The sequence below is a fragment of the Rhodococcus sp. NPDC055112 genome (assembly GCF_053607505.1).
Genome location: NZ_JBSGTR010000008.1, coordinates 1 through 56,045 on the forward strand (window position 1 = coordinate 1; position 56,045 = coordinate 56,045).

At 69.3% G+C, this 56,045-nt stretch carries 53 protein-coding genes and 2 pseudogenes (1 of these 55 running past the window's edge); 16 read left to right on the forward strand and 39 right to left on the reverse strand.

Translation table 11 applies throughout. From position 1 onward, the window contains the following. Positions 1-106: 106 nt before the first annotated feature. The 15 genes from ACWFRB_RS06105 to ACWFRB_RS06175 form a co-directional block, all read right to left on the reverse strand. The gene (locus ACWFRB_RS06105) at positions 107-538 is read right to left on the reverse strand and encodes a type II toxin-antitoxin system Rv0910 family toxin (RefSeq protein WP_452639542.1); all 432 of its coding nucleotides are present in this window, start codon (positions 536-538) and stop codon (positions 107-109) included. Between the two features lie 31 nt (positions 539-569). Beyond that, the gene (locus ACWFRB_RS06110; RefSeq protein ID WP_452639544.1) at positions 570-2,204 is read right to left on the reverse strand and encodes a solute symporter family protein; all 1,635 of its coding nucleotides are present in this window, start codon (positions 2,202-2,204) and stop codon (positions 570-572) included. Continuing rightward, positions 2,201-2,563: a DUF485 domain-containing protein gene (locus ACWFRB_RS06115; RefSeq protein WP_452639545.1), complete on the reverse strand. Its 363-nt coding sequence runs from the start codon at positions 2,561-2,563 to the stop codon at positions 2,201-2,203. The genes ACWFRB_RS06110 and ACWFRB_RS06115 overlap by 4 nt, the downstream gene beginning before the upstream one ends. A 209-nt stretch (positions 2,564-2,772) precedes the next feature. After that, entirely contained in the window at positions 2,773-4,539 is a 1,767-nt protein-coding gene (locus ACWFRB_RS06120; RefSeq protein ID WP_452639547.1) for a sodium/solute symporter, read from the reverse strand. Positions 4,540-4,557: 18 nt separating this feature from the next. After that, positions 4,558-4,932 carry a hypothetical protein gene (locus ACWFRB_RS06125; protein ID WP_452639548.1) on the reverse strand — a complete coding sequence of 125 codons (375 nt, stop codon included), beginning with the start codon at positions 4,930-4,932 and terminating at the stop codon, positions 4,558-4,560. Next, on the reverse strand, positions 4,929-5,747 hold the full coding sequence (locus tag ACWFRB_RS06130) for a LytR/AlgR family response regulator transcription factor (protein ID WP_452639550.1): 819 nt from the start codon (positions 5,745-5,747) through the stop codon (positions 4,929-4,931). Before ACWFRB_RS06130 ends, ACWFRB_RS06125 begins: the two co-directional genes overlap by 4 nt. A gap of 43 nt (positions 5,748-5,790) precedes the next feature. After that, on the reverse strand, positions 5,791-6,993 hold the full coding sequence (locus ACWFRB_RS06135) for a sensor histidine kinase (RefSeq protein WP_452639552.1): 1,203 nt from the start codon (positions 6,991-6,993) through the stop codon (positions 5,791-5,793). After that, a complete protein-coding gene (locus tag ACWFRB_RS06140) occupies positions 6,990-7,364 on the reverse strand; it encodes an MmcQ/YjbR family DNA-binding protein (RefSeq protein WP_452639554.1) in 375 nt (124 codons plus the stop codon). Before ACWFRB_RS06140 ends, ACWFRB_RS06135 begins: the two co-directional genes overlap by 4 nt. Before the next feature lie 44 nt (positions 7,365-7,408). Continuing rightward, on the reverse strand, positions 7,409-8,629 hold the full coding sequence (locus ACWFRB_RS06145; protein ID WP_452639556.1) for a lipase family protein: 1,221 nt from the start codon (positions 8,627-8,629) through the stop codon (positions 7,409-7,411). Positions 8,630-8,661: 32 nt separating this feature from the next. Then, positions 8,662-10,251 carry a Na+/H+ antiporter gene (locus ACWFRB_RS06150; protein ID WP_452639557.1) on the reverse strand — a complete coding sequence of 530 codons (1,590 nt, stop codon included), beginning with the start codon at positions 10,249-10,251 and terminating at the stop codon, positions 8,662-8,664. Positions 10,252-10,255: 4 nt separating this feature from the next. Then, positions 10,256-10,639, reverse strand: coding sequence for a thiol-disulfide oxidoreductase DCC family protein (locus tag ACWFRB_RS06155; RefSeq protein ID WP_452639559.1), 384 nt, complete (start codon positions 10,637-10,639; stop codon positions 10,256-10,258). A 22-nt stretch (positions 10,640-10,661) separates the two neighbouring features. After that, positions 10,662-10,850, reverse strand: a complete 189-nt coding sequence (locus ACWFRB_RS06160; protein ID WP_452639561.1) for an antitoxin — start codon at positions 10,848-10,850, stop codon at positions 10,662-10,664. Positions 10,851-10,937: 87 nt separating this feature from the next. Then, on the reverse strand, positions 10,938-13,430 hold the full coding sequence (locus tag ACWFRB_RS06165) for an HAD-IC family P-type ATPase (RefSeq protein ID WP_452639563.1): 2,493 nt from the start codon (positions 13,428-13,430) through the stop codon (positions 10,938-10,940). A gap of 44 nt (positions 13,431-13,474) precedes the next feature. Then, the gene (locus ACWFRB_RS06170) at positions 13,475-14,593 is read right to left on the reverse strand and encodes an MBL fold metallo-hydrolase (RefSeq protein ID WP_452639565.1); all 1,119 of its coding nucleotides are present in this window, start codon (positions 14,591-14,593) and stop codon (positions 13,475-13,477) included. Continuing rightward, positions 14,590-15,321, reverse strand: a complete 732-nt coding sequence (locus ACWFRB_RS06175; RefSeq protein WP_452639567.1) for an enoyl-CoA hydratase — start codon at positions 15,319-15,321, stop codon at positions 14,590-14,592. Before ACWFRB_RS06175 ends, ACWFRB_RS06170 begins: the two co-directional genes overlap by 4 nt. A 39-nt stretch (positions 15,322-15,360) precedes the next feature. Here ACWFRB_RS06175 and ACWFRB_RS06180 point away from each other — a divergent pair, with 39 nt between their 5' ends. Next, positions 15,361-16,449: an NAD(P)-binding domain-containing protein gene (locus ACWFRB_RS06180; protein WP_452639568.1), complete on the forward strand. Its 1,089-nt coding sequence runs from the start codon at positions 15,361-15,363 to the stop codon at positions 16,447-16,449. Between the two features lie 19 nt (positions 16,450-16,468). Here ACWFRB_RS06180 and ACWFRB_RS06185 read toward each other — a convergent pair whose 3' ends face one another. The 3 genes from ACWFRB_RS06185 to ACWFRB_RS06195 form a co-directional block, all read right to left on the reverse strand. Beyond that, positions 16,469-17,371 (reverse strand): AraC-like ligand-binding domain-containing protein, encoded by a 903-nt coding sequence (locus ACWFRB_RS06185; RefSeq protein WP_452639570.1) that lies wholly within the window; start codon positions 17,369-17,371, stop codon positions 16,469-16,471. Positions 17,372-17,521: 150 nt separating this feature from the next. Beyond that, positions 17,522-18,157, reverse strand: a complete 636-nt coding sequence (locus ACWFRB_RS06190) for a relaxase domain-containing protein (protein ID WP_452639572.1) — start codon at positions 18,155-18,157, stop codon at positions 17,522-17,524. Positions 18,158-18,263: 106 nt separating this feature from the next. Beyond that, positions 18,264-20,114: a hypothetical protein gene (locus ACWFRB_RS06195; RefSeq protein WP_452639573.1), complete on the reverse strand. Its 1,851-nt coding sequence runs from the start codon at positions 20,112-20,114 to the stop codon at positions 18,264-18,266. Between the two features lie 105 nt (positions 20,115-20,219). On the opposite strand from ACWFRB_RS06195, the gene ACWFRB_RS06200 reads away from it, so the two are divergent. Continuing rightward, a complete protein-coding gene (locus ACWFRB_RS06200; RefSeq protein ID WP_452639574.1) occupies positions 20,220-20,585 on the forward strand; it encodes a hypothetical protein in 366 nt (121 codons plus the stop codon). A gap of 49 nt (positions 20,586-20,634) precedes the next feature. On the opposite strand, the pseudogene ACWFRB_RS06205 reads toward ACWFRB_RS06200, so the two are convergent. Continuing rightward, positions 20,635-21,013: pseudogene (locus ACWFRB_RS06205) on the reverse strand (hypothetical protein); the annotation flags it as partial. 68 nt (positions 21,014-21,081) lie between these two features. On the opposite strand from ACWFRB_RS06205, the gene ACWFRB_RS06210 reads away from it, so the two are divergent. Next, positions 21,082-22,434, forward strand: coding sequence for a DUF222 domain-containing protein (locus tag ACWFRB_RS06210; protein WP_452639575.1), 1,353 nt, complete (start codon positions 21,082-21,084; stop codon positions 22,432-22,434). A 146-nt stretch (positions 22,435-22,580) separates the two neighbouring features. Here the strand turns inward: ACWFRB_RS06210 and ACWFRB_RS06215 are convergent, their stop codons facing one another. Further along, a complete protein-coding gene (locus ACWFRB_RS06215) occupies positions 22,581-23,429 on the reverse strand; it encodes an aldo/keto reductase (RefSeq protein ID WP_452639577.1) in 849 nt (282 codons plus the stop codon). A 60-nt stretch (positions 23,430-23,489) separates the two neighbouring features. Here ACWFRB_RS06215 and ACWFRB_RS06220 point away from each other — a divergent pair, with 60 nt between their 5' ends. Further along, a complete protein-coding gene (locus ACWFRB_RS06220) occupies positions 23,490-25,130 on the forward strand; it encodes an ABC-F family ATP-binding cassette domain-containing protein (RefSeq protein WP_452639579.1) in 1,641 nt (546 codons plus the stop codon). Here the strand turns inward: ACWFRB_RS06220 and ACWFRB_RS06225 are convergent, their stop codons facing one another. From ACWFRB_RS06225 to ACWFRB_RS06245, 5 genes are all read right to left on the reverse strand, one after another. Next, entirely contained in the window at positions 25,131-26,345 is a 1,215-nt protein-coding gene (locus ACWFRB_RS06225) for a Dyp-type peroxidase (protein WP_452639581.1), read from the reverse strand. Continuing rightward, positions 26,338-26,862, reverse strand: coding sequence for a copper chaperone PCu(A)C (locus tag ACWFRB_RS06230; protein ID WP_452639582.1), 525 nt, complete (start codon positions 26,860-26,862; stop codon positions 26,338-26,340). The genes ACWFRB_RS06225 and ACWFRB_RS06230 overlap by 8 nt, the downstream gene beginning before the upstream one ends. After that, on the reverse strand, positions 26,859-27,431 hold the full coding sequence (locus tag ACWFRB_RS06235; protein WP_452639584.1) for a copper resistance CopC family protein: 573 nt from the start codon (positions 27,429-27,431) through the stop codon (positions 26,859-26,861). Before ACWFRB_RS06235 ends, ACWFRB_RS06230 begins: the two co-directional genes overlap by 4 nt. After that, positions 27,428-28,831, reverse strand: a complete 1,404-nt coding sequence (locus tag ACWFRB_RS06240) for a PepSY-associated TM helix domain-containing protein (protein ID WP_452639585.1) — start codon at positions 28,829-28,831, stop codon at positions 27,428-27,430. The genes ACWFRB_RS06235 and ACWFRB_RS06240 overlap by 4 nt, the downstream gene beginning before the upstream one ends. Positions 28,832-28,938: 107 nt before the next feature. Next, entirely contained in the window at positions 28,939-29,493 is a 555-nt protein-coding gene (locus ACWFRB_RS06245) for a hypothetical protein (RefSeq protein ID WP_452639586.1), read from the reverse strand. Between the two features lie 88 nt (positions 29,494-29,581). Here ACWFRB_RS06245 and ACWFRB_RS06250 point away from each other — a divergent pair, with 88 nt between their 5' ends. The 5 genes from ACWFRB_RS06250 to ACWFRB_RS06270 are packed head-to-tail and all read left to right on the forward strand — an operon-like array spanning position 29,582 to position 34,038. After that, a complete protein-coding gene (locus ACWFRB_RS06250; protein WP_452639587.1) occupies positions 29,582-29,869 on the forward strand; it encodes a helix-turn-helix transcriptional regulator in 288 nt (95 codons plus the stop codon). Continuing rightward, the gene (locus ACWFRB_RS06255; RefSeq protein ID WP_452639589.1) at positions 29,862-30,416 is read left to right on the forward strand and encodes a hypothetical protein; all 555 of its coding nucleotides are present in this window, start codon (positions 29,862-29,864) and stop codon (positions 30,414-30,416) included. Before ACWFRB_RS06250 ends, ACWFRB_RS06255 begins: the two co-directional genes overlap by 8 nt. Continuing rightward, on the forward strand, positions 30,413-31,315 hold the full coding sequence (locus ACWFRB_RS06260; protein WP_452639590.1) for an ABC transporter ATP-binding protein: 903 nt from the start codon (positions 30,413-30,415) through the stop codon (positions 31,313-31,315). Before ACWFRB_RS06255 ends, ACWFRB_RS06260 begins: the two co-directional genes overlap by 4 nt. After that, positions 31,312-32,535, forward strand: coding sequence for an ABC transporter permease (locus ACWFRB_RS06265; protein ID WP_452639592.1), 1,224 nt, complete (start codon positions 31,312-31,314; stop codon positions 32,533-32,535). Before ACWFRB_RS06260 ends, ACWFRB_RS06265 begins: the two co-directional genes overlap by 4 nt. A gap of 9 nt (positions 32,536-32,544) precedes the next feature. Then, the gene (locus ACWFRB_RS06270) at positions 32,545-34,038 is read left to right on the forward strand and encodes a carboxyl transferase domain-containing protein (RefSeq protein WP_452639593.1); all 1,494 of its coding nucleotides are present in this window, start codon (positions 32,545-32,547) and stop codon (positions 34,036-34,038) included. Positions 34,039-34,042: 4 nt separating this feature from the next. On the opposite strand, the gene ACWFRB_RS06275 is transcribed toward ACWFRB_RS06270, so the two are convergent. Continuing rightward, positions 34,043-34,942 (reverse strand): SDR family oxidoreductase, encoded by a 900-nt coding sequence (locus ACWFRB_RS06275; protein WP_452639594.1) that lies wholly within the window; start codon positions 34,940-34,942, stop codon positions 34,043-34,045. Further along, positions 34,942-35,619: a GOLPH3/VPS74 family protein gene (locus tag ACWFRB_RS06280; protein WP_452639596.1), complete on the reverse strand. Its 678-nt coding sequence runs from the start codon at positions 35,617-35,619 to the stop codon at positions 34,942-34,944. Before ACWFRB_RS06280 ends, ACWFRB_RS06275 begins: the two co-directional genes overlap by 1 nt. Before the next feature lie 186 nt (positions 35,620-35,805). On the opposite strand from ACWFRB_RS06280, the gene ACWFRB_RS06285 reads away from it, so the two are divergent. After that, a complete protein-coding gene (locus ACWFRB_RS06285) occupies positions 35,806-37,692 on the forward strand; it encodes a propionyl-CoA synthetase (RefSeq protein WP_452639597.1) in 1,887 nt (628 codons plus the stop codon). On the opposite strand, the gene ACWFRB_RS06290 is transcribed toward ACWFRB_RS06285, so the two are convergent. From ACWFRB_RS06290 to ACWFRB_RS06305, 4 genes are read right to left on the reverse strand one after another with little or no spacing between them, the layout of a single operon-like run. Beyond that, positions 37,689-38,492: a DUF1295 domain-containing protein gene (locus tag ACWFRB_RS06290; protein ID WP_452639598.1), complete on the reverse strand. Its 804-nt coding sequence runs from the start codon at positions 38,490-38,492 to the stop codon at positions 37,689-37,691. The genes ACWFRB_RS06285 and ACWFRB_RS06290 overlap by 4 nt on opposite strands. Next, a complete protein-coding gene (locus ACWFRB_RS06295) occupies positions 38,489-39,760 on the reverse strand; it encodes a class I SAM-dependent methyltransferase (protein WP_452639599.1) in 1,272 nt (423 codons plus the stop codon). The genes ACWFRB_RS06290 and ACWFRB_RS06295 overlap by 4 nt, the downstream gene beginning before the upstream one ends. Beyond that, complete coding sequence (locus ACWFRB_RS06300) at positions 39,757-40,491, reverse strand: DUF1365 domain-containing protein (protein WP_452639601.1); 735 nt, start codon at positions 40,489-40,491, stop codon at positions 39,757-39,759. The genes ACWFRB_RS06295 and ACWFRB_RS06300 overlap by 4 nt, the downstream gene beginning before the upstream one ends. Further along, positions 40,488-41,816, reverse strand: a complete 1,329-nt coding sequence (locus ACWFRB_RS06305; RefSeq protein WP_452639603.1) for an NAD(P)/FAD-dependent oxidoreductase — start codon at positions 41,814-41,816, stop codon at positions 40,488-40,490. The genes ACWFRB_RS06300 and ACWFRB_RS06305 overlap by 4 nt, the downstream gene beginning before the upstream one ends. 129 nt (positions 41,817-41,945) lie before the next feature. Here ACWFRB_RS06305 and ACWFRB_RS06310 point away from each other — a divergent pair, with 129 nt between their 5' ends. Both ACWFRB_RS06310 and ACWFRB_RS06315 read left to right on the forward strand, forming a co-directional pair. After that, the gene (locus ACWFRB_RS06310; RefSeq protein WP_452639605.1) at positions 41,946-42,605 is read left to right on the forward strand and encodes a fasciclin domain-containing protein; all 660 of its coding nucleotides are present in this window, start codon (positions 41,946-41,948) and stop codon (positions 42,603-42,605) included. A gap of 15 nt (positions 42,606-42,620) precedes the next feature. Continuing rightward, positions 42,621-43,211 (forward strand): lipocalin family protein, encoded by a 591-nt coding sequence (locus ACWFRB_RS06315; protein WP_452639606.1) that lies wholly within the window; start codon positions 42,621-42,623, stop codon positions 43,209-43,211. A gap of 16 nt (positions 43,212-43,227) precedes the next feature. On the opposite strand, the gene ACWFRB_RS06320 is transcribed toward ACWFRB_RS06315, so the two are convergent. From ACWFRB_RS06320 to ACWFRB_RS06330, 3 genes are read right to left on the reverse strand one after another with little or no spacing between them, the layout of a single operon-like run. Next, complete coding sequence (locus ACWFRB_RS06320; RefSeq protein ID WP_452639607.1) at positions 43,228-44,709, reverse strand: SDR family oxidoreductase; 1,482 nt, start codon at positions 44,707-44,709, stop codon at positions 43,228-43,230. After that, the gene (locus ACWFRB_RS06325) at positions 44,706-46,070 is read right to left on the reverse strand and encodes a TIGR01777 family oxidoreductase (protein WP_452639609.1); all 1,365 of its coding nucleotides are present in this window, start codon (positions 46,068-46,070) and stop codon (positions 44,706-44,708) included. The genes ACWFRB_RS06320 and ACWFRB_RS06325 overlap by 4 nt, the downstream gene beginning before the upstream one ends. Before the next feature lie 9 nt (positions 46,071-46,079). Beyond that, a complete protein-coding gene (locus tag ACWFRB_RS06330) occupies positions 46,080-47,429 on the reverse strand; it encodes a cryptochrome/photolyase family protein (protein ID WP_452639610.1) in 1,350 nt (449 codons plus the stop codon). Between the two features lie 156 nt (positions 47,430-47,585). Between ACWFRB_RS06330 and ACWFRB_RS06335 the strand changes: the two genes are divergently transcribed. The 4 genes from ACWFRB_RS06335 to ACWFRB_RS06350 all read left to right on the forward strand — a co-directional run bounded on the left by ACWFRB_RS06335 (position 47,586) and on the right by ACWFRB_RS06350 (position 51,647). After that, positions 47,586-49,277, forward strand: a complete 1,692-nt coding sequence (locus ACWFRB_RS06335) for an alkaline phosphatase D family protein (protein WP_452639612.1) — start codon at positions 47,586-47,588, stop codon at positions 49,275-49,277. A 133-nt stretch (positions 49,278-49,410) separates the two neighbouring features. After that, positions 49,411-50,118 carry a response regulator transcription factor gene (locus ACWFRB_RS06340; RefSeq protein WP_452639613.1) on the forward strand — a complete coding sequence of 236 codons (708 nt, stop codon included), beginning with the start codon at positions 49,411-49,413 and terminating at the stop codon, positions 50,116-50,118. Positions 50,119-50,150: 32 nt separating this feature from the next. Then, positions 50,151-51,437, forward strand: coding sequence for a sensor histidine kinase (locus ACWFRB_RS06345; protein ID WP_452639753.1), 1,287 nt, complete (start codon positions 50,151-50,153; stop codon positions 51,435-51,437). Between the two features lie 60 nt (positions 51,438-51,497). Continuing rightward, positions 51,498-51,647 carry a hypothetical protein gene (locus ACWFRB_RS06350; RefSeq protein ID WP_452639615.1) on the forward strand — a complete coding sequence of 50 codons (150 nt, stop codon included), beginning with the start codon at positions 51,498-51,500 and terminating at the stop codon, positions 51,645-51,647. Positions 51,648-51,704: 57 nt separating this feature from the next. On the opposite strand, the gene ACWFRB_RS06355 is transcribed toward ACWFRB_RS06350, so the two are convergent. The 5 genes and pseudogenes from ACWFRB_RS06355 to ACWFRB_RS06375 form a co-directional block, all read right to left on the reverse strand. Continuing rightward, positions 51,705-52,046, reverse strand: coding sequence for an FKBP-type peptidyl-prolyl cis-trans isomerase (locus ACWFRB_RS06355; RefSeq protein ID WP_452639755.1), 342 nt, complete (start codon positions 52,044-52,046; stop codon positions 51,705-51,707). A 30-nt stretch (positions 52,047-52,076) separates the two neighbouring features. Next, positions 52,077-52,427 (reverse strand): annotated as a pseudogene (locus ACWFRB_RS06360) (FKBP-type peptidyl-prolyl cis-trans isomerase); the annotation flags it as partial. Positions 52,428-52,432: 5 nt separating this feature from the next. Beyond that, entirely contained in the window at positions 52,433-53,731 is a 1,299-nt protein-coding gene (locus ACWFRB_RS06365) for a citrate synthase (RefSeq protein WP_027500946.1), read from the reverse strand. Between the two features lie 111 nt (positions 53,732-53,842). Next, positions 53,843-54,790: an aldose 1-epimerase family protein gene (locus tag ACWFRB_RS06370; protein ID WP_452639616.1), complete on the reverse strand. Its 948-nt coding sequence runs from the start codon at positions 54,788-54,790 to the stop codon at positions 53,843-53,845. A 96-nt stretch (positions 54,791-54,886) separates the two neighbouring features. Continuing rightward, a protein-coding gene (locus tag ACWFRB_RS06375; RefSeq protein WP_452639617.1) for an MFS transporter crosses the window boundary here: on the reverse strand, positions 54,887-56,045 show its 3' portion. 119 nt of this gene lie beyond the right edge of the window; the window shows 1,159 of its 1,278 coding nt (coding positions 120-1,278); its start codon lies beyond the right edge, outside the window; it ends in the stop codon at positions 54,887-54,889.

Here is a 56,045-nt window from a genome sequence, read left to right on the forward strand (position 1 = left end):
AAGCAGCTCCACTTCACGACAGGAGACCTTCGCTGTTCAACGACCAGTCACAGCGTGTCGTCGCAATCCCTCAACCAACCTGCCTGGGCAGTACATCTAGTCCGACCTACGCGTACAGGGTGACGAACGTGCGCAGCGAGCCCTCGATGTCGCCCTTGAGTGCGCGGGCCACGCCGGACCCGATCGGGCCGAACAGCGGCGCCCCACCGAGCTCGATGTTCAAACCGACCTCGGCGCCGCCACCCTTGGGCGTCACCGAGAGCGTGAGGTTCACCTTGACGCCGCCCTTGCCGTCCCCCTTCAGGAGCAGGGTCTTGGGCGGGTTGTACTCCTTGATGACCCACTTGATCCGATTCCGCATCCCCTTGACCGAGACCACCGACTCTGCGGTGGTCCCGGCCGTCAACTGCTCGGGGATCTCGGAGCGCCAACCGTCGTGAATCGAGAGCCACTTCTCGAATTCCTCCAGAGCGCTTGCCTTCTCCCACGCTTCCTGCGGGGACAACGGCACATCGATCGACACCTTCAGCTTCGCCATTGACGAATCGTAGCGAACAGTCAACGTCCCGCTAGTGGGCAACGGCCTTCTCGACGCCGACCCCGGTCAGGGAGCGAACCTCCATCTCGGCCTGCTTCGCCGCGTTCTCCTGCTTGGCCCGGCCGACGTAGGTGCCGACGATCCCGAGCAGGAAGGCGAGCGGGATGGAGACGATGCCCGGGTTCGCCAACGGGAAGAAGTCGAAGTCGGCGCTCGGGAACATCGACGAGGCCTTGCCGGACACCGCGGGCGAGAACACGATCAGCACGAGGCAGCTGATCAGGCCGCCGTAGATGCTCCACAGGGCGCCGGTGGTGTTGAACTTCTTCCAGAACAGCGAGTACAGCAATGTCGGCAGGTTCGCGGAGGCCGCGACGGCGAAGGCGAGCGCGACCAGGAAGGCGATGTTCTGCCCCATCGCGAGGATGCCGAGGACGATCGAGACGAGTCCGATGACCACCACGGTGATCCTCGAGACCCGGACCTGCTGCTCCTCGGATGCCTTGCCCCGCTTGATGACGCTGGCGTAGATGTCGTGAGCGAAGGAGGCCGAGGCGGTGATCGCCAGGCCTGCCACGACGGCGAGGATGGTCGCGAACGCCACCGCGGAAATGACCGCGAGGAAGATGGTGCCGCCGAGTTCGAACGCGAGCAGCGGCGCGGCGGAGTTCTCCTTGCCCGGCGCCGCGAGGATCTTGTCGGGCCCGACCATCCGGGCGGCGCCGTATCCGAGCACCAGGGTGAACAGGTAGAACGCCCCGATCAGGCCGATCGCCCAGGTCACCGACCGCCTGGCCTCCTTCGAGGTGGGCACGGTGTAGAAGCGCATCAGCACGTGCGGCAGACCTGCGGTGCCGAGCACAAGCGCGATGCCGAGCGAGATGAAGTCCAGCCGCGACATGGAGCTGATGCCGTACTTCGCGCCGGGCGCGAGGATGTCGCGGCCCGCGACCGCCTCGTTGGCGGAGCCGTTGACCATCGCCTGCGCGTCCGCGAGCAGCTGCGAGAAGTTGCCCTTCACCGCGAAGAGCACCAGCACGAACATGATTCCGGCGCCAAGGATGAGCAGCACGGCCTTGACCATCTGCACGTAGGTGGTGCCCTTCATGCCGCCGATGAGCACGTAGACGATCATCAGGACGCCGACCACCGCGACGACGATGGCCTGGCCGACCTTGCCGTTGATGTTCAGCAGCAGGGCCACGAGTCCGCCCGCCCCAGCCATCTGGGCGAGCAGGTAGAACAGAGAGACCACCAGCGTGGACAGGGCAGCGGCCATCCGGACCGGACGCTCCCGCAGCCGGAAGCTGAGCACGTCGGCCATCGTGAACCTGCCGGTGTTGCGGAGCAATTCGGCGACCAGCAGCAGCGCCACCAGCCAGGCGACCAGGAAGCCCACCGAGTAGAGGAACCCGTCGTAGCCGTAGACCGCGATGGCCCCCGCGATGCCGAGGAAGGAGGCGGCCGACAGGTAGTCGCCCGCGATGGCGAAGCCGTTCTGCGGGCCGGAGAATTGGGCGCCGCCGGTGTAGAAGTCGGACGCCTTCTTCGTGGTGCGGCTCGCGCGGATCACGATGGTCATGGTGATCACGACGAACGCCACGAAGATCGCGATGTTCAGTGCCGGGTTGCCGACCGAGGCCGTACCCGCTGCCAGAATGGTCACTTGGCCGGTCCTTCCAGCTCTTCGCGGATCGCGGTGGCACGGGGGTCGAGCTCGCGGTTCGCGAACTTCACGTAGAGCGCGGTGATGACGAAGGTCGACACGAACTGGCCGAGCCCGAGGATGACGCCGAGGTTCACGTTGCCGATCACCTTGGTGGCCATGAAGTCGGTCGCGTAGGTCGCCAGCAGCACGTAGGTCGCGTACCAGGCCAGGAAGAACGCCGTCATCGGGAAGACGAAGCGCCGCAGCCGGCTACGCAACTCCTGGAACTCGGGACTGGCCTGCATGTCGATGAAGGCCTGCGCGTCCGGGGTCGGTCGCTCGGGCGACCTCTCCGGGATCAGGTCGGCTGTGGTCACTGCGGACTCCTCGGTCAGTGTGGGCCAGATCCCGTGAGGACCGGCAGGTCACAGACGTTAATGAGACACAGGTCACAGAGACAGGCTGTGGCGGCGGTCACACGCCGAACCGTCGAATCCCTCGCCGGACGGTCGCCACGACACGACGAACGGCACAGGCGGCTGCGCCGCCCGTGAGTACTTATGGGGTCCATAGGGGCCAGAAGTGCTCACAGGGACCGGAGGTCCCCTTCCCTGTCCCTGCCGACGCCGAGCCGTTCCGGCGCGTGCATGCGGGTGAAGGTCCGGCCGACGTCCTGCGGCACCTGGCCGCGGGTGACCCGACTGACGAGCACCATGACCAGGAACGCCAGCGGCACGCTCACCGCCGCCGGATAACCGACCACGGCACCTGGCCAACCGGTCAGCGTCCAGTCCGCCCAGCCGCCCGGTACCCCGCCGACTGCGGTCAACAGGGCCGCGGACCCGGCCACCAGGCCACCGGTGACCATCCCGGCCACCGCCCCGACCGCCGTCAGCCCACGCCACCAGATGCCGAGGACCAGCAGCGGACACAGGGTGGACGCCGCGACGGCGAACACCAGCCCGACGGTCCGGGACAGGTCGACGGACACCATGCCGAGCGCGAGCAGCAGCGGCACCACGCCCGCCAGCACCGCCGCCACCCTGAAGTCGCGGACCCGCCCACGCAGCACGTCGGTGCTCAGCACACCGGCGACGCTGACCAACAGCCCCGAGGAGGTCGACAGGAATGCGGCGATCGCGCCTGCCGCGACGAGCGCGGCCAGCAACTGGCCGCCGGGGCCGGACAGCACCGAGCCCGGCAGCAACAACACCGCCGCATCCGAGGTGCCCGTGATGAGCAGTTGCGGCACCCACAACCTGGCGAACACCCCGAGCAGGGTCGGGAACAGGTAGAACACGCCGAGCAGCCCGATCACCACCAGCGAGGTCCGCCGGGCCGCGCGGCCGTCCGGGTTGGTGTAGAAGCGGACCAGCACGTGCGGCAGCCCCACCGTGCCGAGGAAGATCCCGATCATCAGCGAATACACCTGGAAGAGCGGGTGCTCGCCGCCGAGTCCCGAACCGGGCTCGAGCCAGTCGGCGTCGGTGGCGGGGGCACCGGCGACCACCGGCACCGGCGAGCCCGCCTCGAGGATGAGCGCGGTGCCCGAACCCAGCTCGTGCTCACCGGGCCCCAGCATGACGGTGCCGTCCACCTCCGCGCCGTCGAGGGTTCCGCTGACGCCGGCAGCGATCGGCCCCGACACCTGGACGACGACGTCGGTGGTGATATCCACCGTGGTGCGCTCCCCCACCGTGGGCGGCGCCGGTGCACCGAGATCGTGCTCCTCACCGAGGAAGTGCACCGCGAGCACCAACGCGGGCACCGCGACCGCCGTGAGCTTGAGCCAGTACTGGAATGCCTGCACGAAGGTGATCGAGCGCATCCCGCCGCCGACCACGTTCGCGATGACGATCAGCGCGACCGCGACCGCGCCCACCCAGGTGGGGATGCCCAGCAGGATGCCGACCGTCAGGCCGGCGCCCTGGAACTGCGGGACCATGTACAGGATGCAGATCACCGCCACGACCACCATGGCGAGCTTGCGCAGTCGTGTTGAACCCAAACGGAATTCGGCAAAATCGGGAACCGTGTAGGCGCCGGACCTGCGGAGCGGCGCGGCCACGAACAACAGCAATCCCAGGTAGCCCGCCGTGAAGCCGACCGGATACCAGAGGGCGTCGGCTCCGTACTTGGCGATCAACCCGGCGACACCGAGAAACGATGCCGCCGACAGGTACTCACCGGAGATCGCGGCCGCGTTCCAGCGTGGACCGACGCTGCGCGAGGCGACCAGGAAGTCCGACGTGGTGCGCGCCAGCCGGACCCCGTAGATGCCGATGGCCACCGTCACCACCGCCGCGGCCAACAGGCCGAGCACCGTTGCCACCGGGATGGGCTGTCCGGACATCGTGGCCACCAACCGCGCTCAGTCGTCGGCCAGGTCAACGAACTCTTGCTCGTTGCGTTCCGCGCGCCCGATGTAGAGCCTGCCGACGACCAGCAGCACCGGGTACACCAGGACCCCGAGGACCAGCCAGGGCAGCCGGATCCCGAGCACCTCCACCTCGGCGAGCCCGGGGAACGCGATGAGCAGCAGCGGCACCGCGGACAGCAGCCCGGCGGCGAGCAGGGCCAGCCGCAGGGCCAGCCCCAGCTGGGCGCGGACCAGCCCGCGGATCATCGCGTCGCCGACCTCGGTCTGCTCCTGGACCTCCACCCGGGTGCGCACGATCCGGGCGCCGTGCCGTTTGGCCAGCACCACCCGCTCCCGTGCCCTCGGCGCTCCCCCTGGCGCGGTCACCGGCCGGTCCAGCTCTGCCGCGGCGCGCGCACCAGCCGATCCTTGAGCTCCCTGGTGTGCCGCCTGCTCACCGGCAGCTCGACGGCCGGTCCGTCCCCGACGGCCCGCAGGCACACCACAGTGCCGTTGCCGACGCTGCGAATCCCCGTGACCAGCTGCAGCGACACCAGGTACGAGCGGTGCACCCGCAGGAATCCGGCGTGTTCCCAGCGGCTCTCCAGGGCCGAGATCGGGATCCGCACCAGATGCGACCCGGTCGCCGTGTGCAGCCTGGCGTAGTCGCCGTCGGCCTCCACCCAGGCCACCGCGGACCGGGGAACCAGGGTCGTGACGCCGCCCAGTTCGACCGGGATCACCTCGTCCGCGTCCGGCTCGGGCCTGCCCGACCCCGCGCGCTCGTGCTGCTGTTTGAGCGCGACGATCCTGCGGACCGATTCCGCCAGTCGTTCCTCACGCAACGGCTTGAGCAGGTAGTCGACGGCTCCGAGGTCGAACGCCGCGACCGCGCGATCGTCGTGCGCGGTCACGAACACCACCGCGGGCGGATCCGCGAACGCGGCGAGCACTCCGGCCAGCTCCAGCCCGTCGAGGCCGGGCATGTTGATGTCGAGGAACACCGCGTCGATGGCCGCGGACCTGCCGAGACGATCCTTGATCACCCGCAGCGCGGTGGTGGCGTCGCTCGCGGTGAGGATGTCGCCGACCGCATCCTGAGCGCGCAGCAAATAGGCCAGCTCGTCGAGGGCGGGGCGCTCATCGTCGACGGCAAGCACGGTCAGCGGGGCGATCGTCGGCCCATCGGAGTTCGGCGTCACAACGGAACCATCGTGCCATGGGTGAATCTCCCCGCCGTCACACTCAGGCCCTGATTCCCGGACGGAACTTCGGCACCCGCATACTCACCTTGGTGCCCGCGCCCGGCGCCGTCTCCACCACCAACCCGTAGTCGTTCCCGAACGCAGCGCGCAGTCGGTCGTCCACGTTCGCCAGGCCGACGTGCGCGGATTCCCTGGCGCTCGGCCGGTCGCCGCCGGACTCGACCGCGTCCAGCGAGCCCGAGCGCAACAGGTCGGGATCCATCCCGACGCCGTCGTCCTCGACGCTGATGACGCAGTCGGTGCCCTCGTCTGCCGCGACGATGCTCACGGTTCCCCCCTGTGGCTTACTCGAGATCCCATGCCGCACGGCGTTTTCCACCAGGGGTTGCAGCGCAAGAAACGGCAGCACGACGCCCAACACCTCCGGGGCGACCTGCAGGCGCACCTCAAGGGCCTTGCCGAACCGGGCCCGCTCGAGGGTCAGATACCGGTCGATGTTGCGCAGTTCGTCGGCCAGCAGGGTGTACTCGCCCGCGGACCGGAACGAGTACCGGGTGAAGTCGGCGAACTCGAGGATCAGCTCCCTCGCCCTGTCCGGGTCGGTACGGACAAAGGACGCCACCGTGTTGAGCGCGTTGTAGATGAAGTGCGGGCTGATCTGAGCGCGCAGGGCGCGCACCTCGGCCCGGTCCAGTCGCGCCCTGGACGCGTCGAGCTCGGCCAGCTCGATCTGGCTGCACGCATACCGGGCGACCTCCGTGATCGCGCCGATCGCGCCGGGCCCGGGCTCCCCCGCGGTCACCACGCCCATCACGCCGACAACCCCGGAATCCTCGATGAGCAGCGGTTGGACGATCAACGCCCCGACCTCGGGCTTGCCGAGCTCGGCCGATTCGACCAGGACCCGGCGCTCACCGGCGACGGCCCTGAGCCCGGCCTCCAGGAACCGCTCGGCCAGGTCCGCGTGCGGTCCGTGCCAGGCCAGCAGCGCCCCGTCCGCGGAGGCCAGCGCCACCGCATCCGCACCGGTAAGTGCCTGCAGGTGCGGGGCGGCCTCCGCCGCGGAGGTGGCGTCGAGACCGCGGCGCAGCGGTTTCGCGGCGAGGGCGGCCGTGTGCAGGGTTGCGTGCACGGCTCGCTCCGCGGGCGTGGTGAGTGTCCTGCGGCCGCGCAGCCACCACGCGCCGAGCGCGAGGGCCGCGACGACGATGACCAGCAGAACCGCGGCGGTGGTACCGGTCACCGGTCCCGACTCTCGTCGAGCAGAGCGAGCAGCTTCCGCGGGGCGACCGTGCGGTACGCGTCCTCGACGATGTCCGCGATGTCGTCCCACTCCTGCGGACGGTCGAGGTACACGCCGATCCAGCCGCGCCCACCCACGTACGGCGGCACGAAGAAGCGCTCCGGGTCCCGGGCCACCCAATCCGCCTGCGCCCCGGCGGGCGCCGCCGCCCAGAAGGCCAGCCGGTCGTCGTGATGGTGGTCGGACAGGGTCGCGAACTGCGGGGCCTTACGGACGAACCAGGCCGGTTCGCCGTGGCTGATCCGCTCCGTCGCCTCGGGCATCCGCAGGCACAGCTCGCGGAGCCGGTCGAGCGGGCTGGTCGCGGTCATGAGTAGACGCTACGACAGCCGGGCGGTCGCCGACCACGAGATGCTCACGGGGTGCCCTGGCAGGTGTTCGGCGCGGGCACGCCCGCGAACCGATCCGCGATCCAGTCCACCGCCCCCGCGTTGGCCCGCGCATCGGCATGTCCCTCACCCGGCCGCGACTCCAGCGCGATCACGTCGCCGAGGGCACAGGCCTCTGCCACCGCCGCCCTTGTCCAGTCCGCGGGGATCAGATCGTCGGTATCCCCGACCACCACCAGCATCGGTGCCCCGGTGCGTTGCTGGGGCAGCGCGATCCGCTCCAGCCACGCCCGCATCCGATCGGTGTCCGCAGTGGTCAGCGGGAGGCTGTCCGCCCGGGTGATCTGCACCGCCGCATCCCATTTCCGCTCGGCGTCCTGCGGGGCGCACGACATCAGGGTCTCTCGGCTGTCCGCCAGCGCGCCCCGGATGTAGTTCGCCGGATCGAGGCCGGTGTGCTGCGCCTCGCTGCCCGCGAGCAGCATCGGTAGGAATATCTGTTGCGGCAGCGTCAGCGAGATCCCACCGAGGTCGTCGGCGATGTGCGACAGGTCCGCCGCCGGGGACAGGTTTGCCGCGCCGACGAAATCCAGCCCGTCGCCGTATCCGGTCGTGTGTTCGGCCGCGGACCAAGACGCCTGACCGCCCTGAGAGAGGCCGAGCGCCGCCCAGCGGTTCGAGGTGTCCGGTACCGCCGCCCTGGCCGCCCTGACCCCGTCGATCAGGTTGTACGCGGCGGACTTCGGCTCCAGGTACGGGTGCGGTCCAGGTGTACCGAGCCCCTGATAGTCGGAGGCGACGACGACGTAGCCCCGCTCGAGAAGCGCGGTGACCATGCCGACGGCCCCGAGCAGGTCCGGGTACTGCGAGGGCGCGCACTCGTCGGTGACGCCGGTGGTGCCGTGTCCGACCGTGACGATCGGCCACCCGCCCTCCGGTGCGGCGCCCGGCGGCACGAAAACCGTGCCGGACACCTCGGTTCCGCTGCCGTCCAGGCCCGAGGTGGAGCGGTAGACGAGCCTGCGAGCGGTGACCGGGCCGTGCGAACTCACCGCCGCGGTCTCGGCGAGCGGCTGGTCCTCGATCAGCGCCCCTCGCTCGTCGCCGACGGGAGCCGGGGCCGGCGTGATGGCGGCGTCCGCGGCCGAGGTCACGGCGTCGGGCGCGGACTCGGCGGGGGCATCGGAGCAGCCGGCGGCGAGCGCGGCACACGCGATGGCGGCGAGGATCACTCTGGCCCAGTTCACGATCCGATTGTGCCCGAGCTGCGCCGGGGCGCTCACCACCGCGACCGCCGCACCCTCGACTCGGCCGCCACCTCTTCGATGTCGAGGCCGTCGAGCACGTACCGCAGCACCTCGTCGTCGAGTTCGCCCGCGTTCCTGGCGGCGATCAGCGCCGCCCGCTGGTCCTGGAGAACCCCGCGGCGCAACCGGTTGAACACCGCGCTCGCCCGCAGCGCCTTCGCCTCGTGTTCGCTGACCTCCTCGGCCCGATCCATGTTCGCCCTTGCCTCGGACACCCGCTGGACCCGCTCGACGAGCGCCGACAGCTCCCCGGTCGGCATCCCGGCAGGCGGATCCCGCAGCGTCTCCTCGAGGAACTGCGCGGCCGCATCGTGAGAGATCCGCCGCGCGAGCATCATCTGCTCACCCTGTCGCTGGTCCTCATCCGGATCGGCCACGTCGAGCCGTCGGATCAGCAGTGGCAGCGTCAGGCCCTGGATCAGCAGCGTTCCCACAGCCACGGTGAAGGCGACCGCCACGATGACGCCTCGACCGGGGAACGGGTCGCCCGCCAGGGTCGTCAGCGGCACACCGGACGCGGCTGCGAGGGTGACGACGCCGCGCATCCCCGCCCATGAGATCACCAGGTTCTGGCGCCAGCCCTCACTCCTGGCCTGGGTGGCGAAGATCCACGCGGGCCGAATCAGGATCACCAGTGCGAGGATCGCCAGCCCGTAGGCGAAGATGTGGTGGACGGGGAGCCCCTCGTCGCGCACGTCCTCGATGACGAACCGCAACTGCAATCCCATGTAGGCGAAGACGAACGTCTCCATCACCAGGTCGATCGTCGGCCACACCGCGCTCTCCTGGAGGCGGGTGGAGACGGACTCGTCCCCGACATCGCGCCCGAGGACGAATCCCGCCGTGACCACGGCGAGCACCCCGGAGGCATGGATCTCCTCCGCCGCGAAGTACGCGGCAAACGGCAGCAACAACCCCAGCACGGTCTCCATCGGCGGGTCCGCGATCCGCGCGCGGACGAACCGGACCGCAAACGAAAGGGCAAGCCCGACAAGGACTCCGCCCACGACCTCGTAGAGGAAGTACAACACCGGCGACCCGATCGCGATCTTTCTGCCGGTGACCGCCGCGGTCGCGAGGGCGAACAGGGTCAGCGCCGCGGCATCGTTGACCAGGGACTCGCCCTTGAGGATCGCCATCATGCGGCGCGGCAGACCCAGCTTCCGGCCCACCGCGACCGCGGCCACGGCGTCGGGCGGCGCCACCACGGCGCCGAGAACGAGCGCGGCTCCCAGGGTCAGCTCCGGCACCAGCCAGTTGGCGAACCATCCGACGGCGAAGGTGGTGACGACGACCATGCCGATGCCGAGCCGCAGGATGGGGGCGAGGTTGCGCCGAAATGTGCTGAACGAGAAGTCGAGTGCCGCCGAGTAGAGCAGTGGCGGCAGGACGACGCCGAGCATCAGCTCCGGCGAGAGCTCGAGGCGAGGGAGTCCGGGGATGAAGGAGGCGGCGCCTCCGATGGCGACGAGCACCAGGGGGACCTGCAGATCGAACCTCTTGGCGAACCCCGTCACTGCCATGGCCACGATCACGACGAGGAACAGCCAGGTGACCGTCATCGGCCTAGTTCACCGCGCAGCTTCCGCCCTTACCCGGCAAACGATGCCTGTTGGCCGCCACCCAGCGGTACAGCCGGTCCTGGAGTTGGCGGATACCCCAGATCCTGTAGACGAACAACGGGATTCGGGTGCCGAGCACCCCCGAGAGCGCAGCATTGATGGCGCCCGCACCCGCATATCGGTCACCGCGCGAGTCCACCGCCCATGCCTGCTCGAGCGCGGCCTCGGTGTCCACTCCGAATCTCTCCGGCGCGCCCCGCTGCTGCAGCGCGACCGTGCTGACCCGACCGCGGCGGTCGATGCGATCGAGGAAGTTCGCGCTACGTACACAGAAGCCGCAATCCCGATCGAACAGCAGCTCCACCGTGTACGGGGAAGGATCGGACATTGCGGCTCCTGTTCGGGATCGGCTATTCGTTGGGGATGATCTTCTTGGCCGCATCCTGGGCCTTGTCGACGTGCTGCGCGTACTTGCCGCCGGTCTTCTCGTCGATGAAATCGCCCGCCTTGTCGACGGCGTCCTCGATCTTGTCGGAGTGCTGGGCGGCGGCCTGCTTGCCCTTGCCGAACAGTCCCTTGAGGGTGTCCATGAAGCTCATAGCGTCTCCTCTTCTGGTGCCGGTCGGGCACCTTGGGTCGCCGGGGCGTTCCCCCGCTTCGCCCCCAGTCTCACAGAGATCCGGTGGTCACGCCACCTGATCCGGGGCATTCGAGCCGGTCACGCCGCCGACATCCGGCTGCGCGAACAGCCGCCGCTTCTCGCCGTGGATCGCACCGGAGACCCACCACGACACCTCAACGAGCACAACGCCCACCGCGCCGCAGACGAACGCGGTGGTGGTGGCCCCGACGTTCGACGGGTCGAGCTTGAAGAACTCACGGGTGAAGGGCAGCGCGAACAGGACGAGGTATCCGGCCACCGACCCGGCGATCAGCAGCACCTTCCACCACGTGTACGGCCGCGCCACGATGGCCAGCACCCAGAGCGCGATCATGATCAGGGTGATCAGGGCCGTGGTCCCGGCCTGTATCCGCTGCGTCTCGGTTGCCTCCGGCCCGGCGTACACCAGGGCATAGGCGACAAACGTGGCGACGCCGATGACCAGGCCGGACGGCACCGCGAAGCGCATCACCCTCGGGACGAATCCGGTGCGCGCCCGCTCGTTGTTGGGCGCAAGCGAGAGGATGAACGCCGGGATGCCGATCGTGAACCAGGCGGCGATCGTCACGTGCCGCGGCAGGAACGGGTACGGCATCGGCTCGAAGTCGAAGAACTCGGAGCACACCCCCGACAGCCCGACGAGCAGCGCCAGCAATACCGAGTACACGGTCTTGGTGAGGAACAGGTTCGAGACACGCTCGATGTTGCCGATCACCCGGCGTCCCTCGCCGACCACGTACGGCAGGGTGGCGAACTTGTTGTCCAGCAGCACGATCTGGGCGACCGCCCTGGTCGCGGGGCTGCCCGAGCCCATCGACACACCGATGTCGGCGTCCTTGAGCGCGAGCACGTCGTTGACGCCGTCGCCGGTCATCGCCACCGTGTGGCCGCGCGACTGCAGCGCCCCGACCATCTCGCGCTTCTGGTCCGGCCGCACCCGGCCGAAGGTGGTGGCCGTGTCAAGGGTGTCGGCCAACGCCTCCCGGTCGGTCGGCAGCTCCCTCGCGTCGATCGGACGGTCACCGCCGGGCAATCCGAGCGAACCAGCAACCGCGCCAACGGAAACCGCGTTGTCCCCGGAGATCACCTTGACCGCCACGCGCTGGTCGGCGAAGTACTCGAGGGTCTCCCTGGCATCGGGCCGGACCCGCTGCTCGAGCACCACCAACGCCCGCGGCGTCACCACACCCGGTGCCGCGGAGTCGTCCACGGACAGGTCACTGCTGCCGAGCATGAGCACGCGCAGGCCCTTCGAGCCGATCTCCTCGGCCTCGCGGGCGGTGTCGGTCTCCGGGTCGAGCAGCACGTCGGGGGCGCCGAGCACCCAGTTCCCGTTGTCGCCGTACGAGATACCGCTCCACTTCTTGGCGGAGGTGAACGGTGCGATGGCGGTGCTGGACCAGCCGGGATCGCCGTCACAGGATTCCGCGATCGCCAGCATGCTCGCGTTCGGACGGGGATCGTTGCCCGCCATCGCCGCGAGCGCGTCGCGAGCCGAGGCCTCGTCCCCGTCGAGGGAACGCAACTCCGACAGCCGCATACCGTTCTCGGTGAGCGTGCCGGTCTTGTCCGCGCACACCACGTCCACGCGGGCGAGCCCCTCGATCGCGGGCAGTTCCTGCACCAGGCACTGTCTGCGCCCCAGCCGCACCACGCCCACCGCGAAGGCCAGCGAGGTCATCAGCACCAGGCCCTCCGGCACCATCGGGACCAGCGCCGCGACCATGCCGTTGAGCGCCGCGGGCAGATCCTGCTCGCTGACGAACAACTGGTTGTAGATGATCAGCAGGCCCGCCGGGATCATCAGGTAGGTGATGAACTTGAGGATCTTGTCGACGCCGCTGCGCAGCTCGGAGTGCACCAGTGTGAACTTGCTCGCCTCCGCAGCCAATTTCGCCGCGTAGGCATCCTTGCCGACCTTCGTGGCCTGATAGGCGCCGCTGCCGGACACCACGAAACTGCCCGAGAGCACCTGCTCGCCCGGCCGCTTGTGGACGGGGTCGGCCTCGCCGGTCAGCAGCGATTCGTCGACCTCGAGGACCTCGCCCTCGACCACGGCGCCGTCGACCACGATCTGGTCGCCCGCGCCCAGTTCGATGATCTCGTCGAGAACCACCTCGTTCGGCGCCACCGACACCGATGCGCCGTCGCGGCGCACCTGGGGCTTGGCCTGGCTGACGATCGCCAGCTTGTCGAGGGTCTGCTTGGCCCTGACTTCCTGGATGATGCCGATCGCGCTGTTCGCGATGATCAGCAGCCCGAACATGCCGTCGATCACCGAGCCCGTGGCCAGCACGATGATCAGCAGCACACCGAGAATCGCGTTGATCCGGGTGAACACGTTGGCGCGGACGATCTCCTTGACCGACCGGCTCGCGCGACCGGGCACGTCATTGGTCTGCCCGTCCGCAACCCGGCGCGACACCTGCGCCGCGGTCAAACCGGTCGAGACGTCGACCTCTCCTGCAGTCAGTGTTGCGACCGTCACACCGTCGCCGGAATTCTCGTCGGGGGCCATGCCGCCAGGTTATGCCAGACCCGGGGACACCCGCCGCCTCTCGATCACGCGAGCCGCAGCCACCACTGCCGCTGCGAGGCCGGGCGCAGCACGTCGATCCGCTGTCCCGGCATCGGCACGCTCACCTTCGTATCCACCTCACCCGCCGCGGTCAACAGCCGTGTCACCGGCTCCGCCCACGGATGGAACGCCAGATTGAAGGTGGCCCAGTGCACCGGCACCAGCACGCCTGACCCGGGCTCGCCCTGGTTGAGATCGGCGTGCATCCGGACCGCCTCCTCCGGGTTCATGTGGATGTCCGGCCAGTGCTCGTCGTAGGCGCCGACCGGGAGCAGCGTCAGGTCGAACGGGCCGTGCCGCCTGCCGATCTCCGCGAACCTCGGGGTGTAACCGGTGTCACCACCGAAGAACACCGTGCGTTGCGGTCCGGCGATCACCCAGGACGACCAGAGCGTCGGGTTGCGCACCAGTCCGCGTCCGGAGAAGTGCCTCGCCTCGGTGCAGGTGAGGGTCAGTGCCCCGACCGTCGCCTGCTCGTCCCAGTCGAGCTCGACGATCCGATCGTCCGGCACCCCCCAGTGCCGCAGGTGCGCCCCGATGCCCTTCGGAACCACGAACGGGGCTCCCTGGGTGTGCACCAGGGCCAGGACGGTGGCCTTGTCGAGGTGGTCGTAGTGGTCGTGCGAGACGACGACGGCATCGATCTGCGGCAGGGCCTCGATCCCGACCGGGGTCGGATGCAACCGGGCGGGCCCGACCAACCGGGAGGGCGAGACCCGGTGGCTCCACACGGGGTCGGTGAGCACCCGGTGCCCGTCGATCTCGATCAGCGCGCTGGAGTGGCCGTACCAGGTGACGGCGAGTTCCGCGGGCTGCGCGGGGGCCAGCGGGGTGGCCAGCGGGATCGGGCTCCTCGGACGTCCCAGCCTGCCGCGGGTGAGGAGCGAGGTCACGATGCTCGAGCGGGTGCTCACGAACTGGCTGCTGGGTTCGGTGTTGTGGAACCGCTTGCCGCGGTACCGGGCGGAACCGGTCGCGTGCGGCACGATCGCCGTGGTCGAGGCGCCCATGGCGGATGACAGGTCCGTGCCGACACGCGCCAGTGCCGCGACCCCGGCCAGGCCGGCCGCGGCCGCGATGGCGCCCTTGATCCCGAGTCTCATCGGCCCTTGAACTCCGGCTGGCGCTTCTCCCACCGAGCCTGGCGGGCCTCGTCCATGTCCTCGCTGCGCCAGGCCGCCTGCAGCGCGCTGAGCTGCTCGGGAGTCGGGTCGTCCTGGGTGCCGTCGTCGTTGAACACCATCTTCAGGTGTCGCAGCGACAGCGGGGCCAGCGCCGAGATGCGCTTGGCCCAGTCCTGCGCGGCCGCGAGGTCACCGATCTTGTTCGCCAGTCCCGCGGTCAGCGCCTCCTCGGCCGTCAACGACTCGGCTCCGAACAGCATGGTGCGGGCCGGTCCGCCGCCCGCGAGGGACACCAACCGCTTCACGGTCCAGGTGTCGACGGAGATGCCGAGCTTGGCGGCGGGGATCGCGAAATGGGCGCCGGGGGCGACGACCCGCAGGTCCGAGGCCAGGGCCAACTGGGTGCCCGCACCGACCGCAGGGCCGTTCACCGCCGCGATCACCGGGATCGGCGCCTCGTCGATGGTGTGCAGCATCTCGAGCAGGGTGTCGGTGAAGCCGTCGGCGTACACGTCACCGGACAGGTCGGCGCCCGCGCAGAACGCGGAGCCCTGCCCGGTCAGCACGATCGCCCGCGCCCCCAGGGCAACGGCCTCGTCGACGGCGTCGCGCAGGAGCACGCATTGCTCGGTGTTCAGAGCGTTCCGCCGCTCCTCTCGCTGGAGCTCGATGGTCACCACATCACCGTCGCGGCTGGTCCCGATCATGTGAATGACCGTACCGTTCACACCCGGGAGGTTGCCACCATGCAGACACAGTCGGACGTCGTGGTCGTCGGCGCCGGGCAGGCAGGCCTGTCCGCGGGCTACTACCTGCGCCGGTTCGGACTCGAGCCGGGTGCGGGATTCGTGATCCTCGACCACTCCCCCGGCGCAGGAGGCGCTTGGCAGTTCCGTTGGCCCTCACTGACATTGAGCACAGTCAATCGCGTGCACGACCTGCCCGGCATGCCGTTCACCGATGTCCTGGACGACACCGCGCCCGCCGAGGTGCACGCCGCCGAGGCGGTACCGCGTTATTTCGCCGAGTACGAGCGCCGCTTCGAACTGCCGGTGCACCGGCCGGTGCACACCCGGGTGGTGTGCGATCGGGCCGGCGACGGCCTGCTCACCCTGGAGACCGACTCCGGCCCCGTCACCGCCCGCGGGATCATCAACGCCACCGGCACCTGGGAGCGCCCGTTCATCCCTCGCTATCCGGGAGCCGAGCTGTTCCTCGGTCGTCAGCTGCACACCAGGGACTACCAGAGCGCCGCCGAGTTCGAGGGCCGTCACGTGGTCGTCGTGGGCGGCGGCATCTCCGCCGTGCAACTGCTCGACGAGATCTCCCAGGTCACCTCCACCACCTGGGTGACCCGCAGCGTCCCGCAGTTCAGGGAGGAATCGTTCACCGCGGAGGAGGGCAGAGCCGCGGTCGCGGTGGTCGAGGACCGGGTGCGGCGCGGCCTTCCGCCCGGCTCGGTGGTGTCGGTGACCGGGCTGCCGGTCACCCCGGCGATCCGGGCAGCCCGCGACCGCGGCGCCCTCACACGACTGCCGATGTTCAGCGAGATCACCGCGGACGGGGTGCGATGGGCGGACGGCACGCACCGTCACGCCGACGTGATCCTGTGGTGCACCGGTTTCCGCAGCTCGCTCGACCATCTGGCCCCGCTCCGGCTTCGCGGGCCGGGTGGCGGGATCACGATGACCGGGCGGCTGGCCACGCAGGTTGCGTCCGACCCGCGGATCCATCTCCTCGGATACGGCCCGTCCGCCAGCACGATCGGGGCCAACCGAGGCGGACGGGCGGCCGCGGCGGAACTGATCGAGCATCTGGGCGTGACCGCCCGGTAGCGGACCGCCCCCCGGCCCGTCAGACCGAGCCCGCGGCCCGTTGCCGGATCTGCCGCGGGGACTCACCGGCGAGGTCCCTGACGGCGCGACCGAACTGACTCAACCCGGTGAACCCGCTCCTGCGCGCGATCTGGCCGACCGACAGGTGCGCGGCGCCCGGGTCCGACAGCAGATCGATGCCGTGCCTGACCCGTCTCCTGCGGATCATGCCGTAGACCGAGATGCCGTCGCCCTCCATGAGTTTGTGGAGGTAGCGGGGGCTGACGTTGATCCCAGCGGCGACGCGATCGACGTTGAGCGTCGGGTCGGTGAAGCTGCGTTCGATGAAGTCGTACACCCGGGCCCGGTTGCCAACGGCCATCTCCTCCGGCGCGGGCACCTCGTCTCCCGATGGCTGGATCACGGCCAGCGCCAGATCCACGATCGCGTGCTCGATCAGCGACTGTTCCGCAAGGGTGTTCGGGTGATGACGGGTGAGCGGCTCCAACATTCCCGCCAGCGCGCCCCCGACGGGCGATCCCGGAATGACGGCGCCGGTGAGCTTTCGGGTGTCGATCGACCTCTCCGCGAGCAGCCTGCGAGGGAGGTAGACGAAGACGACCTCACTACCTGCCGCGACGTCGAGCTCGAATTCGCGCCCGAAGTCGACAAACGTGATGTCTCCCGCGCCGCCCCGACCCGAGGTCCGATCCTGTTCCACCCCAACGGTGCCCGACCGGATGGTCGCGACCGAGACGTAGTCACCCATCTCGTCGTCCAGCATGGTGCGGGCGCGGACCGCGGTGACCGCGGTCGACTTCATCCGATTCACGCGGATCATCCCGAAGTCCGTGGATCCCATCGTCGCCCTGAACTGCGACGGCTGCTCGGCGCTGAATCGGCAGATCCCGGAGATCGTGTCGATCCCATCGGCCCCACACATGTGGAGACCGCCGCGAAACCGTTGCGTCAGACCCGCGGTCTGCAGAGTTGCCGTGCCAGAGTTCAATTCGCCCCCAGTGTCGCCCTTGCCCCCCGACATGAGTTCCAGTACACACTGTAACGCAACACAATGGCCCCCGCGCGCAGTCGGTCAGCCCGCATCGGCCACCACCTGGTGCGCCGGCGTCAATGGAGCGAACTCGAATCCCCAACCGAGCGACCGCCGTACGCCCAATGTGAGCAGTCGCTGATACTGGGACCAGGCATGCGACTGCCAGTCCAGGAATCGCTCGACGACGAGGGTGCGCCACTGGGCGTCGTCCAGGGTCAGCGCAACGGTGGACACGTGCAAGCGGGTACAGATCACCTGTCGCTCGGCGCAGATCTCGATCTCCGACAGTCCGGCCAGACCCACCGCGGGACACCACTCGACGCCCGCACAGGTGTCGAACCTGACAGCCGTCGCATGCCGCTCCCAGGTCGCCAACGTCTCCTCGACCGCGTGCTCGTGGGCCGCGAGCACCGCGTCGAGGCGGTCGCGCAATCTCCCGCCGAAGGCCGCACGCAGAACCGATCGTGGCGGGGTGAAGGTCACCTCGAGCGCCGACACCGACGCGCTCTCGCGCCGCACACCGCAGCCCTCCCCGAACAGCCACTCGGCGACGCGCATCTCGGGTGGGTGCACGAACTCCGGTCCAGCGGTGGAGGACCCGACCCAACGCAGCCGGGAGATGTCGGGACACTGGAGCGGCGGAACCGAATCCGCGTGTGCGATAACCCACGTCATAGCGGGCATGATGACATCCGGACAACCGTTCAGACCGCACCGAATACCCAATTGTGACCCTGATGCGCGAATCGTCGAATCCTCATGCGCGGATCACCCAGTCGGGTCACCGGGGACTCGGCACCACCACACCAACGGGTCCGGACCCGACACACAGCGTGAGGTCCGGATCCACCGCGCGGATCTCGAGCAGCCCCCCGCCGCCCGTCAGGCGCACGAAAACACTGTTCGCGCCGCTCCGAACCGGCACCGTGACCGGCTCCCCCTGCTGGAGCGACACCGTGATCTCACCGTCCGCCGAGGCCAGGTAGTTCAGCCGAACGGTCCACTCCCAGCCCGCCAGCGGTCCGTCGAGCGGCAACTCGGAGATGCCCGATCCGATGCGGTGCCCGCAGCCCGGCTCCTGGCCCGGATCGATGGCCCGAACCCACGTCACCTCCGCGTCGACCAGTCTGCCGTCATCGTCGAGCATGCGCAGCTCCGGCGTGGCCGATGCGAATTCCGGTCGATCGGGAAACGGCCCGAGGACGTGACTGACCAGGTTGTGGGGGTGCGCGACGGGCAGCAGCACCCAGATCGACGCCGGCTGCTCCAGCAGCGGCACATCGGGGTGCGCCGCGAGCGCCGACCGCGCGTTGGCCAGGTAGTCGCGTGTCGTATTGTCCCGCCAGCTGTCGGCAAACGTCACGGTCGAGACCAGACTGCCTGCGACGAACGCAGACATCAGCGCCACCGCCACCGTCGGTCCACGCCCCGAACCCGCCCTGATCGTTCGGGCGGGGGCACGGAGGATGACCGCCAGCGCGATGGCGATGATGACGGCGCTGTCGGTCAGGTAGCGCAGCGTCTGCCCGAGCTCGAAGGTCGTCTCCACACCCGATCGGGTCACGACCATCGCGGCAACCGAGGCGAACACATAGGCCCCTACCGCGATCCACACCCACGCAACCCGCCGCTTCCAGACGATCGTCGCGGCGACAATCGCGGCGGCGAGGACCCCGCTCGCGGCGATGAGCACCCCGGGTGGGTCCGCCCAGGGCGGACTCGGCGGCCAGCGGTCCCAGGTCCATGGCCCGCCGAACAGTGTCGGCAGCAGGCCTTTCGATGTCGCATGCCGGACCATCTCGATCGCCGAGGACCCGTCGTACGGCGCGAAATCCGTCGTGACGGTGAGGCCGAAGATGAGCGACCACACGACCGCAAGGAGCAGCGCGGGCGACCAGAGGAGCGCCCCCCTGCCGATCGCGGCGCGAATCGGTCGTGCCCGGCCGTCGACCCGGTAGATCAGCGCGACCGCGGCAAGGGCCACCAGCGGAATCAGCACCGCTTTCTCGAAGAACTGCAACGACACGGCGAACACCACGAACCCCGAGATCGCGTAGCGCGCGCTGCCGGTGCGGCACAACCGAATCGCGTCCCCCGCCACCCAGGCAAGGCCGATCTGCAACGGCAATGCGTTGAGGCCCGCGGCCCACCAGGCGAAGGCGGGCAGGGTCAGCGGCGAGAAGAGGTAGAACACCAAAGGGATCAGGATGGCCGGGCGGCGACCGAGGATCAGCCGGAGCAGTCGTAACAGGGCCAACGAGGCCAGCGCCTGGAGCGCGAGCAGCATCAGCGCCGCCACCGGCCAGTTGTACGGCGCCAACCGGGTTGCGATCCCGGCGACGAGGAAGGCCGCGGGCATGAAGTGACCGTCGTGGTCGTAGAACAGGAACTCCGACGACAGCAGCGACATGGATCCGGACCGGCCGGTCAGGATCAGGTCGTCCCAGTAGAAATAACCGCGGCTCAGGACCAGGCCTCGCGCGACCAGCTGGAGCGCGATCAGAGCGAACGCGATCTGCAGGACCCGGGTGCCGGACAGCGGCCACCAGCGAGACACCCGGGGCCGCCCGTCGGCGGCCTGCTCCGGGACCGGGGCTTCGGCCCGGTCCGCGGGGAGCGTTTCTGCGCGCATGGTGTCCCCGACACTAGTGCCGGTATTGAGCGCGCATTCGTGCGGACGCTGGCTAGGATCAGTGCTTGGTGTTGCCGAGAGTCCCGTGCGACCGAGAGGACCCAGATGCGTTTCCTCAAGTTTGCCGCCACTGCCGCCGCACTCGTCGCTGTGCCAGCCATGCTCGCGGCACCGGCCGCACAGGCCCTGACCCCACGGACCGTCTTCGGGACGGTGAGCTGCAAACAGGGTCCGCGGAATTCGCCACCGGTGGCGGTGTGGGTGGTCGCCGAGAAGGGCGAATCCGGGTGGGCGGAACTCGACAACCCAGTCGGCGGCCACGGATGGATGCGGGAGTATTCGTACACGGCCTATGACGCCGAGCGATTCCGACTCGTCGTCGGGTGCGGGGGAACAGCCGAGCAGGCGGAGCGGGCCGTGGTCACCGGCTGGATGAAATCCGGTCGCCACAACCTGACCATGAACTTCTGACCGTCCGGCACCCGTTGCCGTGGAACCGCACTGGGCGTTGCGGTCGATGCGGAACCAGCACCGCCTTCTCGAAGAACTGCAACGACACGGCGAACACCACGAACCCCGAGATCGCGTAGCGCGCGCTGCCGGTGCGGCACAACCGAATCGCGTCCCCCGCCACCCAGGCAAGGCCGATCTACAACGGCAACGCGTTGAGGCCCGCGGCCCCAGGCGAAGGCGGGCAGGGTCAGCGGCGAGAAGAGGTAGAACACCAAAGGGATCACGATGGCCGGGCGGCGACCGAGGATCAGCCGGAGCAGTCGTAACAGGGCCAACGAGGCCAGCGCCTGGAGCACGAGCAGCATCAGCGCCGCCACCGCCCAGTTGTATGGCGCCAACCGAGTCATAGCGGCACCGAGATCAGTGACCCCAGTCGTGCTGTGCCCTGGTGAGGCCCTGTTACTGGCGATCAATCCCTCTTGATATCGAACATCTGTTCGATTATAATTCGAACATGGGACTCACCGATCTGCTCGACCGACCACAGGACGTGGTCGCCTGGCAGATCGACGAGCGCGAACTCGTGACCCTGGTTCCGGAACTGTCGAGGCGGATCCGCCAGCTCGAGGCGCTTCGGGTGCGACTGACCCAGGAGGCCGCGTTCCGTGGCGTGGTCACGCTGACGGGTGCCTCATCCGCCATCGGCTGGCTCGCCGAGTCGTCGAAACTCACCCCCGGCCACGCCAAGCGCGTGATGTCGCTCGGCGCCGACCTCGATCGCTTCCCCGACGTCAAGGCCTCGTTCGAGAACGGCGACATCGACACCGAGCAGGCCCGATCGATCATCGGACTACTCCACAAAATCCCCGACTACACCTCCGACATCAAGAACTCCGCCAACGGCGGCACATTCGACGACCCCACCGCCGAATGCTCCGACCAGTGCACCAAGTACCTCCTCACCAACGGCACCCGAGAGAACGCCGAGGACACCCGCAGGCGGGTCGCCGGACTGGCCTCGATGCTCCAACCCGACGACACGAATCCGCCCGACGACGAGAACGAGAGACTCAACGAGTTCTTCGCCTCCCGCACCGCCGGTGGCCGGCTGCGCGTCAAGGGACACTTCGACAAGGCCACCGGCGAGCAACTGATGACCGCCCTGTCCGCACTGTCCAAGCCACAGCCCGGCCGCAACACCACCAGTGGCGATCGTGAACCCGACTCCCGTTCCGCACCCCAGCGACGCGCCGACGCCTTCGCAGACATCGTCCGCCACTACCTCGATTCCGGCGCCGCCCCCGGCGAGGGCGGCGAGCGGCCCCACATGACCGTCTTCGTCGGTCTCGGAGACCTCGCGAACGCAACCCGCTGCTCAGGCGCCGGACCCGCGGAGACACCAAAGGACGGAGCGCGCCAAGACTCGGTCCGAAGCGGCTCGTCCTTCATCCGCCGAGGCCCCGCATGGATGCCCTGGCTCGGACCGATCGGCCTCCGCCTCGCCGTCACCCTCTCCTGCGACGCCTCGATCACCCCGATCGTCATGGACGACGACGGCAACCCACTCAACGTAGGCCGCACCACCCGCACCATCCCCCGCCGACTCCGCCGCGCACTCGACGCCCGCGACTGCGGATGCGCCTTCCCCGGATGCGGCCGCCCCGCCGCCTGGACCGACGGCCACCCTCCCCCAAGCACTTCGTGCAGGGCGGTACCCCCATCCACCACTGGTCGGACGGCGGCGAAACCAAACTCTCGAACCTGGTACTGCTCTGCAGGTTCCACCACACACTCATCCACAAAGGCGACTGGCAGGTCCACATCGGCGACGACCAACACCCTTGGTTCACACCCCCGAACTGGCTAGACCACGAGCGAAAACCCATCCCCGCCCACAACCGAAATCAGCTGTTACTCGCGAGCTGACCCCACGCACAACAAGCACCGCCCCGGACCACGACCCCACAAAGGGGCCGCGATCCGGGGCGGTCTACGTCAGAAAACGCGACACCTTCACATATCGAACTCGTCCGGATCCGGCCCCAGCCGGTTGCCTGCGTCCAGGCCGGCGATCGCAGTGAGGTCATCCGCGTCGAGCTCGAAGTCGAAGACGTCGATGTTCTGCCGAATCCGGTACGGCGTCACGGACTTCGGAATGACGACGTTGCCGATCTGCAGGTGCCACCGCAGCACCACCTGCGCGGTGGAGCGCTGATACTTCTCGGCGATCCGAGCCAGTGCGGGGTCCTCGAGCAGCGCGCCGCCCTGACCGAGCGGCGACCACGCCTCGGTGACGATGCCATGCTCGGCATGGAACGCCCGCAGCTCCGGCTGCGCGAAGTAGGGATGCAGCTCGATCTGGTTTACGGCAGGGATCACGGACGTTTCGTCGATGATGCGGCTCAGCTGCGCAGGCTGGAAGTTGGAGACCCCGATGGAGCGCACCCGTCCCTCCGCCTTCAGTTCGGCGAAGGCACGCCAGATGGCGATGTAGTCCTCGCGCGCCGCGCGAGGCCAGTGGATCAGGTACAGGTCGAGGTAATCGAGGCCGAGGCGCTCGAGGGAGGCGTCGAACTCGCGGCGAACCGAGTCCGCCGTCCAGGTCTCCTCCGCGCCGTTCCACAGCTTGGTGGTGATGAACAACTCGTCCCGCGCCACCCCGGAGTCCGCGATCGCCCGGCCGGTGCCCACCTCGTTGCGGTAGATGGCCGCGGTGTCGATGCTCCGGTAGCCGATGCTCAACGCGCTGGTGACAGCCGAGTAGCTCTCGTCGTCGGGCACCTGCCACACGCCGAAGCCGAGCTGCGGGATGGTGTTGCCGTCGTTCAACGTCACGTTCGGGAGAGAGCTCACAGAGGTCATGCAACGGACAACTCCGGCCGTCGGCGCCTTGTTCCCCGCGCGACTGAGACAATCGTCGCCATGACCGCAACACTGCACGCCGACGGGCTGTCCGCATCCCGCGGCGAGCGCACCCTCTTCTCCGGGCTCGACCTCGTCGTGGCCCCCGGCGACGTGATCGGGCTGGTGGGCGCCAACGGCGCGGGCAAGTCGACCCTGCTCTCCATCCTGTCCGGACACAGCACCGCCGACATCGAGGGCGCGGTGACGCTCAGCCCGCCGCACGCCACCGTGGGCTATCTCACCCAGGAACCCGAGCGCCTCGCAGGCGAGAGCGTCGAAGGATTCCTCGGCAGGCGCACCGGCGTCACCGGGGCCGAGGAGGAGATGAACGCGGCCGCGGAGGCGCTCGCGGAGGACGGCGGCGACGACCGGTACTCGCACGCGCTCGAGCGGTGGCTCGGCCTCGGCGGCGCCGACCTGTCCGAGCGCGCCGAGAAGGTGCTGAGCGACCTCGGCCTTGACGTCGGGCTCGACGCGGAGATGACCGCACTGTCCGGCGGCCAGGCCGCACGGGCGGGACTGGCCTCGCTGCTGCTCTCCCGATACGACGTGCTGCTGCTCGACGAGCCGACCAACGACCTGGACCTCGACGGCCTCGAACGCCTCGAACGGTTCGTCGAGGAGGCCCGCACCGGCATCGTGGTGGTCAGCCACGATCGAGAGTTCCTGGCGCGGACCGTGACCGGAATCGTCGAACTCGATCTCGCCCAGCAGCAGATCGCGGTCTACGACGGCGGCTACGAGGCCTACCTCGCGGAGCGCGCCATCGCCCGCCAGCACGCGCGGGAACGCTTCGAGGAGTACGCCGACACCAAGTCCGGTCTCGAGGATCGCGCTCAGATGCAGCGCAATTGGCTCGAGCACGGTGTCCGCAACGCACGGCGGAAGGCCAAGGGCGCCGACTCCGACAAGATGGGACGCAAGGCCCGCTCCGAGTCCACCGAGAAGCAGGCCGCGAAGGCCAGGCAGACACAGCGCCGCATCGAGCGACTCGAGGTCGTCGAGGAGCCGCGCAAGGAGTGGGAACTGCGGATGCAGATCGCGGACGCCCCGCGAAGCGGCACCATGGTGGCCACCGTGAGCGGCGCGGTTGTTCAGCGTGAAACATTCCGGCTCGGACCGATCAGCGCCCAGATCGAATGGGGCGACCGGGTTCTCATCACCGGGCCGAACGGTTCGGGCAAGACGACACTACTGCGGCTGCTGCTCGGCAAGCTCGTTCCCGACGAGGGCACCGCGGCACTCGGGTCCGGCGTCGCGGTCGGTGAGGTCGACCAGGCCCGCGGCCTGTTCGAGGGCGACGAGGCCCTGGCGGCGGCGTTCGGCGCCCAGATCCCCGACTGGCCCGACGCCGAGGTGCGCACCCTGCTCGCCAAGTTCGGCCTGCGCGGCGCGCACGTCCTGCGGGCGGCGAGCTCGCTCTCCCCCGGCGAACGCACCAGGGCCGCACTGGCACTGCTCCAGGCCCGCGGGGTGAACCTGCTGGTCCTCGACGAGCCGACCAACCACCTGGACCTGCCCGCCATCGAGCAGCTCGAGCGCGCGATGGACGAATACGAGGGCACGCTGCTGCTCGTCACCCACGACCGGCGGATGCTGGACACGATGCGCAGCACCCGCCGGTGGCGGATGGACGGCGGTCAGCTCACGGAAACCTGATCAGCTACCGAAGAGCTGCTGGCCGATGTAGCCACCCTTGGCACATCCGGGCGGGATCGCGAAAACCGCGGACCCGATCGGCGTGGTCCACTGGTTCAGCATGTCCAGCTCCGAAAGGCGTTGCTGGATAGGCACGAACTGAGCATCGACGTCGGCCTGGTAGCAGACGAAGATCAGGCCCGAGTCCGAGATCTCGCCCCCGGCAGGCGCCTCGTCGTAGTTGTACCCGCGCCGATGGATCCGCTGCCGCGGGTCCGCCGACCTGGCCCTGGCGATGTGCGAGAACTCCGGGATCACCGGAAACCCGCTCGCGCCCACCGCGGCGAAGTCGGGCTCGTCGTGCTCGGAGTCGCCGGTCAGCGGCGCCCCGTCCGACAGCCTGCGCCCCACCGACTGCTCGCGTCCCGGCCGGTCCACCTTGTCCCACTCGTCAAGGTCGAGGTGGGTGCGCCGGATGACAGCCGAGGTGCCGCCCGCCATCCACGCCTGCCCTGACCCGGTGTCCCAGACCAGATCCGCGAAGTCCGCGGTACCGGGCGACGGGTTCACCGTGCCGTCCACCTGACCGAACAGGTTCCGCATCGTGGTGCCGGGAGCCTGCGTGCCGCGGGCCCGGCGGAAGCCGCGCTGGGTCCAGCGCACCGTGCCGAATCCCGCCGCACCCTTGAGCAGTACCCGCAACGCGTGCGCCACGGTGACCGGATCCTCCGCACCGACCTGGAGCAGCAGATCCCCTCCGCTCCACCGGTCCTCGAGCCGGTCCACCGCGAATGGGGGCAGCGGTCGCAGCCACGCAGGGCGCATGTGCTCGACGTTGCCTGCGCGGAAGACACCAGGGCCGAACCCGACCGTGACAGTGAGCCGGGTCGGCTCGGTGGCCAGGTCCGGCTCGGTGTCCGCCAGCGCCGCTCGGCCCTCGGTGAGCCGGGCCGCGTCCTCGGTCCACACCTTCAGCAACCGGATCAGCGCGGCCCGGTCCACCTCCGGTCGGAGATCGAGCGCGACGAACGTCGAGTGCGCCTGCGGCGCCGTCGCGATGCCCGCCTGGTGCGTGCCATAGAACGGCTCGACCTCCGATGCTGTGGACACCGACGGCACCGCCGGCTGCTGCTGCTCCTGGTCGAGCGTGACCTCGCGTGCGCCCCAGGCCAGGCCGGTGCCGCCGAGAACGACGGCCCCGGCGCTGAGCAGGCGGCGCCTGCTCAGCTCAGCCATGATTCCCTTCGTAGCTCTCGTTGGCTCCGGTGAAATCCCGTACCTGGACGGTGGCCTCGGAGGTGGACCCGTCGCCGAAGGTGAGTGTCAGCGGGACGTCGGTGCCCGCCTTCACCGGAGCGGGCAGCTGGAGGAACATGATGTGGTCAGCCCCGGGCTCGAGCTTGTGCGTACCCGAGGCGGGGATGGTCACCCCGCCCTCCTTCTTCTGCATCACCATGGACCCGTCGGGGCCTATCGCCATCTCGTGCACCTCCACGGCGGGCGAGATCGGACTGCTCACCGAGACCAGGGTCGCGTCGGTCCCGGATTCGTTGACGAGGGTGCCGAAGGCGGCGGTCATCCCGCTGTCGGCCGCCTTCACCCAGGATTCGGTCAGGGTCACCGACTCGGCGGCCGGACGCGCGTTGTCGGCAGAGCTGTCGGAGTCCGACGAGCAGCCCGCGAGTGCGAGTCCCATGGACAGAGCGGCGCCCGCGGCCAGCATCCGTCGGCGAGAGAAAAGGTGGTTGCTCATGATTGATGTTCCTTCGATACGGGTTCGTTTGTCTTGGAGTGCTTTCCGGAGCGCCACGCGACGATCGCGAGCACGAGCCCGGCGATCACCAGGGCGGCCGGCCCGAGCAGGCGGCGGTACAGCGGCGATGATTCCGCGGCAGGCGGCCGCTCGGCGGGCGCCTGCGCAGCCGATACCGGCGCAGGCGTCGTCGCGGCGGCCGCGTCCCCGGAGGGCGCGCCCACCTGGTAGCCGAACGTCCCGGTGAGCGGGTGCCCGTCGTCGGACACCGCCCGCCAGCGGACGTTGACGGACCCGGAGCCCGACTTCACCCGCTGGATCATCCTGGCGCCATCGCGCGTGACCGGACCGTCGTCGAGCCGGGTCCCGTCCGCAGTGGTGACCACGATCGCGGCACCCGTCTTCTGCACCGCGGTGGAGAAGGTCAACACCACCTCGGTGGGCGCCTCCGCCAGCACGCCGTCGCGAGCGGGAGACGTGGACAGCAGTTCGGAGTGCGCGGACGCCACCGGTGCGGTCAGCACGACCGCGCCCAGGGCCAGCAGCAGGGCGATCGCCGCCCGCCTCATGCCGGTTGCCGCCTCGAACGCAGCCCCAGCAACACGTCCACGATGAGGAAGCCGAGGAGCGAGAGGCCGAGCAGCGGCACGAAGATGCCGACGGCCACCGCGACCACCGCGATGCCACCGATCGCGGGCCAGGGCAGCCGCCGCAGGGCGCCGCGGCGCGGCACGGTGCCGAGCGCGAAGCCCTCCGAGCGGCGGGGACGTCGCTGCCACCACATCCGGTAGCCGGTCACGATCAGGGTGATCAGCGACAGCGCGAGCGCCCCGAGCAGCAGCTGGTTGGCGAAGCCGAAGAGGGTGCCCATGTGGCCTGCGATCCCCCACTGGCTCAGCTTGGCCGCCAGCGGCCAGTCCGCGAACCGGAGCTCGTCGGTGACCTGCATCGTCGCGGCGTCGACCGCGATCGAATCGCCGCCGGTCGCGGTCTCCTTCACCGTCCAGGCCTTCGAGGCGCTGGCCGGGATCGTCGCGGACAGCGAGCCGGTCAGGCCCCGATCGCGGGCCACCGCCAGCACGCCGTCCACGGCCGACGGGTCAACCGGCGCGCCGTCGGCGACCGGGGCGGCCGGTGCGCCGTGCCCTGCATGCTCGCCCGCGGGCGCCGCAGGGGCGACCCCGAGCGCGGTGTCCAGCTTCGGGGTGGTCCAGCTCATCTCCGTCCGGAGCGTCTTCACGTTCTTGCCGGCGTGGTCCGACCAGGTCAGTCCGGTGATCGAGAGGAAGATCAGCCCGATCGCGGCGCAGGCACCGACGACCCCGTGCCAGTTCAGCGTGCTCCTTCGACCGGTCACCGACCGGTCCACCGTCAGCAACCGGCCCCGGCCGCCGCTCGCGCGGTCGCGGCGGAACTTGGTCCACCACAGGTACAGACCGGCCAGCGCGATCACGCCGAGCCAGGATGCGGCCAGCTCGCTGTAGAGGTTGCCGACCTCACCCAGGTGCAGATTCTTGTGCAACGCCGACAGCCAGGCCCGCAGCGGCAGGTCGCCGGAGTCCGTCGCCAGCGCTCCGAGCACGTCGCCGCTGCCCGGGTCAACGAAGACGGTGGTCTCCCCCGAGCCGACGCTCGGGTCCGCGAACACCACTCGGCTCGAGCCACCCGCCTCGGCGGTCTGCAGCGACAGCAGAGTGGACGGGTCGCGGCCGTCGAGTGCGGCCTGCAACTGCTCGGACGCGGGCAGCGGACTATCCGAGGCGGGCGCCTCGAGGTAGTTCCCGTACACGAGCTTCTCCAGCGTCGGTGCGAACGCGTAGACGAATCCCGTCAGGGCCGCGACCAGGAGGAACGGGCCGACGAACACGCCCGCATAGAAGTGCAGCCGCAGCAGGAGCTTGCGCAGCGCCTGGGATTCGGTGCCCGGCGGCGTGGATTTGGGCACACCGGGGTCGGTGGTGATGGTCATGACATCGCTTTCGTCGATCAGACTTTGGGTGCGCGGAACCCCATGGGAACCGCGAGAGACCGCGCCCCGGCCAGGCGGCCGTGGTTACGCGGTGGGGTGAGGTGTGATCAGACGAAAAGCGGTGGGCCGCGCCGCGATACCGACACGCGGCAGAGCGCGGACACGAGCGGGTTCACCTCGGCGACGGGTTGCCAGCTGCGGGGTCGTTCGAGGACGGGGATGGCGACGACGAGCGCGGCGACGACCGCGCGCAACGCGGCCTCCGTGCGCGGGCCGATCCGTTCGGCCGCAGCGATGAGTGCGGCACAGACGCCGATCGCGACCGCGTGCGCGGCGAGCATCTGCGGGCTCATGCCGCCGATCGGCCCCGAGGCCATGTCCGCGTGGTGACCGCCGCCGCCGAACGCCAGAGTGGTGTGAGCGCCGAGCTGCCCGACCGCCAAGATCGGGACCAGCGCCGGTCCCCCACGGCGAAGCACGGGGACGGCGGCCATCACGGCGACCAGCACCGCGGAGAATCCGACGAGGAGCATGAGGGTGGATCCGGTGGGCAGTCCACCGCCGCCCACGCCGTGCGCGGCAACGGCCACGGCCGCGGTGGTCGAACCGACGGACGCGCAGCGCACACGGCGAGAGAGCTTCTCACCTGGGCCGACGCGCATGGGCGAACCGTACTACATCGAGTAGGACTCACTCTCCGGCCATGGGGACTACTTGACAGACTGTTGTGTTTTCCCAACAATCTGATGCATGAGCCCGGTACGACGTGGCGAATCGCGCCCCATCTTCAACCGCATCGCGGTGCTGCGGGCCGAGCGCTCGATGAGCCGGGTCCGGCTGGCGGAACTCATCGAGGTCAACCCCCAGACCGTTGGCGCGCTCGAACGCGGCGACCACTACCCGAGCCTCGACCTGGCGATGCGGATCTGCGAGGTGTTCGGCCTGCCGATCGAGGCGGTGTTCTCGCGGACCGAGTTCACGCCGCTGTCCACCGAGCTCTACCGACCACGCGAGTCAGGAGCGAACCGAGATGCCTGAGCTGAACCTCGTCGAGCGCTATCAGGCGCACCGCGCCAGGAGGTTCCTCGCGAACTCCGAGAAGTGGCGGCACATGCTGCCCGGCTGGCGCACCCGGCACCGCCGCCGAATCCTCGTGATCGCGCTCGCCGCAACCTTCGCGTTCATGCTCGCGGTCGGGGTGCTGTGCCACTTCTTCGAGCGCGCCCCACTGCTGTGGCTACCCGCCATGACGCTGTTTTTCCCGATCTGGATCGCGCTGCAGATCGTCTCCGGCCGCCTCGGCGACGCTCCAACCGGGACCCTCGACGAGTGGGAGGTGCAGCAGCAGAACGCCGCCCGCTCCACCGGACTGAGCATCACCCAGTCGCTGATGATGATCCCGGTGACCTACCTGATCGTCGGCAGCGTGATCACCGAGGGCAGCCACACCACGATGGCCTACACCGGCGGATCGCTCGCCCTCACCACGCTGATGATCGGCGGCTGCTCGCCCACCATGATCCTGGCCTGGAGCCGACCCGATCCCGATCCCGAGTCCGACGAATTCCTTATGGAGGCAGCGTGACCGACAAGCACACCCTCAGCATCGACCGCATCTCCAAGCGCTACGGCGACGTGGTCGCGCTCGACGACCTCAGCTTCGAGGTGCGGCCGGGCGAGATCTTCGGTTTCGTCGGCAGCAACGGCGCGGGCAAGACCACCACCATGCGGATCGCGCTCGGGGTGCTCGCCGCCGATTCCGGCGAGGTGCGACTCGGCGGCAGGCCCGTCGATCTGGACGTGCGCCGCACCATCGGATACATGCCTGAGGAGCGCGGCCTCTACCCGAAGATGAAGGTCGGCGCCCAGCTCTCGTACCTCGCCGAACTACACGGACTCTCACGCGCCGAGGCGAGGTCGGCGGTGGCCCGCTGGACCGAGCGCCTCGGTATCGCGGAACGCGTCGGTGACACCGTCGACTCGCTGAGCCTTGGCAACCAGCAGCGGGTCCAGTTGGCTGCGGCGCTGGTGCACGACCCGGCGGTGCTGGTCCTGGACGAACCGTTCTCCGGGCTCGACCCGGTCGCGGTGGACGTGATGAGCGACGTGCTGATCGAGAAGGCGAAGACCGGGGTGCCGGTGATCTTCTCCAGCCACCAGCTCGACCTGGTGCAGCGACTGTGCGACCGCGTCGGCATCATCAAACACGGCAAGATGCGCGCGATCGGCACCGTCGACGAGCTGCGCGGCGGCGAGAACACCCAGCTCGTCGTGCACGCCCCCGGCGCGGGCACGGACTGGGCACGGCACCTGGCCGGGGTGAACACGGTCAGCCACTCCGACGGACGCACCGTGCTGACGCTCGAGCCGGGCGCGGACGACCAGGCGATCCTCGCCGCCGCCCTGAAAACCGGTCCGGTACACGAGTTCTCGTTGCACCGCCCGTCCCTCACCGAACTGTTCCGAGAGGTGGTCGCGGCATGACCAGGGAGTGGAGCCTGCAGAACGACCAGAAGACACTGTCGACCGCCCGCGCAATACGCCTGGTCGCCACGCGCGAGTTCCTCACCCAGGTCCGCAAGAAGAGCTTCCTGATCAGCAACCTGGTCATCCTGATCGCCATCGTCGGCGGCATCGTCGGGTACTCGATCTTCTCCGGCGGCGACGACGCCGACCGCGCCGCCATCGGATTGGTCGGCGACCAGTCGCTGTCCCAGGCCCTGGTGGCCGCCGGGGAACAGGTGGGCACACCCGTCGAGGTGTCCGAGATCCCCGACGAACAGACCGCCCGAGATCACGTCGGCAGCGGCGACCTGGACCTGGCCCTCATCCCGGACTCGGACGGATCCGCCACCGCGATCACCGAATCCGAGATCGACGCCGGGCTGCGCACCGTCGTCGACGTCGCGGTGACGGGCCAGGCGCAGCAACGGGCGCTGACGGCCCAGGGCGTCGACGTCGCGCAGCTGAGCGCGGACGTCGGTGCGGCCGTGGTCACCGTGGAGTCGATCGACCCGCCCGACCCGGAGGAGGGTCAGCGCGTCGCGATGTCCATCGCCGCGGTGATCCTGCTGTACATGCAGATCCTGGGCTTCGGCATGTACGTCGCGATGGGCGTCGTGGAGGAGAAGTCCAGCCGGGTGGTCGAGCTGCTGCTGTCCACCCTTCGCCCGCTGCAACTGTTGTGGGGCAAGGTCATCGGCATCGGCGCGGTCGGGCTTGTACAGCTGACGGCGTATGGGATCGCCGGGGTCGGAGCCGGACTCGCGACCGGCGTCCTGACGGTCACCGGCACCGCGCTCGGCGTGTTCGCGAGCACCCTCGGCTGGTTCGTCCTCGGCTTCACGTTCTTCGCGGTGCTCTACGCCGCGGCCGGCTCGATGGTCTCGCGCCAGGAGGACGTGAACTCCACCACGATGCCCCTGATGCTGCTGATCATGGCGATGTTCTTCACCGCCTTCTCCGCGGTCGGCGACCCGGACGGCACGCTGAGCAACGTGCTGAGCTGGATCCCGCCGTTCTCCGCGGTCCTGATGCCACTGCGGATCGCGGCCGGAGTGACCGGCCCGGCGCAGGTGATCGGCACCATCGTGCTGATGATCGCAGTCACCGTTGCGCTTTCCCTCGTCGCCGCGAAGATCTACCAGCGCTCGATCCTGCGGGTCGGCAAGACGGTGTCCTGGCGGGAGGCATTCGGGCGCTAGGGTCGGGCCATGACCGTGCGATTGTCGGCCCAGCAGATCCTGGACCTGGTACTCGATTCCGGCAGCTACGAGTCCTGGGACCGGCCACCGGTGTCGGTCGAGGCGAACGCCTCCTATCGCGCCGACCTCGACGCGGCCGCCGCCAAGACCGGCCTCGACGAGTCCGTGATCACCGGAGTCGGGACGGTTCGGGGTCGCCGGGTCGCGGTGATCGCCTGCGAGTTCGGCTTCCTCGCCGGGTCCATCGGCGTCGCCGCCGCCGAGCGGATCGTCACCGCGATCGAGCGGGCGACCGCCGAGCGTCTGCCGCTGCTGGCGTCCCCGACGTCGGGCGGCACCCGGATGCAGGAGGGCACCCTCGCCTTCGTGCAGATGGTGAAGATCGCGGCGGCGGTCACCGTGCACAAAGCCGCACACCTGCCCTACCTGGTGTACCTGCGCAACCCGACGACCGGCGGGGTGTTCGCGTCCTGGGGTTCGCTCGGACACGTCACGATCGCCGAGCCGGGGGCGCTGATCGGTTTCCTTGGTCCGCGGGTCTATCAGGCGCTGTACGGCGAGAAGTTCCCCGAGGGCGTGCAGACCGCGGAGAACCTCTACAACAGCGGGGTCATCGACGGTGTCGTGGCACCGGAGTGGTTGCGGCACCTGGTTCATCGCGCGTTGCGGGTGATGACCGGCGAGACCGGGCGGTGGCAGGACCCGCATCCCGAGCCCGCCGTCATCCCGGACGTGCCCGCATGGCAGTCGGTGATGCTCTCGCGCCGTACCGACCGCCCCGGCATCCGGCAACTGCTGCGGTACGCGGCCACCGAGCAGATCCCGCTCAGCGGCACCGGACAGGGCGAGGCGGACAAGACCGTGCTGGTGTCGCTGGCGCGATTCCGGGGGGCGCCGTGCGTGCTGTTCGGCCAGGACCGCAGTGGTCAGTCCCCGGAACACACGATGGGTCCGGCCGCGCTCCGCGAGGCGAGGCGGGCGATGAAACTCGCCGAGGAACTACGGATCCCGCTGGTGCTTGTCATCGACACGCTCGGCGCCTCGCTGTCGAAGGAGGCCGAGGAGAAGGGGCTGGCCCCGGAGATCGCGCGCTGCCTCGCCGACCTGGTCACCCTCGACACGGCCACCGTCTCGGTGCTGCTCGGACAGGGCACCGGCGGCGGCGCGCTCGCACTGCTGCCTGCGGACCGGGTGTTGTCCGCACAGAACGGTTGGCTCGCACCGCTTCCCCCCGAGGGCGCGAGCGCCATCGTGCACCGCGACACCACGCACGCGCCGCAGATGGCTGCCGCACAGGGCATCCGCTCGCTGGACCTGCTGCGCGACGGCATCATCGACGCGATCATCCCGGAGATGCCCGACGCGGCGGACGAGCCGATCGGGTTCTCCAAGCGGGTCGGCGAGGCGATCGCCAGGGAGCTGTCCGGCCTGGTCGATCTGCCCGCCGCTGATCGGTACGCGGCCAGGATCGCGCGCTACCGCAACCTGGGCATGCCACGCTGAAGCATCAGCGATATCCGGTGGTGTCGGCAGGCTTGCCGGGATCCTGGACCTCGACCAGGTAGCGCCACGCATCGGGCCTGCTCCCGTCGAGATCGGTGAAGCCGTACTCCCGCGCCAGCTGTCCACTCGAGAGCGACTGCCCGTTCCAGCGCGCGACATCGGGATCCCGAGCGAGCGCCGCGACCCCCCTACCCACATAGCTGGGGCTCTCCGAGATGGCGAAATGCGGGATCCGCTCGGTGGCGTCGCGCCAGTTCGATTCGCTGACACCGAAGTTGTCGAGCATCATCTCCGACCGCAGCCAGCCCGGCGTGACCAGGACCGCGGTCGCAGCGCGCGGGCCCAGCTCGTGGGCAAGAGCGAACGCCATCCGGCTGACCGCTGCCTTGGCCAGGTCGTAGAAGAACGACACCCGATAGTTGGCGGCGTTGTACTCGTCGGTCCCGTCGGTCACCTCGACGACCAGGCCGCCGGGGGTCTCCAGGAGGAGCGGGATCGCGAAGTGGCTTGTGACGGCGTGGGTGTCGACGCCGAGCCGCAGGTACCGCAGGCCCACCTCGAGGGAGGACTCCCACACCGTCTTGTCCCACTCCATCTCGGTGGCTCCCCAGATGTCGTTGACCAACACGTGCAGGGCGCCCTGCTCGTCCCGAATCCGGTCCACCAGTTCGCGCACCTCATCAGGCACCAGATGGTCGACCCGGACCGGGATCCCGTGACCGCCCGCGGCGTCCACGAGGGCCGCGGTCTCCTCGATCGTCTCCGGCCGGTTCATCTCCGACCGCTCCGACCCACTGGTGCGGCCGGTGACGTAGACGGTGGCGCCCGCCGCACCAAGCTCGGTGGCGATCCCCCGGCCCGCGCCCCTGGTCGCGCCGGCGACCAGCGCGACCTTCCCGCGCATCAGGAGGCTCCGCCCGCCGCGGTCGCGGGGATGATCACCGCCACCACGATCGCCGCGTTCACGGCCTCGACCGTCCTGCGAACCGCCACCCCCGCCCACTCACCGTCGGCGATCTCCTTGGCCCGCTTCTTGATTGCGCGACGGTCACCGTCGGTGACGACCTTGGTTGCCGCGTCGACGGCGGAGAGCAGCGAGATCAGCGCAGCGGTCCGCTCGGTCGGGTTTGCGCCGTCCACCAATGCCGCGTGTAGCTCGTCGCGGACAGCGCGCTCGTGGCTCTCGTCGACCGCGGGCCACACAGTGGTGGGGAAGATCCCGAGCAGGCGCCCCTTCGACTCGCGGACCCAGCCCCTGTCCACGATCCGTTGGAGAAGGGCCTCGCGGAGCCGCTGATCGATCTTCTCGATCGCGCGCTCCGGCTTCAGCGGCTTCGATTCCCGGATCCGGGCGACCGCACCCGCGAGGATCGGGTCCTCGGGCGCCGCGTCCTCGCTCAGCACGAGCCGGCCCTTCTTCACCTCCTCCCCCTCCCCGGCCGGGTGAACCACGCCGTTCAGCGCGAGTTCGAGGAGGACGGCACCGGCCAACGCCCTGGGCAGCGCGGTGCTGTCGATCAGCGGCTTGCCGGATTCGTCGTCGAGCAGGAGCAGGAGCAGATCTTCGGCGAGAAGAGTCATGCGTCCACGGTACGTCGGTTCGTCGGGGCGAGCGGTAGCTCGGGCTTCGCCGGCCGTTCACCGACGCTTCGCTGCCGCCCGGCGCAGGCGACGTCCATGGCCGAACCAATCGCACTGCCGCACCTACCCGGTCACCTAGTGTGTAGTGCGCGTCACACCCGCGGAGCGATGAGAGGACCCGAGTCGATGAGTTACGCCGAGGCCTACCGTGAGAGCGTCGAGCAACCGGAGAGCTTCTGGCTGGACGCCGCCGCCGCCGTCGACTGGGCTGTCGCCCCCACCCGCGCCCTCGACGACTCCGACGCCCCGATGTACCGCTGGTTTCCCGGTGCCACACTGAACACCTGCTTCAACGCCCTCGACCGGCACGTCGCCGCAGGCCGTGGCGAGCAGGCGGCGCTGATCTACGACTCCGCGATGCTGGGCACCACCCGCACCTACAGCTACGCCGAGATGCTCGACGAGGTATCGCGTTTCGCGGGTGCACTGGTCGCGCAGGGCGTGACGGCGGGCGACCGGGTGATCGTGTACATGCCGATGATCCCGGAGGCCGCGATCGCGATGCTCGCGTGCGCCCGCATCGGCGCGGTCCACTCCGTGGTGTTCGGCGGCTTCGCGGCCGCGGAACTGGCCGCCCGCATCGACGACGCCGAGCCGAAGGCACTGATCACCGCGTCAGGAGGACTCGAACCGGGCCGGACCATCGAGTACCTGCCCATCGTGGAGCGGGCACTCGGATTGACCGCGAACGCGCCCGCCACCGTGATCGTCAAGGACCGCGAGCAGATCCCGGGATCGGCGAGTGACGTCGCGGGCTGGCTGGACTGGGACGCGGCGGTCGCAGCCGCCGAGCCCGCCGGCTGCGTGTCGGTGGCCGCGACCGATCCGCTCTACATCCTGTATACCTCCGGCACCACAGGAAAGCCGAAGGGCGTGGTCCGTGACAACGGCGGCCACGCGGTGGCGCTGGCCTGGTCGATGCGCAACCTGTACGACATCGGCCCGGGTCAGGTGATGTGGACGGCCTCCGACGTCGGCTGGGTCGTCGGACACTCGTACATCGTGTACGGGCCGCTCCTGGTCGGCGCGACGACGGTGCTCTACGAGGGCAAGCCGGTCGGGACCCCCGACGCGGGTGCGTTCTGGCGCGTGATCGGCGACCACGGCGTGCGGGCGCTGTTCACCGCACCGACCGCGATCCGGGCGATCCGCAAGGTCGATCCCGAGGCGAAAGAGCTTGCGAAGTACGACATCTCCTCACTCGAGACGCTGTTCGCCGCCGGTGAGCGGCTGGACCCAGACACCTACGAGTGGGCCACCGAGAAGCTCGGCGTCCCGGTGATCGACCACTGGTGGCAGACCGAGACCGGATGGGCCATCTGCGCGAACCTGCGCGGGCTCGAGCCTATGCCGATCAAGGCGGGCTCCCCCACCGTGCCGGTGCCGGGCTATCTGGTCGAGATCCTGGACGGGGAGGGCGCGCCGGTGCAGGCAGGCACCGAGGGCAACATCGTCATCAAGCTGCCGATGCCGCCCGGCACGCTGGCCGGTCTCTGGCGCGACGAGGACCGGTACGTCAAGTCCTACCTGGCGACGTTCCCCGGCTACTACCTGACCGGCGATTCCGGGTACATCGACTCCGACGGGTACGTATTCGTGCTCGGCCGCAGCGATGACGTCATCAACGTTGCGGGACATCGCCTTTCGACCGGAAGCATGGAGGCCGTCGTCGCCGGGCACGCCGCCGTCGCCGAGTGCGCGGTGATCGGGATCAAGGACGAGCTCAAGGGGCAGCGGCCGAGCGGCTACGTCGTGCTCAAGGCCGGCGCCGACATCGACCCGGAGCAGCTGCGGGTGGAGCTGGTGGCCATGGTGCGCGATCAGATCGGCGCGGTCGCGACGTTCCGCGATGTCACCGTCGTGCAGGCCCTGCCGAAGACCCGCTCCGGGAAGATCCTGCGCAAGACCATGCGACAGATCGCCGACCACGACGAGTACACCGTGCCCTCGACCATCGAGGACCCGGCGGTGCTCGACGACCTGGCCCGGTTGCTGGGCGGGCTGGACGCCTAGGACGGGCGGGGCACGCGGGGGAAGAAGAACCCGGTGCGCCTCTGATACTCGACGTAGCCCGGGCGCCGTGCCATCGACTTCTCGAGAAGCCCGGCCCCGGTGGCGTATACGAGGAAGTAGGTCATCAGGAGCGGGGAGAGGACTGTGACCGGCCCGGGCCAGACGCTCGCGGTCACCAGCCACAGCCCCCACCACACGCACGCGTCGCCGAAGTAGTTCGGATGCCGCGTCCACGCCCACAGCCCGACGTCCATGATCCGGCCACGGTTGGCGGGCTCCGCCTTGAAGCGCGCGAGCTGGCGGTCCCCGACCGCCTCGAACACGAATCCCACGAGCCACACCGCGACGCCGAGGCCGGCAACCGCGAGTCCGGGGCCGCGGGTGGCGCCGAGAACCGCTGACAGTTGCAGCGGCAGCGAGACGAACCACTGCGCGAGTCCCTGGGTGAGGAAGATCTTCCTGATCACCGTCACCGTGCGGTGTCCCGGCGATCGCGCCAACAGGTCCTCGTACCGGGGGTCTTCGCCGCGACCCCTGGACTTGGTGTGCATGTGCCAGGTCAGGCGCAGACCCCACACCGCGGCCAGAATCAGCAGCAGGACACGACGGGACAGGTCGCCCCCGCCGACACTCGCGGCCACCGCCGCGACCAGGACGAAGCCAAGGCCCCACGACACGTCGACCACGTTGTACCGCCCGATCTTGCGGCCTATGGCGAACGTGACGGCCTGCAGCAGGGCCAGCACCACCAGGCTGACCGCACTGATCGCGACGAAACCCGTGATCCCCGTGGCGTTCATCGTGCACCGGTCCCGCGATCGAGCACGATCTGCTGGACGTCGAGATAGCCCGAGCGGAACCCCGCCTCGGAGTATGCGAGATAGAACCGCCACATGCGACGGAAGACCTCGTCGAAGCCGAGCCCGGCGACGTCGGCACTGCGCGCGGCGAACCGCTCGTTCCACAACCGCAGCGTTTCCGCGTAGTGCCGACCCATCGACGACCGCTCCCTCACCCGGAGTGTCGTGTGCCTGGAGGTGACGGCCTCGATGGCCTCGGTCGACGGCAGGCAGCCGCCAGGGAAGATGTATTTGTGCACCCAGGTGTAGGTGTCCCGGGTGGCCAGCATCCGATCGTGCGCCATCGTGATCGCCTGCAACGCCACCTTGCCTTCGGGCGCGAGCAATCGGTCCAACGCGGCGAAGTACGTCTCCCAGAACTGATGTCCCACTGCCTCGATCATCTCCACCGAGACGATCGCGTCGTACTCGCCGTCGACGGCGCGATAGTCGAGCAGGTCGATCTGCACGGAATCGGCATGCCCGGCCTCGGCCACGCGGCGCCGAGCCAGCGACTGCTGCTGCGTCGACAACGTGACCGAGCGAACGGTGGCGCCCCGCTGCGCTGCGCGGATACACAGCTCCCCCCACCCGGTGCCGATCTCGAGCAGCCGGGTGCCCGGCCCGACGCCCGCTGCGTCGAGCAGTCGATCGATCTTGCGGCGCTGCGCATCCGCGAACTGAGCCCAGCCGACCGGTCCCGTGTCGAACAACGCGCTCGAGTAAGTCATCGTCTCGTCCAGGAAGAGCTCGAACAACTCGTTGGACAGGTCATAGTGCCGCGACGCGTTCGACCGTGCGTTCTGCTCGTTGCCGAGGTCGCCAACGGGTGGCGCGGCGACGAACATCCTGCGGAGCCGCTGCAGCGGACGCGGGACCAGAGTCTCCACGTCTGCCGCGAAGGCCGTCAGGACCGCGGCCAGGTCCGAGGCGGTCCAGTCGCCCGCCATGTAGGCCTCCCCGAACCCGATCAGCCCGCTGTCGGCGAGCCTGGCGGCGAACACATTCGGGCGGCGGATGATCATGCGCGGCAGTATGTCTCGACGGTCTCCCGCACCGACAATCGAGCCGTTCGGGTACTCGACGCGGATCTCGAGGCGACCGGCCGCGCGGCGGAACAATCGATCTGCCCCCGCCGCGAGAATCCGCGCGCGAGGCCCCGCCGGGACTTCCGCGAGATTCGGCCAGATCCGGCCGTCGATGTCGGTCCTCACACTCTCCGTGGTCACAGCGCCCTCTCCTTCTCGTGTACGGCCGGCCGAGGCACAAGGGGCACGCCTCGCACCCACAACCTGATGCCCTGCAATCTGATTCGAGTCGCGACCGCAAGCGGGGCCAACGGTGCGGCGAGTTGTGCGCGCACGACGTTCACCGTGGTCGCGGGCAGTCGGTGCCCTCGCATCGTCGCGGCGAACGGGGCACGCCCGTCGCGGTGCAGCACCACACGAATGTCGAGGTGTGCGCCGGGCTCCGGCAGCTGCATCGTGTAGATGCCGTCAACCTCGTTGAACGGCGAGACATAGAACCGCTTGTCGGTCTCGGCGCGCCCGTGCCGGTCGGTGCGGACGAGGTAGCAGTGCCGACCCCCGTAGGTGTTGTGCACCTCGGCGAGCACGCAGCGCAGGTCGCCGTCGCTGTCGTGGCACCAGAACAGGCTCAGCGGGTTGAACACGTATCCCAGCACCCGGGCGTTCATCAGGGCCGTCACCCGGCCACCCCGTAGGTCGATGCCGTGCACGGCCAGCACCGCGTCGACGCGGTCCCGGAGGGTTCGTCCGTCGCCGGACTCGAGATGGTCCTCGGCCCGGAACCCGGCGAACGGCCGGAGCCACCACGGGGGCCGGGGCAGCGCGTCGAGATCGACGAACCAGCTGTAGCTGCGGTAGTCGAAGGAGTTGCGAACGGGCTCAGTTCGGACGTGCCGGATTCGGGTGACATAGAGGGCGGCGGACTCGTTCATGACGCGCCCTGCCGAACCGTGTCGGCCGCGTGCGCATCCCACATGCCACCGATCCGTTCGGCGGCGCGCACACCGGAGAGCGCCCCGTCCTCATGGAATCCCCAACCGTGGTAGGCGCCGGCGAACGCAACCGTGTCCGATCCGAGGTCCACCAAACACTTCTGGGCGGCAACGGATTCCGGGGTGTAGATCGGATGCTCGTAAGTCATCTCCGTGATCACGGACGCCGGATCCACCAGGTGCGATCCGCCCAGCGTCACGAGGAATCGGCGGTCGGTGATCGAGTCGATGCGCATCAGTCGGGTCAGGTCGTAGGTGACGATGACTCCGTGCGGGCCGTCGCCGCCCTCGGGGATCAGGTAGTTCCAGGAGGCTCGTGCCCGCCGCGCCCGCGGCAGCACGGACTGATCAGTGTGCAGCTGAGCATGATTGGTCGAGTACGGCATCGCACCCAACACGGACTTCTCGAGCGCGGAGGCGCGGTCGCCGAGCATCGCCAGCGCCTGCTGCGGATGCACGGCGATGACGGCGGCATCGAAGTAGCGGACGTCGCCGGTCGAGTCGATCACACACACCCCGTCGCGGCGGTCGATCCGAGTCACCGCGGTGCCGGTGAGCACCTCGTCGATCCCGGAAGCGATCTTCCGGACGTAGTTCGACGATCCGCCGGTGACGGTCCGCCAGGGAACCGAACCGGAGACGGACAGCATGCCGTGGTGCTCGAGAAAGGTGAACAGGTACCGCGCGGGATAGCTCGCGGCCAGCGCCGGGTCGCAGGACCAGACCGCCGCCACCAGCGGGGTCATGAAGTGGTCGTGAAAGTACCCACTGAAACGGTGCCGGGTGAGGAAGACACCGAGCGTCTCGTCCGAGTCGGGCCCGTCGGTCGGCTCGTCGAGGACACGGCGGGCGGATCGGTGAAACCTCGTGATCTCCGCGAGCATGCGCCAGTGCCGCGCGCGGCCGACGACACGGACGGTCGGGAACAGACCACGTATGCCCCTCGCACCGGCATATTCGAGGCCGGTGATGTCGGACCGGATCGACATCGACATGTCCGATTCCTGCGTGGCGACGCCGAGCTCGGCGAACAGCCGGAGCAGGGTGGGATAGGTCCGGTCGTTGTGCACGATGAACCCGGTGTCCACCGACACCGACAGCCCCGTGTCGAGCGTCAACTCGTGCGTGTGCGCATGTCCGCCGAGCCGGTCGTCGGATTCGTAGAGGGCGACTCGATCCCGCCGAGACAGGACGTGGGCGGCGGTCAGACCGGCAACGCCGCTGCCGATCACGGCGACGTTCCGGCCCGCGGGGAGGTTCTGCATATGAGTGCTTCGGAACGAGTCAGGGTCCGGATGGGCGGCAACTCGAACCAATCCGCCGTGCCGTCCGCTCCGAAGCACTGTGCGACCGGACCTCCACCCGAGAGGTCGGCATTCGGAGAGGACGTCGCAATGAACTCCAGCAAACGGAAGATCCTGACGGCGGTCGGCGTGAGCGCGGTTGCCGCGCTCGGGCTCGGGGCCTGTTCGTCAGATGATTCGACCTCCTCGTCCGCCGCGGAGTCGGCCGCGATGCCCCAGATGGAGACCTCCGAATCCATGGACGGCGCCGATGCCACGGCCTCGTCGTTGGTCGGCCCTGGCTGCGCCGGGTACGCCGAGCAGGTACCCACAGGGCCGGGCTCGGTCGACGGCATGGCGCAGGATCCCGTCGCGGTGGCCGCCTCCAACAACCCGATGCTCACGACGTTGACCTCGGCGGTGTCCGGACAGTTGAACCCCCAGGTGAACCTGGTCGACACCCTCGACGGCGGACAATTCACCGTGTTCGCGCCAGTCGACTCGGCATTCGCCAAGGTCGACCCGGCCACCATCGACAGCCTCAAGACCGACTCGGCGACGCTCACGAAGGTCCTGACTTACCACGTCGTACCCGGCCGGATCGCCCCGAGCGACATCGAGGGCACCCAGACCACGGTCGAGGGTGGCACGGTAGAGGTCACGGGGTCCGGCGACAACTGGAAGGTCAACGAGGCCGCAGTCATCTGTGGCGGCGTCCAGACGGCGAACGCCACCGTGTACCTGATCGATTCCGTGCTGATGCCGCAATAGGAGATGGGAACGGCCGTGAAGAAACCGATCATCCGCGCAACCGTTGGCCTGATCGCAACCGCGGGCGCCGCGCTTCTCGCGGCGCCCGCCACCGCCGCGCCGTTGGCACCGGTTCCCCGGCTCGACGTACAGCGCTATCTGGGCACCTGGCATCAGCTCGCCGCGGTGCCCCAGCCGTTCAGTCTGAACTGTGCCCGCGACACCCGTGCCGTGTACTCACTGACCGACGCGCAGAACGTACGCGTCGAGAACAACTGCACCACCTGGACCGGCGGCGACAACGGCGTCATCGGCAACGCGCGGGTGAATGACACCGCGACCGGCGCACAACTGCATGTGAGCTTCCCCGGCGTCTCGACCCAGGACTCACTGGACGGTCCGACGAACTACGTCGTGAGCTTCATCGCCGACGACTATTCGTGGGCGCTGGTCGGGGACCCTGCCCGGTTCTCCGGATTCGTGCTGTCGCGGACGGTCTCCGCCTCGGACGAGCGGTGGCGGGAGATCCGCGCCGTCGTCGAATCACGCGGGTACAACTCATGCCTAGTGCTCACCTCGCCGACGACCGGAGGACGCCAGGACATCCGTCCGCTGTGCACGGTGTGAGGGACCTCGGTCGCTCTCAGGATTCGTCGGCAGGCTGCCGGGCCGCGGTGCCCGTGATGTTGTTGACCATGCCCTTGAAGATGATCCCGTGGAACGGGAGGATCGCGTACCAGTACACGCGTCCCGCGATGCCACGGGGAAAGAAGATCGCCCGCTGATCGAGCCGAGAGGCGCCGGGGCCTGCGGGGCGTATCCGCCACTCCAACCACGCGCCTCCCGGCGCACGCATCTCCGCGCGCAGTCTCAGCAGGGTGCCGCGCTCGATCTTCTCCACGCGCCAGAAGTCGAGCGCGTCACCGGTCTGGAGCCGGCGCGCGTCACGACGGCCGCGGGACAGACCGACTCCCCCGACCAGACGGTCGAGCCAGCCGCGAACCGCCCACGCGAGTGGGAACGAGTACCAGCCGTTCTCTCCGCCGATGCTCTCGACCACCTGCCACAGCGTCTGCTGATCCGCCTCGCACACCTTGCTGCGTTCGTCGGTGTAGACCACCTCCCCAGCCCACGACGGATCGGACGGAAGGGGATCCGAGGGTGCCCCCACCGGTGACGCGTTGGCCCATCTGGTCTCCACCTCTCCCCGTTCGATGCGGCCGAGAGCCAGACGCACCGCATCGCGGTACGTGGTCAGCCCCTCCGTGGGCGGAGGGATGATGTCGTCGATGCCGTGCTCGACCACCACGGCGTCATTGTGGAGCGACTCGATCAATGCCCGACCCAGGGCGGCCGGGATCGGCGTCACCAGCCCGATCCACAGGCCGGCCAGCCTCGGTGTCAGCACAGGGAGCACCACGATGCGCCGGGCCGCCAGGCCCGCGACCTGCGCATAGACCTTCATCATGTCGCCGTAGCGCATCACGTCCGGTCCCCCGATGTCGAAGCTGCGGCTGCGCGGCAGTGGGGCATCCGCTGCGGCGATCAGGTAGTAGAGGACGTCGCGGACCGCGATCGGTTGGATCCGGTTGTTCACCCACTTCGGTGTCGTCATCACCGGCAGGCGATTGGTCAGGTGCCGGATCATCTCGAACGACGCGGAGCCGGACCCGATGACCACCCCGGCCTGCAGCACCATCGTCGGAATGCCGGAATCGACGAGGATCTGGCCGACCTGCGTCCGCGAGCGCAGATGCGTCGACAGATCGGACGTGGCGGGGTGCAGCCCGCCGAGGTAGACGATCCGCGACACGCTCGCGGACCGCGCGGCCGCGACCACGTTCTGCGCGCCGCGTCGCTCGGTTTCGATGAACTCGGTGCCGCCGCCCATCGAGTGGACGAGGTAGTAGACGACGTCGATGTCGGTGAACGCGCCCGCCAGCGACTCCGCATCGTCCAGATCGCCGCGCACGATCTCCACGTCGGGCGCCCACGGCACGTCGTGCAGCTTGTCCGGGGACCGCACCAGCACCCTGACGCGGTGGCCCGCCGCGAGCAGCCGCGGCGTCAATCGGCCACCGATGTAGCCGGTCGCTCCCAGCACAAGAACGTGTGCGCCGCTCATGGGGAGTCGACCGTCCTGCCGAGCTGGTGGCGCAGCACCGACTCGACGTCCGGGTGCCGGAACCCGTGCCCCGCGAGCGCGAGCCTCGTCGGGACGACGTGCTGATCGGCCTCGGCCAGCTCGCGGGCTCCCCTCTCGCCCAGCAGCAGGCGCGGGCCGAAGCCGGGAACCGGCAGGACCGCGGGGCGGTGCAGGACCCGCGCGAGGGTGCGGGTGTAGTCGAGATTGCGGACCGGGGCGGGCGCCACCGCGTTCACCGGGCCGCGGAGGGCCTCGTCGAACAGGGCACGGTGATAGACGTCCACCAGGTCGTCGAGCCCGATCCACGACAGCCACTGGCTGCCGTCGCCGATCCGCCCACCCAACCCCGCCGAGAACAGCGGATGGAGCAGCGCGAGGGTGCCGCCCCTGGCGGACTGCACGACCCCGGTGCGCAGCAGGACCACCCGCACCCCGGCCTGGTCTGCGGGGGCGGTGGCCGCCTCCCAGTCGGCAACCACGTCGGCGAGAAACCCGTCGCCGCGGGAACTGTCCTCGGACAGGAGTTCCTCGCCGCGGTCGAATCCGTAGTACCCGACGGCCGAGGCGGACACGAAGGTCCGCGGACCGCCGTCGGTGCGGCCCGCGAGCCCCGCCAGCAGGCGGGTCGGCCCGACGCGGCTGTCCCTGATCGCCCGCATGTGTGCCGCGGTGAATCTCCCGGCGATCGACGCCCCGGCCAGGTGCACCACGGCGTCGACACCCGCCAACAGGTCCTCGGCGGGATCCGAGGGATCCCACCGTCGTTCGTCCTCGGTCCGCGGTGCGCGCCGCACCAGTCGGATCACCCGGTGCCCGCCCGTGCTCAGGAACGCGGTCAGCGCCGACCCGACGAGACCGGAGGCGCCGGTGACCGCCACCACCGCCGGCCGGACTCCCCGCTCGCTCGCCCGGCGGTGTGCGGCCAGGTCCCCGGCGAGCTGGCGATGCCGGTAGGCGAACGTCGACCGCAACAGAAACTCCGGCACCGAGGTCTCGACCCGGTCGATCACCCGGGTCGATACCGCGGTGACCTCGGTGAAATCGTGAATGTGCCTCCAGGACAGGGTGGCCCGGACCGGAAGCGATGCAAGCCCACCGGCGGCGAGCTCGTCGACGAAGCGATGGGGAGGGTCGTACGCGGCGCCGTCGTGGCGAGCCACCCACCGGAGCCCACCGGGCAGCGCGAGCACCGCGCGTCCGGTGGCGAGCGAGTCCGCCTCGGAGACGATCCGCAGCGGCTGCCACGGCGGGGACAGCCGGGCGAAGGCGCCCGGCCTGCCGTACCAGTCGAAGACCTCGACTCGGGGCGTGTCCACCACGCTCGAGTACACGATGCCCATCGCTCGACCCTAACCCCGTTTCAGCTCGCCGTAGCGTGCCAGCGCCTCCCGACGCTCGATGCCGTGATCCACGATCGGGTCCGGGTAGCCGTGGGGACGACCGTCGGCCAACGTGTGTACCCGGGCGCCTGCCACGCCGCGCAGTTCCGGCACCCAACGGCGCACGTAGTCGCCGTCGGGGTCGAACTTCTGCCCCTGGCTGATCGGGTTGAACACCCGAAAGTACGGGGCCGCATCGGTTCCCGATCCGGCGGTCCACTGCCAACCGTGCTGATTCGAGGCCAGGTCACCGTCGATCAGGTGCCGCATGAAGTACCTGGCCCCGCGCCACCACGGCAGGTGCAGGTCCTTCACCAGAAAGGAGGCGACGATCATCCGGACCCGATTGTGCACCCAGCCCTCGGCCAGCAGCTGACGCATGCCCGCATCCACGATCGGATACCCGGTCCGACCTGCACACCAGGCCGACCAAGCCGACTCCGCCTCGGGTCCGCTGTCGTACCGCAGCGTGTCGAAGCGCGGGTCGTAGTTGTGCCGTGCGGTGTCGGGGCGGTGGTGCAGCACGTCGGCATAGAAATCCCGCCAGGCCAGCTGCCGCCGGAACGCCACAGGTCCGGCGCCGTGCCGACCGGCGAGATCCGCGAGCATCGTGCGCGGGTGGATGCATCCGTACTTGAGGTACACCGACATTCGGCTCGTGCGGTCGAGGTCGGGACGGTCCCGGCCCGTGTCGTAGCCCGCCAGGTCCTCGTCCCGGAATTCCGCCCATCGTGCGAGCGCCGCCCGCTCCCCCGCCTGCTCTCGGCTCGCGGGGGCGGTCTGCGGGATCGGCACCCGGATCGACAGCCCAGGATCCAGCCACGAGACCGTGCGCGCGGAGGTGTCCGCGGGCGCACGCCAACCGTGGTCGAGCCAGCGCCCGAAGTACGGGGTGAACACCCGGTAGGGCGCGCCGTCGGCCTTCGTCACCCGGCCCGGCGCCACCGCGTAGGGCGAACCGGTACGGACGAGCTCGACCTCCCTCGCCACCGCGTCGTCGCGGGCGCGCCCATACGGACCGAAGTCGGCGCTGACGTGCACCTCGGAGGCCCCGATGTCCCTCGCCACCTGCGGCACCACGACCCGTGGATCGCCCCGGACCACGCACAGCCTGCCGCCGAGTTCCTCGTCGAGTGCTGCCAGGCTGCCGTAGAGGAAGTCGCGCCGTGCCGCGCCGGACGGCCGCAGCAACGCCTCGTCGAGCACGAACAGCGCGAGCGCCTCACCCCCGGATGCAGCCGCAGCGGTCAGCGTCGGGAGGTCCCCGGTGCGCAGGTCACGCCGAAACCACACGATCACGGGACCCGTTGTCGACGACACGTCTCATCCTCACATCCGCCGGGCGCTGGAGTGGGTCCGACTCTCCGGTGCGCGGGACACCTGATGTTCATCTAGGTTACGAACTTTCGAAGCGCGGGAAAACAAACAACGCTATGGTCGTCGCCGCCCATGTCCACCCCACACCCGAGGTGACCCATGCCTTCCCCCGATCGGAACGTCTCCCGTCGCGCCTTCCTCACCGGGCTGACGGTGCTCAGCGGCGCAGCAGTCTTCCCCGCCGTGGCCGGAGGTACGCCGGTGCTGCGCCAGGCCCCCGACGCGGGAGCGGGCTTGATCCGGAATCCAGAGTTCGGCAACGGGGTCATGGCGGGGGTGCCGCGGACCGACGGCGCGACGCTGTGGACACGGGTGGGCGCAGCGGGCGGCTCGGGCAGTGCCAGTGGCAGCCTGGGCACCGGCAGCCTGAGTACCGGCAGCCTGGGCAGCGCGGGCGGAGCCGGCGGGGAGCTCGCATTGATCGTCTCGAGGCGGGAGGACCTGTCCTCCCCGGTCCTTGCCGAACGGGTTCAGGTGCGTGAAGATGCCGACGGCACAGTGCATTTCGATGCCAATGGCCTTGCCCCGGGCGAGACCTACTACTACCAGTTCCGGGGCAACGGGAGCGAGTCGCCGGTCGGCCGGTTCCGGACGCTGCGGCCAGCCGATTCCAACGAGCCGGTCCGCATCGGCTGGTTCACCTGCCAGGGCTTCGAGGAGGGTTACTACGCGGCTCACCGCCACCTCGCCGAAGAGGACCTCGACTTCGTCGTGTGCCTCGGCGACTACGTGTACGAATTCACCAAACCCGGCGTCCGGGGCGTCGAGACCAACGCGTACCCGCAGACCATCGACGGCATGCGGGAGAAGTACCGCAAGTATCGGACGGACGCCGACCTGCGGTTGATGCACAGCCGGCACGCGTTCCTCCCGATCTGGGACGACCACGAGTTCCGCAACAACTACAGCAAGGACGGCTGGAAGTTCCCGGTGGTCTCGGACATCGACGGCGCGGTCGGGTTCCAGCAGAAGAAACAGTGGGCGTGGCAGTCGTGGTTCGATCACATGCCGGTTCCCCGGTTCGCCAACGACCCGACCCGGACGTACCGCTCGCTGCGCGTGGGCCGGACGGTGGAACTGTTCGCACCCGACGTCCGGCAGTACCGCGACCGGCAGGCCTGCGGCGGCCCCCTGGACCACATCGTGTGCGCGGACGCCGACGCCCCGGTCCGCTCCATGCTCGGCGCACCGCAGAAGCGGTGGCTGCTCGACAGCCTCACCGGATCGGATGCGCGATGGAAGGTGGTCGCCAATGCGAACATGATGATGGGCATGGTGGTGGCGGACGACGGCACCCGCGCCTCCATGGACACCTGGGACGGCTATGGCGCCGAGCGGGCCGAGATCCTGTCCACCGCGGCCCAGTCAGTCGAGAACCTGGTGCTGGTCACCGGTGACGACCACGACGGATACGCCGGCGAACTGTGGGACACCGGCTTCGCGCCCAACACACCGAGCGGGGCCCAGGCCAACGCGCCCGGCAGCCGGCGGGCAGGCGTCGAATTCGTCGTTCCGTCCGTCACGTCCACGAACACCGGGGACGGCGGGTACACCGGCAGCAGTGGCGACGCGGCCGGCAGCGCGCGGGCAGAGGAGGCCAATCGGCGCGACCACAATCCGCACGTCAAGCACGTCGACATGATCAGCCATGGCTACGGGTTGCTCGACGTCAACGCGGGCGAGGCTCGATTCCATTTCCGTGCGGTCGACAAGCTGAACCCGAACTCCGGTGTGGCGACATCGAAGTCGGTTCGCACCCCCGCCGGGCAGGCTGTGATCGAGCCGGCCTGACCCGGGCGAGGTAGGTCAGCACCGTGGGCACGTGGGATCCGTTGCGCCGTTCGTCGAGGACAACTGCGCAGGACATGACCGAGAACTCACACTCCGGTCCCGTTGACCAGTTCCTTCCGGGCACAATGGCGTGGTGACCGAACCCGCCAACGCCACCCTCCTCGTCGTGGACGACGACGAGGACGTGCTCGTCTCCCTGCGACGGGGCCTGCGCCTGTCCGGCTTCACGATCCTGACCGCCTCGGACGGAGCCGAGGCTCTCACCGTGGTCGCCGACCGCTCGCCCGACGCCATCGTCCTCGACATGAACATGCCGGTCCTCGACGGGGCGAGCGTCGTCACGGCATTGCGTGCGATGGGCAACGACATCCCCATCTGCGTGCTCAGCGCCCGCGCCTCGGTCGACGACCGGGTGTCGGGGCTCGAGGCGGGCGCCGACGACTACCTCGTCAAACCCTTCGTGCTCGCCGAACTGGTCGCCCGCATCCGCGCGATGCTGCGCCGCAGGACGACGCCGCCCGCCGCGCCTGCACCGCAGGGCGCGATCACCGTTGGCCCACTGACCGTCGACCTGTTGGGCAGGCGGGCCCACGAGGGCGGCCGCGAAATCGAGCTCACCAAAAGAGAATTCGAGCTGCTGGCCATCCTCGCCCGCAACAGCGGCGTCGTGCTGAGCCGGGAGCGGCTGCTCGAGCTCGTCTGGGGCTACGACTTCGTCGCCGACACCAACGTGGTCGACGTGTTCGTCGGCTACCTGCGCCGCAAGCTCGAATCGAACGGCTCGCCCCGCCTCCTGCACACCGTCCGCGGAGTCGGGTTCGTGCTCCGGGAAATGCCGTGAGGCGCGGGCACTCGTACTCGCTGCGGGTCCGGGTGGCGGCCGCCACCGCCCTCGGCGCCACCATCATCGTCGCGCTGCTCGGCGTCTTCGTCGCCCTCGCGATCTCCCGAAACAACATGAGCCAGCTCGACCGCCGGCTGGAGACCGCGGCGCGGGTGCTGATCGTCAACATCGGCACCGCCTCGATGTTCCTGCCCCGGTTCGGCGACGCGGGTGCGTTCGCCGTCACGATCCGAAACGGCGGCGCACTCGCCGCCAGCACCCCGACCCAACTCCCCGAGCTGCCCGTTGGCGCCGCCACGGTGAACGTCGACCACACCGCGTACCGCGTGAACACCACTGCGGTGGCGGGGACCGACACGACCGTCTCGCTGGCGGTGCCCGCCGCCGAGGCCAAGGACGTGACCGCGGAGCAGCAGCAATGGGTGCTGGTCGCCGGGCTGCTCGCGATCGCCGCCGCGGCCGGGCTCGGCTGGATCTTCGGCGGACGGGCCGTCCGTCCGATCGTGCAGCTCACCCACCAGATCGGCGACGGACCACCGCACGAGGGCCCGCCGCCGACGGCATCCGGGGTCCGCGAGGCCGAGGAACTGGCCGACGCCATCGAGCTCATGCTGCGACGCATCGCCGAGGCCCAGTCCCAGACCACCGCGGCCCTCGACACCGCGCGCGACTTCGCGGCCGTCTCCGCGCACGAGCTGCGCACGCCGCTGACCGCGATGCGCACCGACATCGAGGTGCTGAGCACCCTCGAGCTCGACGAGTCGCAGAGGACCGAGATCCTCGCCGACCTGGCGAGGACCCAGGGCCGCGTCGAGGCCACCCTGTCCGCGCTCGAACGCCTCGCCTCCGGGGAACTGTCGAGCGACGACGACCACGTGCCGACCGATGTCGTCGAACTCTGCGACCTCGCCGCCCAGGACGCGCGGCGGCACCATCCGGACGTACAGGTCCTGGTCGAATCCGAGCCCTCGCTGGTGATCCGCGGCCTGCCTGCGGGCCTGCGGCTGGCACTGGACAACGCCATCGCCAACGCGATCCGCCACGGCGGCGCCACCAGGGTGGTCCTCGCCGCCCGCAGCACGTCCCCCGACACCGTCAGGATCACCGTCGACGACGACGGCGCAGGGGTGCCCGAGGCCGAGCGCGAGGCGGTCTTCGCGCGTTTCTACCGCGGCGCCGGTGCCAGCAAGGGCGGTTCCGGGCTCGGCCTTGCGCTCGTGGCGCAGCAGGCGCAGCTGCACGGCGGCCGCGCATACTTCGAGGTCAGCGACCTCGGTGGGGCCAGGTTGGTGCTGGAGTTCCCGCACCGGCCGTGAGCCGGGGGATGTGGGATCGCCCATGAGCGAGTAACGATGGTTGGCGGCACGACACCGTCGGTGAGTCTCGACCCTGGCGACATCAGGACCATCATCGTCACGACCGGTCCCGCGGCAGGGGGCGTCGGCGTAGGGCAGGTCGCAGGCAGCTACCAGCTACCCGGCGGGATCACCTGCGTCCTGAACGTGCCCGTGGTCCTCGAGCCCTGAGCACGCGAAAGGCCCCGTACCGCAACGCGATACGGGGCCCTCCGAGGCGAAGATCTACTAGATGTCCAGCAGGTCGATGACGAAGACCAGGGTCTTGCCGCCGAGCGGGTGGCCCGAGCCGGCAGGCCCGTAGGCCAGCTCCGGCGGAACGGTCAGCTTGCGGCGACCGCCCACCTTCATGCCGGGGATCCCCTCCTGCCAACCGGGGATCAGCCGGCCGAGCGGGAACTTCACGGACTCGCCACGCTGGAACGAGGAGTCGAACACCTTGTTCGTGTCGAACTCGACACCGTGGTAGTGGACGTCGACGACGCCACCGGGCTGCGCCTCAGCGCCGTCACCGACGGTGATGTCCTCGATGACCAGCTCGCTCGGGGCCGGACCCGTCGCGGGCTCGATGACCGGTGCGGCAGGCGGAACCACGACATCGAGCAGGTCGATGACGAAGACCAGGGTCTTGCCCGAGAGCTGGTGCCCGGCGCCTGCCGGACCGTAGGCCAGCTCCGGCGGGATGGTGAGCTGCCTGCGCCCACCGACCTTCATCCCGGGAATGCCCTCCTGCCAGCCTGCGATGAGGCCGGACAGCGGGAAGTTGATGGACTCGCCGCGGCTCCAGGAGGAATCGAACTCCTCGCCGGACTCGAACTCGACGCCGAGGTAGTGGACCTCGACCTTGGCGCCGGGGGTGGCCTCCGCGCCGTCGCCGACGGTGATGTCCTTGATCACGAGCTCGGTCGGCGGGGGGCCGTCCTGGAACTCGATCACGGGTTCGTCACTCATCCGAGTCACCTGCTTCCCAGATCGATGTAGTTACGCTCGGTGTAACCGGTGTAGATCTGACGCGGGCGGCCGATCTTGGTGGCCGGGTCCTCGTGCATCTCACGCCAGTGCGCGATCCAACCGGGCAGCCGGCCCATCGCGAACAGCACGGTGAACATGCGCGTCGGGAAGCCCATCGCCCGGTAGATCAGGCCGGTGTAGAAGTCGACGTTCGGGTACAGCTTGCGCTCGATGAAGTAGTCATCGGTCAGCGCCGTCTCTTCGAGGGACTTGGCGATGTCGAGCAGTTCGTCGTCGCCGCCGAGCTTGCTCAGGATGGTGTCCGCGGCCTTCTTGACCAGGGCCGCGCGCGGGTCGTAGTTGCGGTAGACGCGGTGACCGAAGCCCATGAGCTTCACGCCGTCTTCCTTGTTCTTGACCTTGCGGACGAACTCCTTGGCGTCGCCGCCGTTCGCCTTGATCTCGTCGAGCATCTCGAGCACGGCCTGGTTGGCGCCGCCGTGCAGCGGGCCCCACAGCGCGTTGATGCCGGCGGAGACGGAGGTGAACAGGTTCGCGTCGGACGAGCCGACCATGCGAACCGTCGAGGTGGAGCAGTTCTGCTCGTGATCCGCGTGCAGGATCAGCAGCATGTCCAGCGCCTTGGCGATCTCCGGATCGACCTCGTAGGGCTCGGCAGGGAAGCCGAACGTCATCCGGAGGAAGTTCTCCACGAGCGAGAGCGAGTTGTCCGGGTACAGGAACGGCTGTCCGACGGACTTCTTGTACGCGTAGGCCGCGATGGTCGGCATCTTCGCGAGCAGGCGCGTGGTGGACAGCTCCACCTGCTCCGGATCGTCGGGGTCCAGCGAGTCCTGGTAGTACGCGGACAGCGCGTTGACCGCGGAGGACAGCACCGGCATCGGGTGCGCGTTGCGCGGGAAGCCGTCGAAGAACCGCTTGAGGTCCTCGTGCAGCAGCGTGTGACGCTGGATGCGGGTGGTGAAGGCGGCCAGCTCGTCGACCGAGGGCAGCTCGCCGTAGATCAGCAGGTAGCTGACCTCGAGGAAGGTCGAGCCCTCCGCGAGCTGCTCGATCGGGTAGCCGCGGTAACGCAGGATTCCCTGTTCGCCGTCGATGTAGGTGATCGCCGACTTGGTGGAGGCGGTGTTGACGAATCCGGGATCCAGGGTGGTGTACCCGGTCGCGGACAGGAGCTTGCCCAGCTCGATGCCGTCATTGCCCTCAGTTGCACGGGCAATCGTCATCGCATGTTCGCCACCGGGGTAGCTGAGCGTCGGTGTGGTGTCATCGGCAGCGGGCACGAAGGATCCCTCTCAAACTCGGATCAGCGAGTAGCACTATCAGTCGGATAGAACCTAGTCTCTGTTACGCCAACTTGCCCAGGGAGGGTCCACGCCGAGTGGGATTTACCACTAGAGCGCGCCGAGACCCCAGGTCCCCGTCCAGGTCTCACCGGGCCGCAGCACCACCTGGTCGATGCCCGAGTTGAACGCGTCCGGTGGGCAGGTCATCGGTTCGATCGCCAGGGCACGGCCGCGGCCTGGATAGCCCTGGCCCCGCTCCGGATCAGCCGTGAACACCTGGATCCAGCCGAACTGGCGGTCTGTCCACAGCACCGCCCCCGAGCCGTCGGGGGCGCGCAACTCGTGCCGGGCGCGGCCGTCCGGATCCGGGACGATCGAACTGAAAGGCGTGTCCAGCCAGACCCCGTCGAGCGAGCGGGGTGCGGTGAAGTCGTAGTCGGTGCCGTACACCGACTCGGAGTTGCCCACCGGCAGCATCCGCTCCTGGTCCAGCGGCAACCGGGTGCCCGCGGTCAGCCGCAGGGTGCACTCGTCGAGCGGGGTGTCGCCGGCCCGGACGAAGGTGTGCACGCCCATCCCGAACGGTGCGGGCATCGCGCCGATGTTCTCGGCCGTGTGCGTGACGGTCAGCCCCGCCGGTCCCAGCTCGTGCGTCGTCGTGAGCTGCAGCGGGTAGGGCCAGCCCTTGTGCAGGCCGAGGCGGATGCTCTGCCGCACCCGGTTCGGGGTGTGCTCCTCGAGCTCCCAGTCGTCGCGGCGCACCAGCCCGTGGATCGCGTTGTTCCTGTCGGGCTCGGTGATGGCCAGCTGATGTTCGACGCCGTCGAAGATGAAGTAACCGTCGCGGATCCGGTTCGGCCACGGAGCGAGGACCAGCCCCGCCGACAGCGGCGGCTTCTCCCCGGCAGGCGAGGTCTCGGTGAGCGGCCTGCCTCCGATCTCGAGCAGCCGGAGACCGGCCCCGCGGGAGACGACCTCGGCGCGATAGTCACCGTGCTCGATCTTGAGGCTGCGCACACCAGGCGAGCGAACGGCGCCGTTGACGGACTCAGACATGACACGACTCGCACATGGCACACAGTGTCCACCAATCGGCGCGCGACGGCATCCATCCGGTCAAAGCCACCGCCCCTTGGGATCAGTGGCGCGGGATCAGTCGCGCCGCACCCGGTACCGCAGGAACATCGGGAACGCGAGGCAGGCCAGCCCGACACCGATCACCACCAGCACCCCGCCGCCGGCCGCGGCGACCGCGGTCCCGACGGCGAAGGCCGCCGCGCCGTGCAGGACGTCGCCGATCCGCGGCCCGCCCGCGACCACCACGATGAACACCCCCTGCAGCCGTCCGCGCATCTCGTCGGTCGCCACCTGCTGCAGCATCGTGCTGCGGAACGCGGCCGAGACCATGTCCACGGCACCGCCGAACGCGAGGAATCCGAGGGCTACCCACAGCAGTGCCGCCGAGTTTTCGGGGGTTGCGAACCCGACCGCGACACCGAAGCCCACCATCGCAAGACCCCACGCCACGATGCAGGCCACCACGGCCCGGCCCTGGTACCTGACCCCCGGCAGCCAGCCCGAGAACACGCCGCCGATCACGGCGCCCGCCGACATGGCCGCGAACAGCAGGCCCAGCGCGACGCCGCCGCTCACCGGGTCGCCGAAGCTCTCGTGCGCGATCTGGGGGAACAGCGCCCTCGGCATGCCGAACACCATCGCGATGATGTCGACGACGAACGACGCGAGCAGCACCTTCTGCGTGGACAGGTACGCGAAGCCGTCGAGCACCGCCCGGAGCCCGGCCCTGGTGGCGGCGCCGGTCGGCGGCAGCGCGGGCAACCGCAACACCGCCCACAGCGTCGCCATCAGGGCGATCGCGTCGACCAGGTAGAGCACGGCCAGCCCTGTCACCGGGACGAGCACGCCAGCCAGCAGCGGGCCCGCGATCGCACCGAACTGGAAGACCGTCATGTTCAGTGAGTTGGCGGCGGGCAGCGCTCGCGAGGGCAACAGCCGCGGGATGATCGCATTGCGGGTCGGCGAGTTGACCGCGAAGAACGCCTGCTGCAGCGAGAACAGCGCCAGCACCAGCCAGACGTTGTTCACCCCGGCCGCGGCCTGCGCCCAGAACAGCACCGAGGTGACCGCGAGCCCGATTGTCGTGATCGTCATCAGCCTGCGGCGGTCCATCACATCGGCGAGCGCGCCGCCCCACAGCCCGAACACGACGAGCGGGACCAGCCCGAACAGGCCGGTCAATCCGACATAGGCCGAACTCCTGGTGATCTCGTAGACCTGGAGCGGCACCAGC

Excerpts from the sequence above, each read along its gene's own strand:
- ACWFRB_RS06230 (WP_452639582.1), bottom strand. The coding sequence starts at position 26,862 with ATGAGCAACCACCTTTTCTCTCGCCGACGGATGCTGGCCGCGGGCGCC.
- ACWFRB_RS06120 (WP_452639547.1), bottom strand. The coding sequence starts at position 4,539 with ATGTCCGGACAGCCCATCCCGGTGGCAACGGTGCTCGGCCTGTTGGCC.
- ACWFRB_RS06305 (WP_452639603.1), bottom strand. The coding sequence starts at position 41,816 with ATGCAGAACCTCCCCGCGGGCCGGAACGTCGCCGTGATCGGCAGCGGC.
- ACWFRB_RS06195 (WP_452639573.1), bottom strand. The coding sequence starts at position 20,114 with ATGCGCGCAGAAACGCTCCCCGCGGACCGGGCCGAAGCCCCGGTCCCG.
- ACWFRB_RS06300 (WP_452639601.1), bottom strand. The coding sequence starts at position 40,491 with ATGAACGAGTCCGCCGCCCTCTATGTCACCCGAATCCGGCACGTCCGA.
- ACWFRB_RS06335 (WP_452639612.1), top strand. The coding sequence starts at position 47,586 with ATGCCTTCCCCCGATCGGAACGTCTCCCGTCGCGCCTTCCTCACCGGG.
- ACWFRB_RS06185 (WP_452639570.1), bottom strand. The coding sequence starts at position 17,371 with ATGTGTGGGGCCGATGGGATCGACACGATCTCCGGGATCTGCCGATTC.
- ACWFRB_RS06190 (WP_452639572.1), bottom strand. The coding sequence starts at position 18,157 with ATGACGTGGGTTATCGCACACGCGGATTCGGTTCCGCCGCTCCAGTGT.
- ACWFRB_RS06170 (WP_452639565.1), bottom strand. The coding sequence starts at position 14,593 with ATGAGACTCGGGATCAAGGGCGCCATCGCGGCCGCGGCCGGCCTGGCC.
- ACWFRB_RS06155 (WP_452639559.1), bottom strand. The coding sequence starts at position 10,639 with ATGTCCGATCCTTCCCCGTACACGGTGGAGCTGCTGTTCGATCGGGAT.
- ACWFRB_RS06250 (WP_452639587.1), top strand. The coding sequence starts at position 29,582 with ATGAGCCCGGTACGACGTGGCGAATCGCGCCCCATCTTCAACCGCATC.
- ACWFRB_RS06370 (WP_452639616.1), bottom strand. The coding sequence starts at position 54,790 with ATGTCTGAGTCCGTCAACGGCGCCGTTCGCTCGCCTGGTGTGCGCAGC.
- ACWFRB_RS06325 (WP_452639609.1), bottom strand. The coding sequence starts at position 46,070 with ATGGGCATCGTGTACTCGAGCGTGGTGGACACGCCCCGAGTCGAGGTC.
- ACWFRB_RS06160 (WP_452639561.1), bottom strand. The coding sequence starts at position 10,850 with ATGAGCTTCATGGACACCCTCAAGGGACTGTTCGGCAAGGGCAAGCAG.
- ACWFRB_RS06200 (WP_452639574.1), top strand. The coding sequence starts at position 20,220 with ATGCGTTTCCTCAAGTTTGCCGCCACTGCCGCCGCACTCGTCGCTGTG.
- ACWFRB_RS06280 (WP_452639596.1), bottom strand. The coding sequence starts at position 35,619 with ATGACTCTTCTCGCCGAAGATCTGCTCCTGCTCCTGCTCGACGACGAA.
- ACWFRB_RS06290 (WP_452639598.1), bottom strand. The coding sequence starts at position 38,492 with ATGAACGCCACGGGGATCACGGGTTTCGTCGCGATCAGTGCGGTCAGC.
- ACWFRB_RS06240 (WP_452639585.1), bottom strand. The coding sequence starts at position 28,831 with ATGACCATCACCACCGACCCCGGTGTGCCCAAATCCACGCCGCCGGGC.
- ACWFRB_RS06225 (WP_452639581.1), bottom strand. The coding sequence starts at position 26,345 with ATGGCTGAGCTGAGCAGGCGCCGCCTGCTCAGCGCCGGGGCCGTCGTT.
- ACWFRB_RS06255 (WP_452639589.1), top strand. The coding sequence starts at position 29,862 with ATGCCTGAGCTGAACCTCGTCGAGCGCTATCAGGCGCACCGCGCCAGG.
- ACWFRB_RS06320 (WP_452639607.1), bottom strand. The coding sequence starts at position 44,709 with ATGAGCGGCGCACACGTTCTTGTGCTGGGAGCGACCGGCTACATCGGT.
- ACWFRB_RS06245 (WP_452639586.1), bottom strand. The coding sequence starts at position 29,493 with ATGCGCGTCGGCCCAGGTGAGAAGCTCTCTCGCCGTGTGCGCTGCGCG.
- ACWFRB_RS06265 (WP_452639592.1), top strand. The coding sequence starts at position 31,312 with ATGACCAGGGAGTGGAGCCTGCAGAACGACCAGAAGACACTGTCGACC.
- ACWFRB_RS06215 (WP_452639577.1), bottom strand. The coding sequence starts at position 23,429 with ATGACCTCTGTGAGCTCTCTCCCGAACGTGACGTTGAACGACGGCAAC.
- ACWFRB_RS06210 (WP_452639575.1), top strand. The coding sequence starts at position 21,082 with ATGGGACTCACCGATCTGCTCGACCGACCACAGGACGTGGTCGCCTGG.
- ACWFRB_RS06270 (WP_452639593.1), top strand. The coding sequence starts at position 32,545 with ATGACCGTGCGATTGTCGGCCCAGCAGATCCTGGACCTGGTACTCGAT.
- ACWFRB_RS06105 (WP_452639542.1), bottom strand. The coding sequence starts at position 538 with ATGGCGAAGCTGAAGGTGTCGATCGATGTGCCGTTGTCCCCGCAGGAA.
- ACWFRB_RS06175 (WP_452639567.1), bottom strand. The coding sequence starts at position 15,321 with ATGATCGGGACCAGCCGCGACGGTGATGTGGTGACCATCGAGCTCCAG.
- ACWFRB_RS06310 (WP_452639605.1), top strand. The coding sequence starts at position 41,946 with ATGAACTCCAGCAAACGGAAGATCCTGACGGCGGTCGGCGTGAGCGCG.
- ACWFRB_RS06285 (WP_452639597.1), top strand. The coding sequence starts at position 35,806 with ATGAGTTACGCCGAGGCCTACCGTGAGAGCGTCGAGCAACCGGAGAGC.
- ACWFRB_RS06220 (WP_452639579.1), top strand. The coding sequence starts at position 23,490 with ATGACCGCAACACTGCACGCCGACGGGCTGTCCGCATCCCGCGGCGAG.
- ACWFRB_RS06165 (WP_452639563.1), bottom strand. The coding sequence starts at position 13,430 with ATGGCCCCCGACGAGAATTCCGGCGACGGTGTGACGGTCGCAACACTG.
- ACWFRB_RS06150 (WP_452639557.1), bottom strand. The coding sequence starts at position 10,251 with ATGACGGTCACCTGGCTGTTCCTCGTCGTGATCGTGGCCATGGCAGTG.
- ACWFRB_RS06180 (WP_452639568.1), top strand. The coding sequence starts at position 15,361 with ATGCAGACACAGTCGGACGTCGTGGTCGTCGGCGCCGGGCAGGCAGGC.
- ACWFRB_RS06140 (WP_452639554.1), bottom strand. The coding sequence starts at position 7,364 with ATGACCGCGACCAGCCCGCTCGACCGGCTCCGCGAGCTGTGCCTGCGG.
- ACWFRB_RS06235 (WP_452639584.1), bottom strand. The coding sequence starts at position 27,431 with ATGAGGCGGGCGGCGATCGCCCTGCTGCTGGCCCTGGGCGCGGTCGTG.
- ACWFRB_RS06275 (WP_452639594.1), bottom strand. The coding sequence starts at position 34,942 with ATGCGCGGGAAGGTCGCGCTGGTCGCCGGCGCGACCAGGGGCGCGGGC.